The organism is Mesorhizobium sp. M0910 (genome assembly GCF_040319465.1).
Lineage (GTDB): Bacteria > Pseudomonadota > Alphaproteobacteria > Rhizobiales > Rhizobiaceae > Mesorhizobium.
In genome coordinates this window covers 115,344-171,582 of the sequence record NZ_JAMYNZ010000004.1, presented here as the reverse complement: position 1 = coordinate 171,582, position 56,239 = coordinate 115,344, and the positions used below count along the sequence as shown (strand labels likewise).

The 56,239-nt window shown below is 62.9% G+C and carries 52 protein-coding genes, 1 other RNA gene and 1 pseudogene (2 of these 54 only partly in view); 22 read left to right on the top strand and 32 right to left on the bottom strand.

Translation table 11 applies throughout. The features are described 5' to 3' along the window. Both NKH78_RS11780 and NKH78_RS11775 read right to left on the bottom strand, forming a co-directional pair. Positions 1-122, bottom strand: the beginning of a protein-coding gene (locus NKH78_RS11780; RefSeq protein WP_352739949.1) for a thymidylate synthase. Its footprint begins 673 nt before the window's first position; the window shows 122 of its 795 coding nt (coding positions 1-122); its start codon is at positions 120-122; the stop codon falls past the left edge of the window. Between the two features lie 113 nt (positions 123-235). After that, on the bottom strand, positions 236-547 hold the full coding sequence (locus NKH78_RS11775) for a DUF2853 family protein (RefSeq protein WP_254818940.1): 312 nt from the start codon (positions 545-547) through the stop codon (positions 236-238). Positions 548-708: 161 nt separating this feature from the next. Here NKH78_RS11775 and ssrA point away from each other — a divergent pair. Together ssrA and NKH78_RS11765 are read left to right on the top strand one after the other, a co-directional pair. Beyond that, positions 709-1,064: a transfer-messenger RNA gene (gene ssrA / locus NKH78_RS11770) on the top strand. A gap of 310 nt (positions 1,065-1,374) precedes the next feature. Further along, positions 1,375-2,115 (top strand): SDR family oxidoreductase, encoded by a 741-nt coding sequence (locus tag NKH78_RS11765; protein ID WP_352703547.1) that lies wholly within the window; start codon positions 1,375-1,377, stop codon positions 2,113-2,115. Positions 2,116-2,187: 72 nt separating this feature from the next. Here NKH78_RS11765 and NKH78_RS11760 read toward each other — a convergent pair. Beyond that, positions 2,188-3,003, bottom strand: a pseudogene (locus NKH78_RS11760) (LysR family transcriptional regulator); the annotation flags it as partial. A 101-nt stretch (positions 3,004-3,104) separates the two neighbouring features. Further along, positions 3,105-4,310, bottom strand: coding sequence for a multidrug effflux MFS transporter (locus NKH78_RS11755; RefSeq protein ID WP_023676705.1), 1,206 nt, complete (start codon positions 4,308-4,310; stop codon positions 3,105-3,107). Between the two features lie 167 nt (positions 4,311-4,477). Here NKH78_RS11755 and NKH78_RS11750 point away from each other — a divergent pair, with 167 nt between their 5' ends. The 4 genes from NKH78_RS11750 (at position 4,478) to NKH78_RS11735 (ending at position 6,295) form a co-directional block, all read left to right on the top strand. Continuing rightward, positions 4,478-5,161, top strand: coding sequence for a TetR/AcrR family transcriptional regulator (locus NKH78_RS11750; protein WP_352739951.1), 684 nt, complete (start codon positions 4,478-4,480; stop codon positions 5,159-5,161). A gap of 134 nt (positions 5,162-5,295) precedes the next feature. Then, complete coding sequence (locus NKH78_RS11745) at positions 5,296-5,832, top strand: SspB family protein (RefSeq protein ID WP_254818944.1); 537 nt, start codon at positions 5,296-5,298, stop codon at positions 5,830-5,832. Between the two features lie 18 nt (positions 5,833-5,850). After that, positions 5,851-6,054, top strand: coding sequence for a DUF4169 family protein (locus tag NKH78_RS11740; protein WP_352739953.1), 204 nt, complete (start codon positions 5,851-5,853; stop codon positions 6,052-6,054). Between the two features lie 19 nt (positions 6,055-6,073). After that, positions 6,074-6,295, top strand: coding sequence for a ribbon-helix-helix domain-containing protein (locus tag NKH78_RS11735; protein WP_254818946.1), 222 nt, complete (start codon positions 6,074-6,076; stop codon positions 6,293-6,295). Positions 6,296-6,298: 3 nt separating this feature from the next. Here the strand turns inward: NKH78_RS11735 and NKH78_RS11730 are convergent, their stop codons facing one another. After that, positions 6,299-8,092: a chloride channel protein gene (locus tag NKH78_RS11730; protein ID WP_352739955.1), complete on the bottom strand. Its 1,794-nt coding sequence runs from the start codon at positions 8,090-8,092 to the stop codon at positions 6,299-6,301. A gap of 154 nt (positions 8,093-8,246) precedes the next feature. Here NKH78_RS11730 and NKH78_RS11725 point away from each other — a divergent pair, with 154 nt between their 5' ends. Further along, positions 8,247-8,684: a MarR family winged helix-turn-helix transcriptional regulator gene (locus NKH78_RS11725; protein ID WP_352687624.1), complete on the top strand. Its 438-nt coding sequence runs from the start codon at positions 8,247-8,249 to the stop codon at positions 8,682-8,684. 11 nt (positions 8,685-8,695) lie between these two features. Here the strand turns inward: NKH78_RS11725 and NKH78_RS11720 are convergent, their stop codons facing one another. Both NKH78_RS11720 and NKH78_RS11715 read right to left on the bottom strand, forming a co-directional pair. Beyond that, positions 8,696-12,754, bottom strand: a complete 4,059-nt coding sequence (locus NKH78_RS11720) for an AsmA family protein (RefSeq protein WP_352739957.1) — start codon at positions 12,752-12,754, stop codon at positions 8,696-8,698. A gap of 96 nt (positions 12,755-12,850) precedes the next feature. Next, positions 12,851-14,266 (bottom strand): FAD-binding oxidoreductase, encoded by a 1,416-nt coding sequence (locus tag NKH78_RS11715; RefSeq protein ID WP_352882938.1) that lies wholly within the window; start codon positions 14,264-14,266, stop codon positions 12,851-12,853. Between the two features lie 119 nt (positions 14,267-14,385). On the opposite strand from NKH78_RS11715, the gene NKH78_RS11710 reads away from it, so the two are divergent. Both NKH78_RS11710 and NKH78_RS11705 read left to right on the top strand, forming a co-directional pair. Beyond that, positions 14,386-14,871, top strand: coding sequence for a thioesterase family protein (locus tag NKH78_RS11710; protein ID WP_352505630.1), 486 nt, complete (start codon positions 14,386-14,388; stop codon positions 14,869-14,871). A 164-nt stretch (positions 14,872-15,035) separates the two neighbouring features. Then, complete coding sequence (locus NKH78_RS11705; RefSeq protein ID WP_023676715.1) at positions 15,036-15,233, top strand: hypothetical protein; 198 nt, start codon at positions 15,036-15,038, stop codon at positions 15,231-15,233. A gap of 86 nt (positions 15,234-15,319) precedes the next feature. Here the strand turns inward: NKH78_RS11705 and NKH78_RS11700 are convergent, their stop codons facing one another. After that, positions 15,320-15,784 carry an Lrp/AsnC family transcriptional regulator gene (locus tag NKH78_RS11700; RefSeq protein WP_352505671.1) on the bottom strand — a complete coding sequence of 155 codons (465 nt, stop codon included), beginning with the start codon at positions 15,782-15,784 and terminating at the stop codon, positions 15,320-15,322. A gap of 90 nt (positions 15,785-15,874) precedes the next feature. On the opposite strand from NKH78_RS11700, the gene NKH78_RS11695 reads away from it, so the two are divergent. Next, positions 15,875-16,783, top strand: coding sequence for an EamA family transporter (locus NKH78_RS11695; RefSeq protein WP_352739959.1), 909 nt, complete (start codon positions 15,875-15,877; stop codon positions 16,781-16,783). Here the strand turns inward: NKH78_RS11695 and NKH78_RS11690 are convergent, their stop codons facing one another. Then, on the bottom strand, positions 16,784-17,683 hold the full coding sequence (locus NKH78_RS11690) for a dienelactone hydrolase family protein (protein WP_352739960.1): 900 nt from the start codon (positions 17,681-17,683) through the stop codon (positions 16,784-16,786). A 272-nt stretch (positions 17,684-17,955) separates the two neighbouring features. On the opposite strand from NKH78_RS11690, the gene NKH78_RS11685 reads away from it, so the two are divergent. Both NKH78_RS11685 and NKH78_RS11680 read left to right on the top strand, forming a co-directional pair. Continuing rightward, positions 17,956-18,105, top strand: coding sequence for a hypothetical protein (locus tag NKH78_RS11685; RefSeq protein ID WP_352687615.1), 150 nt, complete (start codon positions 17,956-17,958; stop codon positions 18,103-18,105). A 9-nt stretch (positions 18,106-18,114) separates the two neighbouring features. Continuing rightward, positions 18,115-18,546, top strand: a complete 432-nt coding sequence (locus tag NKH78_RS11680) for a hypothetical protein (RefSeq protein ID WP_352687613.1) — start codon at positions 18,115-18,117, stop codon at positions 18,544-18,546. A gap of 10 nt (positions 18,547-18,556) precedes the next feature. On the opposite strand, the gene NKH78_RS11675 is transcribed toward NKH78_RS11680, so the two are convergent. Then, positions 18,557-20,869: a glucose/quinate/shikimate family membrane-bound PQQ-dependent dehydrogenase gene (locus tag NKH78_RS11675; protein WP_352687611.1), complete on the bottom strand. Its 2,313-nt coding sequence runs from the start codon at positions 20,867-20,869 to the stop codon at positions 18,557-18,559. A 254-nt stretch (positions 20,870-21,123) separates the two neighbouring features. On the opposite strand from NKH78_RS11675, the gene NKH78_RS11670 reads away from it, so the two are divergent. Further along, a complete protein-coding gene (locus tag NKH78_RS11670; protein WP_352777656.1) occupies positions 21,124-23,847 on the top strand; it encodes an ATP-dependent helicase in 2,724 nt (907 codons plus the stop codon). Positions 23,848-23,850: 3 nt separating this feature from the next. Here NKH78_RS11670 and NKH78_RS11665 read toward each other — a convergent pair whose 3' ends face one another. The 6 genes from NKH78_RS11665 to NKH78_RS11640 form a co-directional block, all read right to left on the bottom strand. Continuing rightward, positions 23,851-25,182 (bottom strand): KAP family P-loop NTPase fold protein, encoded by a 1,332-nt coding sequence (locus NKH78_RS11665; protein WP_352741134.1) that lies wholly within the window; start codon positions 25,180-25,182, stop codon positions 23,851-23,853. 123 nt (positions 25,183-25,305) lie between these two features. Continuing rightward, positions 25,306-26,355, bottom strand: coding sequence for an ABC transporter permease (locus tag NKH78_RS11660; RefSeq protein WP_352741135.1), 1,050 nt, complete (start codon positions 26,353-26,355; stop codon positions 25,306-25,308). Further along, on the bottom strand, positions 26,352-27,149 hold the full coding sequence (locus NKH78_RS11655; protein ID WP_352450092.1) for an ATP-binding cassette domain-containing protein: 798 nt from the start codon (positions 27,147-27,149) through the stop codon (positions 26,352-26,354). Before NKH78_RS11655 ends, NKH78_RS11660 begins: the two co-directional genes overlap by 4 nt. Before the next feature lie 86 nt (positions 27,150-27,235). Then, the gene (locus tag NKH78_RS11650) at positions 27,236-28,249 is read right to left on the bottom strand and encodes a substrate-binding domain-containing protein (RefSeq protein WP_023676725.1); all 1,014 of its coding nucleotides are present in this window, start codon (positions 28,247-28,249) and stop codon (positions 27,236-27,238) included. Between the two features lie 165 nt (positions 28,250-28,414). Continuing rightward, on the bottom strand, positions 28,415-29,323 hold the full coding sequence (locus tag NKH78_RS11645; RefSeq protein WP_352741137.1) for a sugar phosphate isomerase/epimerase family protein: 909 nt from the start codon (positions 29,321-29,323) through the stop codon (positions 28,415-28,417). After that, positions 29,320-30,354, bottom strand: coding sequence for a Gfo/Idh/MocA family protein (locus NKH78_RS11640; RefSeq protein WP_352475349.1), 1,035 nt, complete (start codon positions 30,352-30,354; stop codon positions 29,320-29,322). Before NKH78_RS11640 ends, NKH78_RS11645 begins: the two co-directional genes overlap by 4 nt. Before the next feature lie 194 nt (positions 30,355-30,548). On the opposite strand from NKH78_RS11640, the gene NKH78_RS11635 reads away from it, so the two are divergent. Together NKH78_RS11635 and NKH78_RS11630 are read left to right on the top strand one after the other, a co-directional pair. Then, entirely contained in the window at positions 30,549-31,574 is a 1,026-nt protein-coding gene (locus NKH78_RS11635; RefSeq protein ID WP_352475350.1) for a LacI family DNA-binding transcriptional regulator, read from the top strand. A 308-nt stretch (positions 31,575-31,882) separates the two neighbouring features. Continuing rightward, positions 31,883-33,361, top strand: coding sequence for an esterase-like activity of phytase family protein (locus tag NKH78_RS11630; RefSeq protein WP_352777658.1), 1,479 nt, complete (start codon positions 31,883-31,885; stop codon positions 33,359-33,361). 147 nt (positions 33,362-33,508) lie between these two features. On the opposite strand, the gene NKH78_RS11625 is transcribed toward NKH78_RS11630, so the two are convergent. Beyond that, positions 33,509-34,297, bottom strand: a complete 789-nt coding sequence (locus tag NKH78_RS11625; protein ID WP_352740974.1) for a L,D-transpeptidase — start codon at positions 34,295-34,297, stop codon at positions 33,509-33,511. Positions 34,298-34,496: 199 nt separating this feature from the next. Between NKH78_RS11625 and NKH78_RS11620 the strand changes: the two genes are divergently transcribed. After that, on the top strand, positions 34,497-35,969 hold the full coding sequence (locus NKH78_RS11620; protein ID WP_352740973.1) for an MATE family efflux transporter: 1,473 nt from the start codon (positions 34,497-34,499) through the stop codon (positions 35,967-35,969). Between the two features lie 9 nt (positions 35,970-35,978). Here the strand turns inward: NKH78_RS11620 and NKH78_RS11615 are convergent, their stop codons facing one another. Further along, complete coding sequence (locus NKH78_RS11615) at positions 35,979-37,187, bottom strand: MFS transporter (RefSeq protein ID WP_352777660.1); 1,209 nt, start codon at positions 37,185-37,187, stop codon at positions 35,979-35,981. Positions 37,188-37,344: 157 nt separating this feature from the next. Here NKH78_RS11615 and NKH78_RS11610 point away from each other — a divergent pair, with 157 nt between their 5' ends. Further along, positions 37,345-37,920 (top strand): TMEM175 family protein, encoded by a 576-nt coding sequence (locus NKH78_RS11610; RefSeq protein WP_352475354.1) that lies wholly within the window; start codon positions 37,345-37,347, stop codon positions 37,918-37,920. A gap of 113 nt (positions 37,921-38,033) precedes the next feature. Here NKH78_RS11610 and NKH78_RS11605 read toward each other — a convergent pair whose 3' ends face one another. Next, positions 38,034-38,315: a hypothetical protein gene (locus NKH78_RS11605; protein WP_023721174.1), complete on the bottom strand. Its 282-nt coding sequence runs from the start codon at positions 38,313-38,315 to the stop codon at positions 38,034-38,036. A gap of 127 nt (positions 38,316-38,442) precedes the next feature. Here NKH78_RS11605 and NKH78_RS11600 point away from each other — a divergent pair, with 127 nt between their 5' ends. Further along, on the top strand, positions 38,443-39,306 hold the full coding sequence (locus NKH78_RS11600) for an SDR family NAD(P)-dependent oxidoreductase (RefSeq protein ID WP_352703516.1): 864 nt from the start codon (positions 38,443-38,445) through the stop codon (positions 39,304-39,306). A gap of 41 nt (positions 39,307-39,347) precedes the next feature. Here NKH78_RS11600 and NKH78_RS11595 read toward each other — a convergent pair whose 3' ends face one another. The 3 genes from NKH78_RS11595 to NKH78_RS11585 form a co-directional block, all read right to left on the bottom strand. After that, complete coding sequence (locus NKH78_RS11595) at positions 39,348-39,779, bottom strand: low affinity iron permease family protein (protein WP_352703676.1); 432 nt, start codon at positions 39,777-39,779, stop codon at positions 39,348-39,350. 87 nt (positions 39,780-39,866) lie between these two features. Continuing rightward, a complete protein-coding gene (locus tag NKH78_RS11590) occupies positions 39,867-40,508 on the bottom strand; it encodes a DapH/DapD/GlmU-related protein (RefSeq protein ID WP_352703514.1) in 642 nt (213 codons plus the stop codon). Positions 40,509-40,604: 96 nt separating this feature from the next. Next, entirely contained in the window at positions 40,605-41,093 is a 489-nt protein-coding gene (locus NKH78_RS11585; protein ID WP_254818969.1) for a CreA family protein, read from the bottom strand. 204 nt (positions 41,094-41,297) lie between these two features. Between NKH78_RS11585 and NKH78_RS11580 the strand changes: the two genes are divergently transcribed. Together NKH78_RS11580 and NKH78_RS11575 are read left to right on the top strand one after the other, a co-directional pair. Continuing rightward, on the top strand, positions 41,298-41,876 hold the full coding sequence (locus NKH78_RS11580) for an SCO family protein (RefSeq protein WP_352703512.1): 579 nt from the start codon (positions 41,298-41,300) through the stop codon (positions 41,874-41,876). 11 nt (positions 41,877-41,887) lie between these two features. Continuing rightward, positions 41,888-42,760 carry a 50S ribosomal protein L11 methyltransferase gene (locus NKH78_RS11575; protein ID WP_352882932.1) on the top strand — a complete coding sequence of 291 codons (873 nt, stop codon included), beginning with the start codon at positions 41,888-41,890 and terminating at the stop codon, positions 42,758-42,760. Between the two features lie 39 nt (positions 42,761-42,799). Here the strand turns inward: NKH78_RS11575 and NKH78_RS11570 are convergent, their stop codons facing one another. After that, the gene (locus NKH78_RS11570) at positions 42,800-43,144 is read right to left on the bottom strand and encodes a hypothetical protein (RefSeq protein ID WP_352777661.1); all 345 of its coding nucleotides are present in this window, start codon (positions 43,142-43,144) and stop codon (positions 42,800-42,802) included. A 36-nt stretch (positions 43,145-43,180) separates the two neighbouring features. Between NKH78_RS11570 and NKH78_RS11565 the strand changes: the two genes are divergently transcribed. Beyond that, entirely contained in the window at positions 43,181-45,025 is a 1,845-nt protein-coding gene (locus NKH78_RS11565) for an aminopeptidase P family protein (protein WP_352703506.1), read from the top strand. Here NKH78_RS11565 and NKH78_RS11560 read toward each other — a convergent pair. The 3 genes from NKH78_RS11560 to NKH78_RS11550 all read right to left on the bottom strand — a co-directional run bounded on the left by NKH78_RS11560 (position 45,015) and on the right by NKH78_RS11550 (position 47,243). Then, positions 45,015-45,899, bottom strand: coding sequence for a LysR family transcriptional regulator (locus NKH78_RS11560; protein ID WP_352703504.1), 885 nt, complete (start codon positions 45,897-45,899; stop codon positions 45,015-45,017). The genes NKH78_RS11565 and NKH78_RS11560 overlap by 11 nt on opposite strands. Before the next feature lie 322 nt (positions 45,900-46,221). After that, complete coding sequence (locus NKH78_RS11555) at positions 46,222-46,518, bottom strand: AzlD family protein (RefSeq protein WP_352703501.1); 297 nt, start codon at positions 46,516-46,518, stop codon at positions 46,222-46,224. Next, complete coding sequence (locus NKH78_RS11550) at positions 46,515-47,243, bottom strand: AzlC family ABC transporter permease (RefSeq protein WP_352703499.1); 729 nt, start codon at positions 47,241-47,243, stop codon at positions 46,515-46,517. Before NKH78_RS11550 ends, NKH78_RS11555 begins: the two co-directional genes overlap by 4 nt. Before the next feature lie 233 nt (positions 47,244-47,476). Here NKH78_RS11550 and NKH78_RS11545 point away from each other — a divergent pair, with 233 nt between their 5' ends. Further along, positions 47,477-48,274, top strand: coding sequence for a class I SAM-dependent methyltransferase (locus tag NKH78_RS11545; protein WP_352703497.1), 798 nt, complete (start codon positions 47,477-47,479; stop codon positions 48,272-48,274). A 16-nt stretch (positions 48,275-48,290) separates the two neighbouring features. On the opposite strand, the gene NKH78_RS11540 is transcribed toward NKH78_RS11545, so the two are convergent. From NKH78_RS11540 to ftsZ, 6 genes are all read right to left on the bottom strand, one after another. Continuing rightward, positions 48,291-48,983 (bottom strand): DUF2461 domain-containing protein, encoded by a 693-nt coding sequence (locus NKH78_RS11540; RefSeq protein ID WP_352703495.1) that lies wholly within the window; start codon positions 48,981-48,983, stop codon positions 48,291-48,293. Next, positions 48,983-51,190, bottom strand: a complete 2,208-nt coding sequence (gene ligA, locus NKH78_RS11535; protein ID WP_352740966.1) for an NAD-dependent DNA ligase LigA — start codon at positions 51,188-51,190, stop codon at positions 48,983-48,985. Before ligA ends, NKH78_RS11540 begins: the two co-directional genes overlap by 1 nt. A gap of 239 nt (positions 51,191-51,429) precedes the next feature. Further along, a complete protein-coding gene (gene recN, locus NKH78_RS11530) occupies positions 51,430-53,103 on the bottom strand; it encodes a DNA repair protein RecN (protein ID WP_352505604.1) in 1,674 nt (557 codons plus the stop codon). Positions 53,104-53,116: 13 nt separating this feature from the next. After that, on the bottom strand, positions 53,117-53,986 hold the full coding sequence (locus NKH78_RS11525; RefSeq protein WP_254818981.1) for an outer membrane protein assembly factor BamD: 870 nt from the start codon (positions 53,984-53,986) through the stop codon (positions 53,117-53,119). A 204-nt stretch (positions 53,987-54,190) separates the two neighbouring features. Then, complete coding sequence (gene lpxC, locus NKH78_RS11520; RefSeq protein ID WP_352505603.1) at positions 54,191-55,138, bottom strand: UDP-3-O-acyl-N-acetylglucosamine deacetylase; 948 nt, start codon at positions 55,136-55,138, stop codon at positions 54,191-54,193. A 279-nt stretch (positions 55,139-55,417) separates the two neighbouring features. Further along, positions 55,418-56,239, bottom strand: partial view of a cell division protein FtsZ gene (ftsZ, locus tag NKH78_RS11515; RefSeq protein WP_254818983.1) — the final stretch only. 849 nt of this gene lie beyond the right edge of the window; only the last 822 of its 1,671 coding nucleotides appear in the window; its start codon lies beyond the right edge, outside the window; the stop codon is at positions 55,418-55,420.

Sequence of the window (56,239 nt, the reverse complement as noted above, 5' to 3'; positions counted from 1 at the left end):
CCGCGGGCCAGGTCGAAGCGCATCTGGTAGCCGAATACCGAGCGCGTTCCGGTGCCGGTACGGTCGCCGCGATCAGCGCCGTTTTCCAGCACATGCTTCAGAAGATCGAGATACTGGCGCATCGGCTCCGGTCCGATTCGGGTTGTCAGCCACCATAGCCGAATGACCGTCGGCCGAACACAGCAAAGCGAGACGATTCCAGCAGAAGCCTCACCAGCATCAGCGGCGAGGTTGCTCAGAGCGAGCCGAGCATGCCCAGATCCCTGGCGACAAGGTAATAGAACGTCACCCGGCTCTTGCTGTTGTCGGCCGCCATCGCCTTGCAGGCCTTTTCGATAGCCGCATCTGCCTTGGCGCCGTCGGTGACGCCGAGCTTGCCGGCGACCCAGCTGTTCCTGACGCGCTTCAGTTCCTCCGGGTCGGTGCAGGACACCAGCGAGGAATCGCGGTTCCTGAGCGCGATGCCCAGATGTTTGACGATCTTGGCGACCGCGTCGGCATCCGCCGCCGCATCATATTTCTTTACGTCTGCAAGATAATCGGCCATCGAATTTCCCCTCGTCGGCGCCACGGGATCCGGTTGATGAGGATTGTGGCGCGCTGCCGCAAGTATGCGCTAGGTCTCCTCACCGCCACAAAGCTTCGGTTGAGACCGGCTGCAAGTCAACCCTTCATGATCCACTTTGGCACCGACGAAAGTGGCATTCCGGCCTTTCATTTTCCACCGCCAGTCCCTATATTCGCTTCGTCGGCTCGACCGACTATGGCGATAAACAGGCGATGAAATAAGCCGTTCGGACCCGGGGGCGGTACCCGGCGCCTCCACCAAAAACCGCTGCTCAGGAGCGGCTTTTGCTGGGGGCGAAATAGGATCGACGAAGGTGTAAAGATCGTACTTTTGCCCGGCATTGTACCACCGTTATCGGGCTAAACTTATAGTTGCCAACGACAACTATGCGGAAGCACGTCTCGCCGCGTAAGCGGTGCGATAGCTTCAATTCAAGCCCTAGTGGTTCGCACTTCTAGGCGGGGTTCGGAGGTACCTGGCAACAGAAACCTCCATTTCTCCCTTTTTTGATATGCGCAGCTGCAGGTTGGCCGGCGGCTTTTTTATGCGCCCTGACAGACCCAAGGCGCCGCGGCGTTTATACCAATCCCTGGCTGACCGCATCGATCGCACCGGCGAATGTTTCATCAACGTCTCAGGCTGAGGCGTCTCAGGCTGAGGCGAAAGCCCAAGGGCTTGCCATTATCGGAATCTCCGATGGCAGCATTCGTATCTTCCCGTTTCCCTTCTCTCATGCCTTTGCGGGACAAGGCCTCAGGTTCTCGCCGCGTGTGGTCATGCCCGGCGAGCTACCTGATGGAGACAAGATGAACCAGGAAACCACACCAAAACACGAACGCATCCTGATCGTTGGCGGCAGTTCCGGCATGGGGCTTTCGCTGGCCGAACAGCGGCTTGCCGCCGGCGCTGAGGTTACGATCGTCGGCCGCTCCCAGGACCGGTTGTCGGCCGCACGGCAGCGCTTGCCTCACCCGGAAAGGCTGAGGACGATCGCAGCCGACGTCACAAGCGAGGACGAGGTCCGACGCCTGTTCCAGGATGTCGGTACGCTCGACCACATCGTCTCGACCGCCGCCGACGTCACCGGCGTCTATGTATTGCTTCCCGAGATGGACATCTCGTTGGCGCGGAAAGTGATGGATTCCAAGGTCGTCGGACCGCTTCTTCTTGCCAAACATGGCGCGCCTCGTCTGACGCCCAGGGGATCGATCACGCTGACCTCGGGCATCGCAGCCTATCGTCCGGCGGCGAAAGGTTCGGTGGTGGCAGCCGTTAATGGGGCCCTTGGCTCACTCGCCTACGCGCTTGCCGTCGAACTGGCGCCGATCCGCGTCAACGTCGTCTCGCCGGGCTGGGTCGACACGCCGATTTGGGATGCCGTCGCCGGCAGCGGAAAGACGGCTGCGCTGGACGGCATGGCAAAGCGCCTGCTCGTCGGCCGGATCGGGCAGGCAGCCGACATTGCCCACGCCATCACGTCCCTGATGCATAACGGCTTCATCACCGCAACGGTGCTTCATGTCGATGGTGGCCAGCGGCTGGTCTAGCAATGGCCAAATTTCGCGAACCATTGCGAGGAACAGCCGCAACACCGGCGCTTGAATGCGCCGGTGGCGCCATACCATGGTGACCGGCGTCACCGGGCTGCTTCCGACCCAAGGCAACACGACGATATTGGCATCGGCCGCGGAAGCCACGAGACGAGGAACCAGCGCGCATCCAAGGCCGGCTGCAACAAGGCCCCGTATCGCACCCATGCTGGCGAACTCGCCGACGAGTTTTGGACGGTCAGGCAATGTTGCCGCAAACGTTTCGTCGAACACCCGCCTATAGACGCAACCGGGCTGGGTGACGAGGAAGGCTTCGTCAGCCAGGTCGTCGGACCTTATGGCAGTATATCCGGCCAACCGGTGATTTGCCGGCATTATGACGACGAGCTCTTCCTCGGCTATCTGCTCGCTTCGCAGCTCCGGCGCCGCCGCCGGGACGGCTCCGAAATGGAACGATACGTTCAGCGCCCCGCTTGTCACGCCGGCACGCAACCCACTGCTATCGTTCGCCCTGAGGTCCAGTTCCACATCGGGATGGCGCCGATGGAATTCCCCCAGCAAAGCCGGCAAGCGTGTCGAGCAAAGCGTCTCCAGGCCGCCGACCGTCAGGCGACCGGCAACCGTACCGCTCGCGTCGGCGACAGCGGAACGGGCTTCGTCCGCAAGGTCGAGGAGATCGTTTGCGTAGTCCAGCAGGCGCTGTCCTGCCGTCGTCAGCTTCAAGCCACGCCGTGACCTGTCGAACAGCGACGTGCCCAGATCGGCTTCCAGCGCCTGGATCTGTTCGGTCACGCTCGATTGGGCAAGATGAACCCGCTCGGAGGCGCGCGTGATGTTCAAGGTGGTGGCGACCGCCACGAAGGTCTTGAGATGTCTAAGCTGCATGTCTTGAACCCGTCGTATAGGCATAGGCTGCTTTGAACCGGGACCGCAAACGTGAAAAGGCCGGGAACATCGCCCGGCCTTTTTGTCTCGATAGGTGAAGCTTACTCCGCCGGCGCTTCCGCAACGTCCCGGCTGCGGCCGAGTGTTATCTTGGCCAGTGTGAAGGAGATCGCCGCGCACAGCGTGATGCCCGCCACCATCGGCAGCGGCGTGCCGTCGAAAAACACGCCGGCGACGCCCATTGCGACCGCGCCGATGGCGAAGTGCAGCGTGCCCATCAGCGCCGAAGCGGTGCCGGCGATCTCGCCATGCTCTTCCATGGCCAGCACCGACGTTGTCGGGATGACCAGGCCGAGAAAGCCGTAGCCGATGAACAGCAGCGCCGCCATTACGTCGAGCCGGTCGACACCCGATGCCATCACCGCGAACAGCACCACCATCGTTGTCGCATAGCCGGTCACCGCGACGCGCACCACGCGCTGCAGCCCGAACCGCTCCGATAGCAACCCGGTCAGCTGCGACATGCCGATGAAGGCAACCGCATTGATCGAGAAGAACACGCTGTAAACCGAAGGCGACAGGCCATAATGGTCGATCAGGATGAAGGACGAGCTCGACAGATAGACGAAGAAGCTCGCAATGCCGAAGCCGGCGATGGCCGTCAGGCCAAGGAAGTTGCGGTCGCCCATCAGGAAGCGGTAGCCGGAAAGTGCCGTCCCGAAGGACGAACCGGCGCGCTCTTCGACCGGCCGCGTCTCCTTGAGAGAGGTCGCCAGCAGGATGGTGGCGAGCACGGCCGCGCCCGTCACCGTCCAGAACACGGCGCGCCAGCCGAAGTTCTCGATGATCTGGCTACCGGTCAGCGGCGCCAGGATCGGCGACACCGAAAACACCAGCATCAGCAGCGACATCAACTTGGCGGCCTCGGTGCCGGTATGCAGGTCGCGCACGATCGCGCGCGGCACGGCCATGCCGGCGCTGGCCCCGAGCCCTTGCAGGAAGCGGAAGGCGATCAGCCATTCGATCGAGGGAGCCAGCGCCGAGCCGACGCCGCCGACCATGAACAGCGCCAGGCCGCCGTAGAGCGGCAGCTTGCGGCCGACCATGTCGGAGATCGGTCCGACGACGATCTGGCCGAAGCCCATGGAAAGAAAGAAGATCAGCAGGCTCATCTGCACCGCGGCAGTGCCGGCATGCAGATCCTCGCCTATTGACGGCAGGGCCGGAAGATACATGTCGATGGCAAACGGACCGATCGCGGACAATAGGCCGAGCACGACCGCAATGCGGAGGAATTTGGCGTTCATGATAGCAGGCTCTTTCGAATTCTGGTTGCCGCCGAGGACCGGCGCGTAACCCTAGGACGTTCCATCCCGTGGAGTTCCGACTCTTCTGCGGAACGAAACTCCCTTCGTGCAGTCCACAAATTTAGACAGGCTTGTCTAATTCGTCAACCACCTCTATATAGTTTTGCATGAAGGCCAACGTTTCTCCTGACATTTTCCCGCCGCGGGGCCATGAGGCCAAGCGGATGTCGATTGTCGATGCCGCCACCTCGGTCTTCTGCCGCGAAAGCTTCGCCGGTGCCAATATCGACATGATTGCCGCCGAGGCCGGCGTCTCCCGCCAGACCATCTACAATCATCACGGCGACAAGGAAAAACTCTTCGTTGCCATCGTCCGCGACCTCACCGAACGTTGCAACGCCGGCATCTTTGCCACGGTTTCCACTTTTCCCGATCAGCCGAAGGATCTCGAGGCCGACCTCATCGCCTTTGCTGTGCGCATGAATCACAACTGCATCTGCAATCGCGACGGCAAATTCCTGCGCAAGCTGATCCAGACCGAGGGCGGGCGCTATCCCGAGTTGTTCGCCGAATGGCGCGAAGAAGGACCGGGCAGGACATGGCCGGCGATCGCCGCCCGCTTCGCCCGCCTCGCTCATGCCGGCTTCCTTGATATCGACGATCCCGACGTCGCAGCGCGCCAGTTCATGGCGCTTGCCAATGCCGAGTTGCAGACGACGTTCATGCTCGGCGGCACACCGACCGAGGACGAGGTGGTGCAGTCGGCGACAAATGGCGTGCGCACCTTCCTGCGCGCCTTCCGCAAGCGGCAGCCTGTGGCTCGTAAACAGGGCGCGCTCGCCAGCGCTTGACGATCAAAGCCGTTTGACGATCAAATCGTCGCCGATGGGCTTCGCTTCCGCACGCAGGCGATCTATATCCGGTTTACGCCGCGCTCAAGCTTGATTACAGCTATCAGGACGATTCAACGGAACCCGACAGCCACATGGCCGACGACCACATCCGCTACGACATTCTGGCCCAGGAGGCGTTGCGCGGCGTCATGCGCAAAGTCCTGGCCGAGGTCGCGCGCACCGGTCTCCCGGGCAACCATCACTTCTTCATCACCTTTCTCACCGGCGCGCCGGGCGTGCGCGTGTCGTCGCGGCTGCGCGAGCGCTATCCCGAACAGATGACCATCGTCATCCAGTTCCAGTATTGGGACCTGAAGGTGAGCGACACGGGCTTCGAAGTCGGGTTGTCGTTTTCCGACGTGCCGGAGAAACTGGAAATCCCGTTCTCGGCAGTGCGCGGCTTTTACGATCCATCCGTCAACTTCGAGCTCGAATTCGACGTCAAGACCGATACCCCGGCGGAACAGGAGACAAAGGCCAAGCCTGCTCCCGAGCCGCTGGCCATCGTCGCCGAGAAAAAGCCTGAGACGAAGAAGAAAAACGCTGAGGTGGAAAAGAAGCCTGCCGCGGCCGACGCCGGTGCCAAGGGCGCCGACGTGGTGTCGCTCGACGCCTTCCGCAAGAAATGACCCGACGGGCGGCGTGACATGGCCGAGATCGTCAATCTCCGTCAGGCACGCAAGCAGAAGGCGCGAACCGAGAAGGAGCGCCTGGCCGAGCAGAACCGGGCGCTGCATGGCCGTTCCAAAACCAGCCGGGATCGCGACCGCCTGATCGCCGACAAGGCCGATAAGTTCGTCGCCGGCCATCGCCGCGAAAAATCGGGCGATTCGGACAAATCCGATGCTTGAATGTGAATAGGATCGTCGCGTGAGCCCGGTCGAAAAGCGCTCGGTCACGATTCGCGGCCACCGCACCAGCTATTCGCTCGAAAAGCCTTTTTACGACGACCTGATCGCTATTGCGGCCGTGCGAAAACTGACGCTCGCCGCGCTTGTCGCCGAAATCGACGAGAGCCGCCCGCGCGATGCGAACCTCTCCTCGGCGCTCAGGCTCTATGTGCTGGATTGGGCCAAGCGCGGCAAGTTTTAGCCTTCAGGCAACGCTATCCTGTTTCCTGCGCCGGATACGGAAGCCCAGCAAAGCCGAGCGGTCGCGTTCTTCGGCCTGTTTCTTCGATCTGACGCGCATCAGGTCCTTCCAGCCGACATAGCCCACCAGCCGGGCATTTTCTCGTGTGACGACCGGCAAATGGGACACGTTCGCCATCAGCAGCTTGTCGGAGAGACCCTCGAGATACTCATCCGGATAGGCCAGCGTGACCTTGCTGCCGGCCAGCAGTTCGCCAAGCGTCGTCGTGCGGTGCTTGCCGGTGCGTCTCCAGCGCAGGATCGCCGGCGGGTCGATGACGCCAAGCACGTGGCGCTCTTCATCGACGACCGGAAAGCTCGGATGTCGTGTCTCCGGCGCCGTCAGGAACGCTGCCGCGCCGTGCAGCGTCATTGTCGCCGGCACACTCTCGACGTCGCTGGTCATCACCTCGCGCACCCTGGTCAGGGCGAACGGATCGACACGGTATTCGCGAACCATGTGATGCCCTCGCCGTGCGATTTTTTCGGTGAGGATCGAACGCTTCATCAACAGCACGGTCACCGCGTGCGCAGTGGCAGTTGCCGCGATCAGCGGCACCAGGACATGGGTGTTGCCGGTCAGTTCGACCGCAAAGAAGGTGGCGGTCAGCGGCGCACGCATGGTGCCGCCCATCGTCGCCGCCATCGCCAGCAGCGCCCAGAAGCCCGGATCGGCGGCCGGTAGGAAGCCGGCGAGGACCGCGCCCATCGCCCCGCCCATGATCAGCAGCGGCGCCAGCACACCTCCCGACGTTCCCGAGCCGAGTGCGACCGACCAGATGATCGCCTTCACCACCAACAGGGTGAGCGCAGCGGTCGCTATGGTGCGGCCATCCAGCATGTCGGCGATATTGTCATAGCCGACGCCGAGCGCCTGCGGCTCGATCAGCCCGCCAATGCCGACCACCAGGCCGCCGAGCATCGGCCACCACATCCAGTGGATGGGCAGCTTCTGGAAACCGTCCTCGCAGGCATAGACCATCTGGGTCAGCAACCCCGATAGCAGCCCGGCTGCCATGCCGACCAGCACCCAGCCGGCAAGGGCTGGAAATGAAACCTCCATGCCGCCCTGAAACGGGAAGATCGGCCCCGGCAGGTGCAGCATGGTGCGCTCGACCTCGGCAATAACCGCGGCGACCGCTACGGGAATGAAGCTGCGCGGCGTCCATTCGAAGAGCAGCAATTCCACCGCAAGCATGATGGCAGCGATCGGTGTTCCGAACACGGTGGTCATGCCGGCCGCCGCACCCGCCACCAGCAGCGTCTTGCGTTCATTGTCGCCGACCGGCAGCATCTGCGCGATTAGCGAGCCGATGGCGCCGCCGGTCATGATGATAGGCCCTTCCGCGCCGAATGGCCCACCGGTGCCGATCGAGACTGCCGACGACAACGGCTTCAGGATTGCCACCTTGGCGTCGAGCCGCGAGCGTCCGAGCAGGATCGCCTCGATGGCTTCGGGAATGCCATGGCCGCGAATCTTGTCGCTTCCGAAGCGAGCCATCACACCGATGATCAATGCCCCGATGACCGGAACAAATACCGAGGCATAGCCAAACGGCGTATCCTGCAGTTTCAGGTCGGCGAGCGTGAACTGGCCAAAATAGGCGATGTTCGTGGCAAGCCGGATCAGCTTCAAAAGGGCAATGCCGGCAAACAGCCCCACCGTCGCCACCACCACCGCTATGCCGGCAATGAGCAGCACCCGGGCATCGGTGGTAAAATCCCGCAGATGGCCCGGGTTGGCGTGATCGGACTTCATTTGCAAACCTTGCTTTCTGACGGCGTGCCGACTTGCGGATGGGTCGCCGGCCGTGCCACCGATGATGGCGGGCACGAGCCATGTTGGTGCGTTCTGTATCGTAACACGATATAAATGTTCAAGGCCCGTTTGCGGCTTTGTCGGAAAGGATTCGATGGCAGACACTTCGAAGCCACAAAAGCGCGGCGCAACGATCGGGCCGGCCGATTACCAGAGGCTGTCCGAATTTCGTTACCTGATCCGCCGCTTTCTCGAATTCAGCCAAATCCAGGCGCAGGAAGCCGGCCTGACACCACGCCAGCATCAGGCCCTGCTTGCGATCAAAGGGTTTCCCGGCGGAGGGCCGGTGACCATTGGCGACCTCGCGGAGCGCCTGCGCATCCGCCATCACAGCGCAGTGGAATTGGTCAACCGTCTTTGCGAAGCCGGGCTCGTCGCGAGGGAGCACGACGAGGAGGACCACCGCCGCGTGCTGCTGCGGCTGACCGAGCGCGCCGACGACAGTCTCGCCGATCTGTCAGCCGCTCATCTCGACGAACTCGGGCGGATCGAGCCGATGCTGAAGCGCTTGCTTGCTGGACCCGATATATAAAGGATACGCCGTCACCCGCCATTCAGCGATTTTAGCAGATCGTCGATCGACGAGGGATCGAACTTGAGCTTTGGCGGGGGCTGCACTGGCGGTGGCACGTTATTTGCGGCCGGTGGCGCCCGTTCCGCTCGCTCCGCCGCGGCCTTGCGTTCGGCGTCGAGCCTTGCCTTCTCTTCCGAGGCGATCCGCAACGCCTCTTCCGCCCTTTGGCGTTGCTGTTCTTCGGCCTGCGCGGCTTCCTCGGCAGCCTGTTGCGCCGCCTTGGCTTTGGCTTCAGCATCCGCTTTGGCCTTTGCAGCCGCCTCGGCTTTCGCCCTCGCCTCGGCTTCGGCCTTCGCTGCTGCATCCGCCTTCGCCTTGGCTTCGGCCTGCGCCCTGGCCTCCGCTTCGGCTTGGGCCTGCGCCTCGGCTTCGGCCTTTGCCCTGGCGTCCGCTTCAGCCTTCGCCTTGGCTTCAGCCTGCGCCCTCGCCTCCGCTTCGGCTTGGGCCTGAGCCTCGGCTTCGGCCTTTGCCCTGGCGTCGGCCTCAGCCTTCAGCCGCGCCGCTTCCTCCTCCTGCTTGCGCCGTTCCGCCGCCGCTCTTTCACGCTCGGTTTGCAAGGCAGCGTAGTAGCGCACCTCACGCCGCAGCCTTTGTTTCTCGAGCAGTGCGGCTTGCATGGCTTCGACTCGCTGCTGCTCCTTTTCCAGCGCACGCTGGGTCAGGAACTGGGCCAGCGGCTCGCTGTCGAACTGCCGTTTGGTGGCGCCGAACGGACCGTCGACGCTGAAATTCAAAATCGGTTCGGAGCCGACCAGCGCCTCATCGCCGGGTCGATAGGCGATCTCGCCCTTGGCATCGACGGTGCTGGTGTTCAGATCGGCGGTGATGTCGGCGGACAGCGTCGCGCCCGGGCTTTCCAATTTGACCGGCGGTGCTCTCAGCGTGCCGCCGGCGATGGTGAAGGCAATATCGGTGTCCTGCGCCGGAAAACTGCCCGCCGCGGCGATCTGCGGCACAAAACCGGCAGTCTTCGATGCGTCGATATCGCGCCCGATCGGGTCGGCCTTGGCAATAAGTGCGCCAAAGGCATCGGGATTAAAGCCGGCAATAGTCATACCCTTCAGCGTCGCCGTGCCGGAACCGGACAGCGCCGCGACCATCGCGTCGACCGATTTGCCGCTGGTCGAAAGCGCCGTCGAGAAATCGCCGCTTCCGCTGATGCCGGCCTCCGGCAGCACAGCTGTCAAATCGGAGCCGGCGAGTTTCATCTGACCGGAGAAAAGCCCGGTGCCGTCATTGTTCTTGAGCTCGAACAGGCCACTCAACTCGCCCCCGAGGAATTTTGCCTTGAGGTCGGAAACACGGATGCCCTCCTGGTCGAGCTGCAGCGAAAGCGCAGCGTCATAGGCGGTGGCAAGCGGGCCGGCGGCAAGCGACGCCGCCGTCAGATCGAGATCGGCGGTAAATGGCAGACTGGATTTCTGGCTGAACGGTGCCGTCGGCCAGGTCCTGTCATTGACAAGGAAAGCCTGGTCGCCGAACAGCATCACCGCCATCGGATCGAGGTCCAGTTCGTCCAGCGACAGCGCGCCGGCAAGATGCGGCAGCCCCTCTTTGATGTCGATATTTACGTCACCGGAAACCGCCGCTTCGTTGACGGCGCCGCTGAGTCCGCTCAGCACCAGGAGACCATTGCCGTAGTCGGCATCGGCAGCAAGCGACGTCGACATGCCGGTCTCCATGCCGGGCAGGCCGACGCCGGTCGTCATCAGCCATGGCGAGATGTCGGCCGTTTCAAGGCTGACCTTGCCCTTGGCGGCCGCGCCCTGAGGCGTGTCGGCAATTGTCCCGTCGAAACCAGCTTTGAAGTCATTGCCGGCCAGGCTGAATCGTGTCGCCAGGCCGCCGCCAAGCGTGCCTTTGGCCGAGACGTCGGTGGTCGCCTCGCCGAGCATGCCGAGCGGCAGTGCCGGCAGACCGTAAAGCGCCAGAAGCGCGGTGGCGTCGGCGTTCCTTGCGTTGAAGGTCAGCGTCACCGGCGCTTCGAGAGGCCGGTCGAGCGCCCCTTTGCCGGACAACGACGCCGAAAAGGCCGAGCCACCGGCCTTGCCCTGTGCGCTCATGGCCAGTCCGGTCGTACCATCGCCATTGTCTGCGGCACTCGTGACCGCGTCGATACGCGCATCCTGGAACAGCTCGGGATAGGCAGCAGCGCGCTCCGCCAGCCACTTCAGCACCGCATTGTCTGGATAATGCTGGACGGCGACGTCGATCAGCGGCTTGAGGTCGACGGCGACCACCGAGGCGTCGAGCTTGCCGGTCGGGCTCGCCGGGAAATCCTTGATCCGGCCGGTGGCGCTGATCGAGGCGCCGGCAAGTCCGCCGACCGACAGGCGGTCGATCTCAAGCAGCCCCTCACGCAATCTAAGTGAAGTATCGACGCTATCGGCGGTCAAGCCGCCGGCGCTGACCGGCCCGGCCTTGATTTGGAAATCGAGGTCGCGATCGGAAAAGCGGTTGGCGCCCTTGTCGCTGACGAAGATCGAGGCGAAGGCAGCGAGCCCATCGACGTCGAGTTCGCCACCTTCGAGTTGCATCAGCACCGATGGACGGGTTTCGTCGGGCTGGTTGGAATCGATGCGGCCGGAGAACTTCGCCTTGCCGAGGATGAGTTCGAGATCGCTGAAGGCCTGGTGTTTTTCGCTCAAATCCACCTTGGCCTTGAAGCCGGCGGCCGGCAAACGGCGGATCGCCTCGTCGACGTCCTTCGACAGCCAGGCGGCAAAGCCGGAGGGCTGCGCCACCGCCAGAAGCAGCGATCCGGTGAAACCGAAATGGTCCTCGACGCTGACCATGCCATTGGCTTCCAGCTTGGCGCGACCGGGCAGCGTGGCGGCCAGCGATTTTACCGCCCAGCCGCCTTCGGCCGGCTCGGCGGACAGATGCACGTCGCGAACCGTGGTGTCGCCTGCGACCACCGCCGGCAGTTTCACCTCGACCGTGCCCGGTATGGTCGGCTTCGGCAGATCGAGCAGCGCCTCCTCGAGCGCCGCCACCCGTTCGGACAGCGTCAATCCGGCCCCGGCCGCCGCCCCGACGGCCTCGTCGAACTGCACCTGCGCGCCATTGGCCTCGATAGAGAAATGCGGCTTCAGCCCAAGGTCGACCGCAGCCTTGCCGTCGGCGGTGTAGGGATTGTCGAGCGGCCCGGTCTCGAAGCGGAATTCGTCGACGCCGAGCTTCTGGTGGTCGAGCGAAAACTTGCCGTTCAGCCTGAAGCCCGGGTCCGGTTTGCCGGCGCTGACCTTCAGCGCCTCGCCGCCGGTGCCGCGCGGCCGCGCCGCGGTTCGGTCTGCGCCCGATATCTTGAACTGGCCCGAATAGACGGCGGCGCCCTCAACGAGGCCCACATTGCCGTCGGTCTCGATGACCAGCGGATAGGCATCCGGATCGGCCTTGAGCCTGAGCCGCATTTGCCCGTCCGGTTCGGCCTTGCCGGTGGAAGCGGCGATCGTGGTCCGCAACCCGTCCAGCAACAGTGAGCCGTCCAGCCTCCAGGGGCCGGCCAGCGACTTGGCCGAGATCGTTGAGTTGATCTCGGAAATAAGATGGCTGCGCCCGCCGGCGGCGTGGCTGAGCGCGATCTGTCCTTCCGTCACCGTCAGCTTCTCGATGGAAATCTGACCGGGATCGAAGGGCGAGGATGGCCGTATAGTCCAGTCGACCGTGCCGTCGGCGGCGATGTCGATCGTCGCCTTCGGCCGCACCAGCCGCATGTCGAAGATTAGCACTTCACCGCGCAGGAATGGCGCGAGTTCTGCATCCATCGAAAAGGTTTCGACGGTCATCGCCGGCTGGCCGTTGGGGCCACCGGCAACGGCGACATTCGAGAACGTCACCGAGGGGAACGGCAGCAGCCTCGCCGTCGCATCGCCTTGCACGGTCACCTTGCGACCGAGGACGGCACTGGCCTCGCGCTCGAAATCGGCACGGTAACCCGTCCAGTCGACAAAGTACGGCACCACCAGCGCCGCACACAGCACCAGCACAAGAAGCCCACCGAAGATCACGAACAGGCGTGCGAGCATCAGCTCCTGGATAGTTTTGGTTGAAAGTCAGTGGCACTCTACCCGCATCAGCGTGTCGATAAAGAGGCAAATGGGGGCACGGCAGCGGCCTGAAGGTCAGTCCTTTCCAGGCAATATCTTGCCGGGGTTCATTATATTCAGCGGGTCGAGCGCCTTCTTGATCGTGCGCATGATGTCGACGCCATGGCCAAGCTCGTGCCGCAGGAAGCCGATCTTGCCTTGCCCTATGCCATGCTCGCCGGTGCAGGTGCCGTCCATGGCGATGGCGCGCATGTTGAGCCGCGCCACGAATTTTTCCGCCAGCGCGATCTCCTTCGGATCGTTCACGTCCATCAGCACCAGCACATGGAAATTGCCGTCGCCGGCATGGCCGACGATCGGCGCGATCAGGCCCATCTCGGCGATATCCACCTCGGTCTCGGTGACACATTCGGCAAAGCGCGAGATCGGCACGCAGACATCGGTCGACAGGCCCCTGGCACCCGGCCGCAGCGTCAGCGACGACCAGTAGGCATCGTGCCTGGCCTTCCACAATTTCGTCCGCTCTTCGGCGACGCTGGTCCACAGGAACGGACCGCCGCCATTTTCCTCGGCGATCACGCCGAAGGTTTCGGCCTGCTCGGCGACGCCGGCATCGCTGCCGTGGAACTCGACGAACAGGCACGGGCTCTCCGGATAATCAAGCTTCGAATAGGTCTTCATCGCCCGCATCTGCAGCGCGTTGACCAATTCGATGCGCGCCACCGGAATGCCCATCTGGATGGTCGCGATCACCGCATTGCACGCCGCCTCGACACTGGCGAACGGGCAGACGCCGCCCGAAATCGCCTGCGGAATGCCCTGCAGCTTCAACGTCAGCTGGGTGATGATGCCGAGCGTGCCTTCCGAGCCGATCAGCAGCCGTGTCAGATCGTAGCCGGCCGAGCTTTTCTTGGCGCGCTTGCCGGTCGTCACTGCTTCACCGTCGGCCATCACCGCGGTCAGCGACAGGACGTTTTCGCGCATCGTGCCGTAGCGCACGGCGTTGGTGCCCGAGGCCCGCGTCGCCGCCATGCCGCCGAGCGAGGCGTTGGCGCCCGGATCGATCGGAAAGAACAGGCCGGTGTCGCGCAGGTGCCGGTTGAGGTCCTCGCGCGTCACGCCGGGCTCGACGGTGCAATCGAGGTCCTGGGGATTGACTGCAATGATGCGGCTCATGCGTGACGTATCGAGCGAGATGCCGCCGCCCGGCGCGTTGGTGTGACCTTCCAGCGAAGAGCCGACGCCGAAGGCGATCACCGGCACGCGATGCGCCGCGCATGCGCGCACGATCTCCTGCACCTCCTGCGTGGTCTCGGCAAAGGCGACGCCGTCCGGCGCCTGCGTCGGAATATAGGTCGTGGTGTGCGCGTGCTGGGCGCGGATCGCCTGGCCGGTCTGGAATCGCTCGCCGAGCCGCTGCTTGAGGATGCCGAGCACGGCGGCAATGCCTTCTTCGTTGCGCTCGACCGGATTGAGGTCGCTTAGAGCCATCGATTCCTCCGCGAATGGACCAGCGTCCACCCTTGTTCTGCTTCTACGGATGCGTAGTCTCACCAAGCACGCTCTGTCCAGTCCACGCTCACCCCGGCATGACGAGAAGGAAGTTTCCGATGCCCATCCCCGCCCCTTTCGTCTCTCGCGCCATGGACATCGAGGAGGCCTGGATCGACTACAACGGCCATCTCAACATGGCCTATTACAACGTGCTGTTCGATCGTTGCTCCGACGAAGCATTCGAGATGATGGGGATGGGGCCGGATTATGTGAAAGAACGACGGCTGACCATCTACACCGCGGAAGTGCATGTCTGCTACGTCCAGGAGTTGCATCTCGACCACAAGGTCACGGTCTCGTTCCAACTCCTCGACCATGACGAGAAGCGGCTGAGGGCCTATCAGGAAATCCGGCATCGCGACGGCTGGCTTGCCGCCACATCCGAAACGCTGTCGCTGCATGTCGACATGGCTGGCCCGAAGGTAGCGCCCTTCCCCGCCGACGTCCTGGCCAGGGTGGAAGCGATGCGCGCCGCCCATGCCGCCCTGCCGATGCCGGAGCGCGCCGGCCGCTCGATCGGTATTCGTCGTAAGCCGGCTTGAACCAAGAGAGCGCTTGAACCACTGGCCAACCGCCGTTAACCTTACCGAGGTTTTAACGTGAACAAGCCGAATTGAGACGTTGAACGACTCAGCGCGGCGTTGGAAAACCATCCGCATCGAATTGCGATACGGGCGGCGGAGCAGCAGCGGTTCGGGGAACGTGCATGAAAACCGATATCAAGGTCGAAGCGGACAGGCTGGCGGCTGACCCACGCATCACCGACTATGATTTCTGGCGCTCGCTGAAGAACCTCAACAACGAGATCTTCCACATCGCCAACAACAACGAGCCGATCCCCTTCGCCATGATCCGCTGGCGCGCCATCCTGAAGCAGGCGCGGATGAAACGCGGCCACGCCTGAACGGTGCGGGAAGAAACAGACCGGTCGTCCGGTTTGCATTTCTGATGATGTGCTGACGAACGATCCCAAGCGTCAAGGCTGGCGCTTCACGCCCCCAGCGGCGATCGCGGCACCACCGGCGACGACTGGATGATCGCCGTGTTGGTCATCGCAAATGGGATGATGCGGTCGATCACCCGTTCGAGCTCGGCCACCGAGCCGACATGCGCCAAAGCGATGAAACAGTCCTCGCCGGTCACCCTGTCGCATTGGGCGATTTCCGGCAGCTCGCGGATGATCTCGGCCACGACGGCCAATTGGCCCGGCACCGGCCTGATGCGCAGCCATGCCGACAGCTTCATGCCGAGCGCGGCCGGATTGATACGCACCGTATAGGCCTCGATCACACCGCTTTCCTGCAGCCGCTTGATGCGCTCGGCAACGCTCGGCGCCGACAGGCCGACCGACCGCGCCAGTTCGGCGGTGCTGGTGCGCGCGTCCTTTTCCAGCAGGCGCAGGATTTTCAGGTCCGCCGGATCCAGATCGCTATTTTCATTTCGAAGGCGTTTCAGCGGAATACTCCTTGATTTCGGAAAGCAAATAGCCGCAATGACCGGCCATCATCCATATCAATGGCAAAAATCGCCTGCGATACTGATCCCATGCAAGATCGGACGCAAGCCCCAGCAGCAAGTCCGGCACTCGCCGGCCCCGCCTTTACCTTGGCAAACGCGGTCCCGCCGCATCTCTGGTTCGGCGTCAGCGCCGTGTTCCACTATCTCGGACCGGCCTTCGCGGTGCTGCTGTTCCCGCATGTCGGCGTGCTCGGCATGGCTTGGCTGCGCATCGCCACCGCGGCACTCGTCTTTGCCCCGTTGACCCGGCCATGGGCGGTCTTCGCCCGCGCCGATCGCTCGACGCGGTTGTTGCTTCTGGCCTTCGGCGTCTGCCTTGGGGTGATGAATTGCTCGTTTTACCTGGCGCTCGACCGGCTGCCGATCTCGCTGGTGGCGGCGATCGAATTCGTCGGCACCATCGCCGTTGCGCTTGTTGGCCTCAGAAGCCCGCGCAATCTCGCCGCCCTCGCGATCGCTGTCGCCGGCACCCTGTTGCTGATAGACGTCAAATGGTCGAGCGATCCCGTCGGCCTGTTCTGGGCCTTCCTCAACGGCATGCTGTTCGTTGGCTACATCGTGCTCGGCCACCGCGTCGCGCGCGGCGGCGCCGGCGATGGCATCGTCGGGCTGGGTGCCGCCATGGCGGTCGCCCTTCTCGTCGTTCTGCCGATCGGTTTCGCCGATGCTCTGCCGGCTTTCTCGGCGCCGCCGCTGCTGCTTGCGGCGGTCGGCGTCGGCATCTGCTCGTCGGTCATTCCCTATATATGCGACCAGCTTGCCATGTCGCGGCTGCCGCGCTCCAGCTTCGCGCTGATGCTGTCTTTGCTGCCGGTCACCGCGACGTTGATCGGCGTCATCGTGCTGCGGCAGGTGCCGAGCCTCACCGACTGCGTTGGCATCGCGCTGGTGGTGGCCGGCGTCGCCCTTCACAAACCGGCGCCGGCGCCCACCTGATCAGTTCAGCTTCTCCTTGAGGAAAGCGATCGTCCGGCCCCAGGCGAGGTCAGCCGCCTTCTTGTCGTAGCGGGCCGCCGACGTATCGTTGTTGAAGGCATGGTTGGCGCCTTCATAGACATAGACCGAGTATTCGACATGAGCCGCGTCGAGTGCCTTCTTGAAGGCATCGATGCCGGCATTGGTGCGGGTGTCGAGGCCGGCATAATGCAGCATGAGCGCGGCCTTGATCTTCGGCACGTCCTCGGCCTTTGGCTGCATGCCGTAATAGGCGACGGCGGCGGCGAGGTCCGGCGCGTTGACGGCCAGCATGTTCACCGTGCCGCCGCCCCAGCAGAAGCCGACGGCGCCGACCTTGCCGTTGCCGTCCTTGTAGCCTTTGAGGTAGGCGACCGTTGCCACGGCATTGGCGGCGACCTGTGCTGGATCGAGCTGGGAAAACAGGTCACGTGCCCTGTTTTCATCGTCCGGCGTGCCGCCGAGCGGTGTCATGAAGTCCGGCGCGAGCGCCACGAACCCTTCCAGCGCAACGCGCCGCGCCACGTCGCGAATATGCGGGTTGAGACCCCTGTTCTCATGCACGACGATGACGGTACCAAGCTTGCCGGTCTGGTCTCCCGGCCTGACCAGATAGCCCTTCATCTCGCCGCCGCTGCCGGGATAGCTGATGTCCTCGCCTTTCACACGCGGATCGTCTTCCGCCACGATTGCCGCCTGGGCCGAGTTCGCCGCCAGCAGCGGCGCGATCGCGGCAGCTGCCGCACCCGATCCGGCAAGCCTGGTCAATTGCTCCATGAAGCGCCGCCGGTCGAGCGTCAGATGCGTGTATTCGTCATAGGCATCGATCATCGCCTGGGTAATGACAGGCTTGGCGGCAGTGGGTCCGGCAGGTGTTGTCATGGCGCGCTCCTCGTGGGCCCCCGCGGCAACATAGAGCCGAAGCTTGCCTGGTCCAGTCACGGCTGAGTGAGGCTGCCAAAAGTCCCTGCACGACGACCGTGATGCTCGGCGCCGCACTGTCGTTAAATTTTGGTCCTTTGTGGCAATGCTAAATGCACGCACCACGATGTAAAAAGAAGTTACCGGGCTATGCCTCATTCGGGCCATCTGGCGAACGAGAATGGCCATTTGGCGGGAAAAGAATGCGTGATTGACGACGAAGGAATACGCCCATGACCTTTCTCTCCCCGCTTCTGGCAAGTGGGTTCGCCCTCGCCGCCATGGCTTTGCTGGCGCTGCGGTTCACTGCCTTCCCCGCCTTCAAACGATCGTTGATCAAGATCCGCGTCAACCGGCACCCGCCCGCAAACACCAAGGCCTGAGGAAAGATCATGGACGTTCAGGACATCATCAACACCGTCTCCCAGAAATCCGGTCTCAACCAGGCTTTGACGGAAAAGATCGCCGGCACGATTTTCTCGGTGCTTGAACACGAGGCGGAAGGCACGACCCTGTCCAGCTTCTTTGCCAGAATCCCGGGAGCCGACGCCCTGGCCAAGCAATATGATGTCATGGCTCCCGGCGCGGCTTCCGGTGGTGGCCTCCTGTCCTCGCTGGAGGGCGCGCTCGGCGGCGCTCTCGGCGAAAAGACCGGCGCGCTGATCAACGGCGTCGCCATACTCAAGGCATCAGGCCTTACGCTGACACAAATCAGCCAGGCCGGCACGATGCTGGTCCAGCAGGCCGAGGCAGCAGCCGGCCCGCAGCTGACCAATGAGGTCCTTGCATCGGTACCCGACCTGAAAGGGCATCTCGGGCTCTGAAGGAACTTCTCTATTTCGGCAGCGTATAGGCCATCACATAATCGCCCGGCTTGGTGCCGACCGAGCCGTGGCCGCCGGCAACGATGACGACGAACTGGCGTCCGTCGGCTACCGTGTAGGTCATGGGTGTCGACTGCCCGCCGGCAGGCAGCCGCGCCTGCCAGAGCTGTTTGCCGGTCGTCAGGTCATAGGCGCGCACATAGTCGTCGACCGCCGCACTAAGGAAGGCGACGCCGCCGGCAGTGATCATCGGCCCGCCAATGCCGGGCACGCCGACCTTGAACGGCAGCGGCAGCGGCGTCATGTCGTAGACGGTGCCATTGCGATGCTTGTAGACGATCTTGCCGGTCCGAAGGTCGGCACCCGCCACATAGCCCCAGGGCGGCGCCTGGCAGGGAATGCCGAGCGGCGACAGGAACGGCTTCAATATCACTGCGTAAGGCGCACCCTCATTGCGGTTCAGGCCTTGTTCGCTGCCCTTGGTGTCACCGGGCGGCGGCACGTCGGCGCGCGGCACCAGTTTGGAGATGAACGCCAGGTATGTCGGCATGCCGAACATCACCTGCCGGACCGGATCGACTGCCACACCGCCCCAGTTGAAGGTGCCGAAATTTCCGGGGTAGATCAGCGAGCCCTGCAGCGATGGCGGGGTATAGCGGCCCTCATAACGCAGCTTCCGGAGCTCGATCCGGCAGGCCAGCTGGTCGAACATGGTGATGCCCCACATGTCGGCGCCGGTCAGCGGTTTCGGACTGAAGCTCAGGTCCGAGATCGGCTGTGTCGGCGAGGTATGATCGCCCTCGATCGCGCCGCCCGGCGCCGGCACTTCCTTGACCGGAACGATCGGCTCGCCACTGCGCCGGTCGAGAACATAGAGGTCGCCCTGCTTGGTCGGCCCGACCAGCGCCGGCACCACGCCACTTTCCGTGGTGATGTCGACCAGCGTCGGCTGCGCCGGCACGTCCATGTCCCAGAGATCGTGATGCACGGTCTGCCGCACCCAGCGCAATTGTCCGCTGTTGAGATCGAGCGCGGTGATCGACGAGGAGAATTTCTCGTCATTGGCGCTGCGCCCGGCGCCGAGCTGGTCCGGCGTCTTGTTGCCGAGCGGCACATAAAGCAGGCCGAGCTTTTCGTCGGCGCTTGCCGTCGACCACATGTTGGGCGAGTTGTTGGTGTAGGTCTGGCCCGGCGGCAGCGGCGTCGTCTGGTCTGGATTGCCGGAATCCCAGTTCCACAACAGCGCGCCTGTGTCGGCATCGTAGGCACGGATGACCCCGGACGGCTCCTGCGTCGAATAATTGTCGTTGACCGCGCCGCCGACGATGATCTTGTTGGCGACGATCAGCGGCGCCGACGTCGAATAATAATAGCCCGGCTTCGGATATGGCATGTTGGCGAGCAGGTTCAGCGTGCCGCCTTCGGCAAATGTAGGACAGACCTGGCCATTCGCCGCGTCGAGCGCGATCAGCCGGGCGTCGGATGTAGGCAGGTAGATGCGCGTGGCGCAGGGCTGGCCGGCAGCGATCTTGGCGTCGGCATAATAGGACACGCCGCGGCAGGTCTGGTGCTGGCGGTCCTTGTTGAGCTTGACCTGCGGATCGAAGCGCCACTTCTCCTTACCGCTCGCGGCGTCGATGGCGATGGCGAAATTATGCGGCGTGCAGATGTAGAGCGTGTCGGCGATTTTCAGCGGCGTCACCTGATAGGTCGTCTCGCCGATGTCGTCGGGCCCTTTCACGTCGCCGGTGCGATAGGTCCAGGCCGGCTGCAGATTGGCGACGTTTTCGGGGGTGATCTGGTCGAGCGGCGAATAGCGCTGGCCATAGGGCGTACGGCCGTAATAGTGCCATTCGCCGGGCGGCACGTTGCCGCCGAGATCGGCCGTCGGCGTCACCTTGTCGGTGTTGAGTTCACCCGTAATATCCTTTGGATCGACCGTCATCGAATAACCGGCGACGGCAAGCGATGCCAGCACGGCGAGGATAAGTGGTGCGCGTCCGTCGGGACCGGTAAGCCCGCGCCGCGCCCATGGCGTCAACAGCCATAGCGCGACAAGCACGATGATGCCGCCGCGCGGACCGAGTTCCCACCAGTCGAAGCCGATCTCCCAGACCGCCCAGGCGAGCGTGCCGAGCACGATCGCCGCGTAGAGCCACAGCGCCGTGGTTCTGCGCCTGTAGAGCAGCCAGGCCGCGACAAGGAAAGCTAGACCGGCGATGACGTAATACCAGCTGCCGCCCAGCGTCACGAGCCAGATGCCGCCGCCGCCAAGCGCCAGGCCGATGAGGAAAAGGATCAGGGAGGTGATGACCACAGCCAAGACGGTGCTCCTTCGACTGGTGCGCTCCGCGACGCGTCCATGGGCAACCCGGCATTGCGCTCCTGCCCCGAGCACAACTTTCTCCGGCCCGCCTCCCCTGTCAAGCAAGCTCGGCGTTTTGCGGCGCCGGCCCATCGCAAGCCCGGCGTTTTGGTTAGCAGACCCATTCAGATTGTGAGTTCTACCGACTGGACAGAGAACAAAACGGAGACGCTTCTGGCCTTTCGCTGCCGAATCACTACATTCGGGGAGAGATGTCCGGCTTTTCGGAAGACATGCCCTTTTTTGACGAACCGAACGCGCGGCCCGTGGCCCCGTCGGGCATTGCCGCGCGCGCCATGGCTGCCCGCAGCAACCAGAACAACGCGCCCGATTATCTCAACGGCCTCAACCCCGAGCAGCGGCTGGCGGTGGAAACCACCGAAGGCCCGGTGCTGGTGCTGGCCGGCGCCGGCACCGGCAAGACGCGGGTGCTCACCACCCGCATCGCCCACATCCTTGCCACCGGCAAAGCCTTCCCTTCGCAGATCCTCGCCGTCACCTTCACCAACAAGGCGGCGCGCGAGATGAAGCAGCGCATCGGCCTGTTGATCGGCGAAGGCAATGTCGAGGGCATGCCGTGGCTCGGCACCTTCCATTCGATCGGCGTCAAACTGCTGCGCCGGCACGCCGAGCTGGCCGGGCTCAAATCCGACTTCACCATTCTCGACACCGACGACGTGGTGCGCCTGATCAAGCAGCTGATCCAGGCCGAAGGGCTGGACGACAAGCGCTGGCCGGCCAAGCAGTTCGCTCAGATGATCGACGGCTGGAAGAACAAGGGCCTCGGTCCCGCCGACATCCCCGAGGGCGATGCCCGTGCCTTCGCCAACGGCAAGGGCCGCGAGCTCTACAAAGCCTATCAGGAGCGGCTGCAAACGCTGAACGCTTGCGACTTCGGCGATCTATTGTGCCACCCGATCCGCATCTTCCGCGCCAATCCGGACGTGCTGAAGGAATACCACAAGCGCTTCCGCTACATCCTCGTTGACGAGTATCAGGACACCAACACCGCGCAATACATGTGGCTGCGGCTGCTGGCGCAGCGGCCGCAATCCTCCCCCCTTGAGGGGGAGGTGCCCGCGAAGCGGGCGGAGGGGGTTGCCGCAGAAGGCACCGCTAGAGCGTCGAGCACTGCCGCCGGTAGGTCGAGCACTGCCGCACGGACCCCACCCGACCGGGCTTCGCCCGGCCACCCTCCCCTCGAGGGGGAGGGAAGCCCGCGCCTGTCCACCGTAAATATCTGCTGCGTCGGCGACGACGACCAGTCGATCTATGGCTGGCGCGGCGCCGAGGTCGACAATATCCTGCGCTTCGACAAGGATTTTCCTGGCGCCACCATCATCAGGCTGGAGCGCAACTACCGCTCGACCGCGCACATCCTCGGCACCGCCTCCCACCTCATCGCCCACAATGAGGGCCGTTTCGGCAAGACGCTGTTCACCGAAAAGATCGCCGAGGACGACGAGAAGGTGCATGTCCACGCCGCCTGGGATTCCGAGGAGGAGGCCCGCGCCGTCGGCGAGACGATCGAGGCCTACCAGCGCCAGAAGCACAATTTGAACGATATGGCGATTCTCGTCCGCGCCTCCTTCCAGATGCGCGAATTCGAGGACCGCTTCGTCACGCTCGGCCTCAACTACCGCGTCATCGGCGGCCCGCGCTTTTATGAGCGGCTCGAGATACGCGATGCGCTGGCCTTCTTCCGCGTCGTCGCGCAAGGCGCCGACGACCTCGCTTTCGAGCGCATCGTCAACGTGCCGAAACGCGGCTTGGGCGAGGCCACCATCCGCCAGATCCACGACACCGCACGTGCGCTGCGCATCCCGATGCTGGAGGCGGCGGCAAAACTTGCCGAGAGCGACGAGCTGAAGCCGAAGCCGCGCGCGGCACTGCGCGAGGTGTCGGCCAATTTCGAGCGCTGGCAGAAGGCGCTGGAAACCACGCCGCACACCGAGCTCGCCGAGACCATACTGGAGGAGAGCGGCTACACCGACATGTGGAAGAACGACCGCTCGGTTGAAGCGCCCGGTCGGCTCGAGAACTTAAAAGAACTGATCCGCTCCATGGAGGAGTATGAATCGCTGCGCTCCTTCCTCGAACATGTCGCCTTGGTGATGGACGCCGAGCAGAACGCCGAGCTCGATGCCGTCAACATCATGACGCTGCATTCGGCCAAGGGCCTCGAATTCGAAACCGTGTTCCTGCCCGGCTGGGAGGAAGGCCTGTTCCCGCATCAGCGTTCCCTCGACGAGGGTGGCCGCTCCGGCCTGGAGGAGGAACGCCGCCTCGCCTATGTCGGCCTGACCCGCGCCAAGAAGAACCTGCACATCTGGTTCGTCTCCAACCGCCGCATCCACGGCCTCTGGCAGTCGACCATCCCGTCGCGCTTCCTGGAAGAACTGCCGGAAGCCCATGTCGAAGTTTCCGAGAGCGGCAACTCCTATGGCGGCTACGGCAATGCCTATGGTGGCGGCTCGTTCGCCTCCGGTCGTGGCGGCCAAGGGGCGGGCAGGCAGAACCCCTATGGAGCATCGCGCTTCGACAACATCGGCGGCAATAACGGCGCCGAGAAATCCGGCGCTTTCTCCAGCACCTATGCGACGCCGGGCTGGCAGCGCGCTCAAGCCAACCGCACCGAAGCCACCGACCGCAATTGGGGCACGCGCTCCGGCCATCAAGTCGAGCGCATCGGCTATGGCGAAACCGACTCCGGCTACGGCGCCGGCCGCACCTCGGTCAAGGGCCGCACCATCGACGGCGAGCTGGTCGCCAAATCCGTCGCCGACACGCCGTCCCCCTTCAGCGTCGGCGACCGCGTCTTCCACCAGAAATTCGGCAACGGCAACATCTCGGCCATCGAAGGCAACAAGCTGACCATCGACTTCGACAAGGCCGGCCAGAAACGCGTGCTGGACGGGTTTGTCGCTGCGGTGTGAAGTTCAAGTTGGGAAAGCAAATCGTTCCACAATTTTATTTGCCAGGAAACGAACAACATCCTCTCGTTCGATATTATACTCAAATGAACTGTTTCCAAACCCGCTGACATCAATCGCTTGCAATTCCTCGTTGGATGACAAGAAATATCTCCAGTTGAGCGCATACCAATCTATTTTATTCTTCCTTTTATCTGGTTCATCTGAGAACCGATAGAGATTCTTGACATCTCGATACGTCAGGGTTCCATTTTTGGCCTTCGAAAACAACACCGGCGACGAAAGCTTCAAATCACAAAGTATATGTATCAATGCTGGATGGCGGATGGTTCTTTTGTTTGTAAAAGCCAGACACAACCCAAACAGTGTGCAAAGGCGCTCAAGTCGACGGAGAGAATACTCTCCTCTTTCCCAGACAAGTGAAATAAATTCCGCGAATCCGTCCTTCAAACGGCCAGATTCGTCGTCGTCTGGCATCTCTTTAAGGACATTCAAGACAAACTTCTTTAGAAGCCGATCATTCTCTCTTTTTTCGAATTGCGGAAATGTAACTCTAAAATGAATGAATTTCTCGAGATACAAACTCGAATCTATCTCGGATCCGTACATTTTTCTGGTCGCTGCCGAGAGCTGATCAAGCTGGCAAACAAGGAGAAAGTGAACGTTCTTGACAGAAAATAGATGTTTTATCGTCTCCAAAACCGACAAAGCATATGTTGGTCTACGTCTATCAAGCTCGTCTACGATAAATATAAGAGGCTTTTGACTGTCGTCTGCCGACATAAGGTCCGAAAGGGTTTGGCGAAAAGTCTCGAATGCTTTCTTCTCCGCTTTCGCGCTTTCCAATCGGTTGTCAATAATTTTGTCGAGTTCGGCTTCGATCTCTTTGCCCACCTCATTGGCTATATCTTCATTTGCATCTTCGAAATCAGAAGCCCGAACCACACCGGCTGTTAGCCCGCGAATTGCACCTTTTATAGCAACCCGCCCGACAATCTTCGCTACGTCTTTTGCTTTTGCCTTAAGTGCCTTTTTTTCTTTCGGTTTTATTCCCGTCTCTTCAATAATCTCTGCAGCAAGCGAAACAAAAACGTCGGAATCATAGTCGCGTTTAAATGCATCGAAATAGACAACTTTGAATTTCTGATCCCTTGCCCTACGAGCCAAACGTCTTGCAAAGACCGTTTTTCCTGATCCCCATGGCTCGTCAAGCGCGACAACCAATGCATCATCGCTGAGATCAAAAACCTTTAAAAGCCCATCGCCAAACAAGTCGCGGCCGAAAATATCTTCACTGGCTCCAACTGCTTGCTCAATATCCGGCGCAAGTATCTTCATCTAACGCTCCCTCAAAGCAGGAGCCGTTTCTAGCACATCAAATCGCTTATTTAAGCTTGACCCAACGCCTATTCACTAGTTCTTTTTGCCAGCCCTGCGGCGAGGCAGACCGATGAGGCGCCCTCACCGATACCTTGCCTGGTTCCATTTGTGGCCGAGCAGCGACAGGATGATGATCAGCCCGTTGAAGAACTGCACGTAAAAGCCGCTCAACCCCGCCGCCACCACGCCGGTCTGAATGAACGACACTGTGACCGCACCGATCGCGCCGCCGACAACAGTGCCGATGCCGCCCCAGGTCGGGGTGCCGCCGACGAACACCGATGCCAGCACCGGCAGCAGGTATCCGTCGCCCGCCGTCGGCCACCAGGTGAAGTTGATCATCACCGAGAACGTGCCGGCGATCGCCGCGCCGATGCCGACGAAGACGAACACTTTTACGCGCACGCGCTTGACGTCGATACCCATCTGCTGGGCGCTGTCTGGATTGTCGCCGACCACCTTGACCTGGGCACCGAAGCGATGGCGGTTGTAAAGCAGCGCCGACAGCACGACGAAGCCGATGGCCCAGAAGATCTGCACCGGAATGCCGTAAAGCTGGCTGGAGAAGATCTTGTGGGCCCAGCTGTCGGCAAGGCCGGTCAGCGCCGTCGACCTGCCCTCGTTGATGATCTGGATCAGGCCGCGCAGCAGGAAATTCATGCCGAGCGTGGCGATCAGCGACGACAGCCCGCCATAGACGACCAGCGAGCCGACCAGGAAGCCGAGCAGCATGCCGGTGACCATTGCGGCGGCGATGCCGAGGAACGGGTCGTAGCCGGCCTGCACGACCAGCGCGAAGACCCATGAGGCAAAGCCCATCGTCGCCGGAAACGACAGGTCGATCTCGCCGCAGGTGACGACGAAGACCAGCGGCACCACCACGAACAGCGCCACCGGCAGCGTGGTCAGCACGGAGCTGTAAAGATACCAGGTGGTGAACACGATCGGATTGGCGATCATGAACACCGCCATCATGACGATGAACACGGCAAGCGTGCCGAGCGCGGCGCGGTTGTCGAGGATGAACCCGCGCAGCCAATTGTCGGACGGGTGTCTCCACTCTTTCCCGGCGGTTTCGCCATGCGTGCCGCCGAGGGGGCTCTGCAGATCGGGTTCCATGGTCTTGCTCATCGTGCCGCCCTCCCCGCATCGCCCGCGTCGTGCAACCCCGGCAATCCGCTGGGGTGGGCGACGTCCTCCATGAAATTGATCAGGTCTTCGGCCGATTTGACCTCGCTGCGGTCGGCGGTGAGCGCGACCTTGCCGCGGTCCAACACCACGAAGCGATCGGCGATATCGAAGACGTGGTGGATGTTGTGGCCGATGAACAGGATCGAGCGCCCGCTCGCCCGCACCTGGCGCACGAAGTGGAAGACCTTGGCGGTCTCGGTCAGCGATAGCGCGGTCGTCGGTTCGTCGAGGACTATCAGCTCCGCCTTCTTATAGATGGCCCGCGCGATCGCCACGCCCTGGCGTTCGCCGCCCGAGAGCTGACCGACGATCGACTGTGGCGTGAATACTTTCGAGGTGAAGCCGATCTCGCGCATCAGCCGGCTCGCCTCCGCGATCTCCTTGTTGACCTTCAGCCAGCCAAGCCAGCCGGTGAGCTCGCGGCCCATGAAGATGTTGCGCACGATCGTCTGCTGCACGGCGAGCGCCCGGTCCTGGAACACCGTCTCGATGCCGGCGTCGCGCGAGCGCGCAGGGCTCCATCCGGTCACCGGCTTGCCGCGGACGAGAATCTCGCCGCTGGTCGGTTTGACCACGCCGGACAGGATCTTGATCAGCGTCGACTTGCCGGCGCCATTATCGCCGATCAGGCCGACCACCTCGCCTCGATCGACGCTGAGATTGACCCCGCCAAGCGCATAGACCTGGCCATAGGACTTGCTGATGTCGCGCAGTTCGATGATGCGTTCGGCCATGGCGATCCTCGCTTGATTGTCGCGTGCCGGCCTTTTCGCCGGCGGTCCCGCCGGCCGGGCTCAATCCCGGCCGGCGGCTTGGGAGGTCAGCGCAGCGCCTGCTTGGCGAGCTCGGCGACAATCTCGTAATTCTGCGGCGTGACGAAGCCGGCGCCGGTATCGACATTCATCGGTGCGAGACCCAGCACAACCTGCTGGCAGAGGCTGAGGATCGGCAGATAGCCCTGCAGGAACGGCTGCTGGTCGGCCGTCAGCTGCACCCAGCCGCCCTTGAAGCCCTCGACGATCTGCGGGCTGGTGTCGAAGCCGAAGTTGAAGATATCGCCCGGCTTCCTGCCCGCCGCCTGCATGTAAGTCGGGACGTTGCCCAGCATCTGTCCGCCGGGATAGCCAACCGCCTTGACGTCGGGATTGTTGAGCAGTGCCGCGGTGATCACCGGAAGGGCCAGATTGGGGTCGGAAGCCCATTCGCCGCTCGGTGGCGAGGAGAGCTGTATGACCTCGACGCCCGCTTCCTTGAGGGCAGCGACAGTGCCGCGTTCTCGCGCGCCGCGGCTCTCGTTCTCGAACGGGCCGATCATGATTGCCTTGTCGCCGGCCTTGAGCCCGGCCAGCTTGACCGCCTCGGCGCCAAGCGCGCGGCCCTGCTGCTCCTGCTGGGCACCGACATAGCCGCCGCCGAACGCCGCCGTGACCGTCGGCACCGGCACGTTCTGGTACATCATCTTGATGCCGTCCTTGTGCGCCTGTTCGGCCAGCGGCATGATCGCGGCGTCGCCGGGGTGGCCCATCATGGCGATGCCTTGGGGCTTGACCGCGACAGCCTCGCGCAATTGCTGCACCATCTTCTCGACATCCCACTGGGAAAAGATGTAGTCGACCTTCGGCCCGAGATCGGCCGCCGCCTGCTTTGCGCCATTATAGACGATCGTGCCGAAGGCATCGCCCTCGGCGCCGCCGACGAAGAAGCGGATATGGACGTCCTTGCACCACTGGGCATCGAGCGCCTGCGCCGGCAAGGTCGAGAGTGCGGCGGCGAGCGCCATCGCGGCCGCCGCGACGGTCGAGCGCAGAACTGTCCTTCTCATCGTAATGCTCATGCACTTATCCTCCCTTTGTTCCCTCGCTAGCCGAGGGGTTTTGACGATCGCTTCGGCAAGGCGCCGCAATCTTTCCCTGGCCGGCACCTCCCGCCGGCTTGTCCTGTTTTTATGCATGTCGTTATCGCAAAACCGCTGGGCACTTTTGCGCGACATGCATTAGCCTCACACCGGGTTCGGCAGGTAGCTCGCGCCTCCCCGGCATTGTTGGAGATAGTCCAGCGCACGCGCCTGGCCGGTGATCTCGAGATCGCCGCGATAGACCGGGTCGTGCCAGCCCTCAATGTCGATGGCGCCCTTGTAGCCGGCCAGCCGCAGCTCACTGATCACCCGCGTCCAGTCGCTATCGCCGAAGCCAGGGGTGCGCATCTGCACGAACGGCAGGCGGCCGAACACGCCATGTTCGCGGATCACGTCCCAGCGCACCGTCGCGTCCTTGCCGTGGACGTGGAAGATACGCGGCGCCCATTTGCGGATCTGCGGGATCGGATCGATCAGATAGACCAGTTGATGGCAGGGCTCCCACTCCAGGCCGAGATTGCCGTCCGGCAACTCGTTGAACATCAACTCCCAGGCGTCCGGATTGTGGGCGATGTTCCAGTCACCGCTGGCCCAGTTGCCGTCCATGGCGCAGTTCTCGAACGCGATGCGCACGCCCTTGTCGGCGGCACGCCTGGCCAACGGTCCCCAGACCTCGCGGAAACGCGGCAGGCTGTCGGGCAGCGGCTTGCCGCGAATGCGGCCGGTAAAGCCGCTGACCATATTGGTGCCGAACAGATGCGCGTTGTCGATGATCGTTTCCCACGCCTGGAGCACGCCGCGATCGATCTCGCCGCTCTCCAGCGGATTGCCGAAAACGCCGATCGATGAGACGATGACATCGGCATCGCCGATCGCCTCGCGGATCTCGCCCGCTAGCCGCGGAATGTCCTTGCCGCCCAGCGTCTGCCAGAAGAACGGCTGGATGCTCTCGAAGCCGAGCGGCAGGATCTGCCTGACATAGGCGGCCGGGTCGTCGAGATTGGCCCGCACCATTGTGCCGATCCTGATGTCGAGCAGCGGGTTTGGCATCATGATCCTTCCTGTGCAGCGATGGCGACCCGGCGCCCGGTCTCGGCGCTCTCGATCGCAGCGAAAACCATGGCCAGGCTCTTGATGTTGTCGGCGCCGCGCGTCTCCGGCTCGGTGCCGGTTTCGACGGCGCGGACGAAATCCTGGATGATGCCGAGATGGCCGCCGACGCGATCGGCCGGGTCGAGCGGCGGCACGGCTATCGGTTCGGTGCGGTCGAACAGGCCTTCACGGACCGGCTGCACGATTTCCGCCTTCAGCCCGTCCTCGCCGTCCCACACAATGCTGCCGCGCTCTGCGACGATCCGCCATGTACTGTCCCAGCTGGTGCGGAAGCCGGCCGCGCACCAGCTGCCGGCATAGGTGAACAGCTTGCCGCCGCCGAGGTCGAAGCTTGCGGTCGCCGACGACCCTTGCCGATACCAGGAATTGGCCGGCTCCCACTCCTGGCAATAGACACCGGTCGGCTCGCCGGCCGCCATGTAGCGGGCGGCATCGAATGTGTGGATCGCCATGTCGAGCAGCAGCACATGACGCATCTCCTCGCGAAAGCCGCCGAAATGCGGCGCGACGAAGAACTCGGCATGGATGCTGGTTGGCGCACCAATGGCGCCGGAATCGAGAAAGCGCCGGATGCGCCTGACATTGGCGACATAGCGGCGGTTCTGGACGACGGCATGGATACGCCCGGCGCTGCGGGCGGCCTCGACGATGGCACGCGCATTGTCCGGGCTGTCGGCGAGTGGCTTTTCGGTCAGCAGGTGGCAATTATGGGCAAAGGCGGAAAGCGCGACCTCGCGGCGGGCGGCGGGAACCACCACGTCGAATACCGCGTCGGGCCTGGTCTGGTCGAGCACGGCGTCGAGGTCGGTTCCAATGATGGCGCTCGAAAGCTCGTATTCGCGCGCCCTCGCCCGCGCCCGTTCGACATCGATATCGACCAGGCCGACAATGGCGAGCCCGTCGATCTGCCTGGCTGCATCGAGCCATGCCTTGCTCATGGCGCCGCAGCCGACCAGGACGACATTGATCATCCAGTGCTCCTCCCTCTCGGCCCCTCCAGACCGATCGTCACGGCGTTCACGGCAGGGCCGTGAATGTTTTCCGTAAACGTTTACGAGAACACACCCGATGGCGTAGAATGTCAATCGGCCGATAGCGAAAAACGTGATGCCGGCTTGGCCTGAACAGCAGCCGGTGCTAGCCAAGCAAGGGGGAGAACTGTCCTTTGGCGTCCAGCATTCACGACCTTGCGCGTCACCTGAACATTTCGATCGGCACGGTGTCGCGCGCGCTCAACGGCCGCGCCGACGTCAACGCCGACACACGCCAGCGCGTGCTCGATGCGGCCAAGAAGCTGAATTATTCGCCGAACCAGTCCGGCCGCAGTTTGCGGCGCGGCGCCACCCATTCGATCGCCTTCATGCTGCAGCCGCATCCGGGCGATCAGGAATATGGCGAGCCGTTCTTCATTCCGTTCCTGACCGGGTTGCAGGCCAAGCTCGCCGAAAGCGGACTCGACCTGATCGTGGTGATGGGCGCGCCGGGCGACTATCAGCAGGAGCGCCTGCGCCGTGTCGTCGAGACCCGGCGGGCCGATGCGGTGGTGCTGGCCTGGACGCGGCGCGAGGACGAGCGCATCGACTATCTGACCCAGGCCGGTTTCCCGTTCGCGACGCTCGGCCGCAGCCGCTCCGGCGGCGATGCCTACCCCTCGCTCGACCTCGACTTCGAAAAAGCCGGTGCTGACGCGGTCGATCGTCTTGTCGCGCGCGGTCACCGCCGCATCGCGGCCATCCGCCCGTCGCTCGATCTCAATTTCGGCTATCTGTTCCTCGCCGGCTATCGCAAGGCGTTGCGGCGGCACGGCATCGAATTCGACCCCGAGTTGATCGCCGACGGCTTCATCAACGAGGCAGGCGGCTACGCGGTGACGCCGAAGGTCATGCGCTCCAAGGACCCGCCGACCGCCATCATCTTCAACAATGACGCGATGGCGCTTGGCGGCTGCAAGGCTTTGGCCGAGGCGGGCATCAAGCCCGGCCACGACATCGCGGTGATCGTCATCGTCGACACCCCGCTCTGCCGCTATTTTTCGCCGGCGCTGACCGGCTTCCGCCCGGCGCTTGAGCCGATGGGCGAGCGGCTGGCCGAAATGCTGCTGGCATCGATCCCGGCTTACGCCGGCGCCGAAGGCGCACGCATCATCCGTGAAGTCTGGCCGCTGCAGCTGATCGCGCGCGACAGCGATTGAGCGCGGCACTTCCCTTCTCCCCTTGGGGAGAAGGTGGCCGAGCCCACGGGTCTTGCCTTCGGCAAGCCAGAGGACAGGCTCAGCTCGGTCGGATGAGGGTGCTCCAGCTCGGCACCGAGGCACTCCGTCCAGCACCCCTCTTCCGTCTCGGCGCTGCGCGCCGATCCACCTGCTCCCACAAGGGACGAAGGAACAAGCGCCCTCTGTCACGCAAGTATCATGTTCGCGTCCTAGACCTTTTTCGGAAAGCGCTGGCGGCATGTCGATGCGACGCCCGCTTCGGCTGTTTTGTCACAAAGAGGATTTCCATGAAAAACCTGCACCGAAACGCGTCCCTCGCGGTCGCGCTGGCGATGTTCACCGCCTTGACTCCGGCCTTGGCTGAAAACGCAGCGACCGTCGGCGGCGTCAGCTTCGTCAACAAGGGCCTGGTCGGTGTCGGTCGCATCCCGGCCAGCCAAAGGGACAAGTTCGGCGAGACGTTTGGCTCCGGCTCGGGCATGGCGATCGACGCTGCCGGCTGGACGCATGGCGCCGATGGCTATAAGGGCTCGCTGTGGCTGCTGCCGGATCGTGGCTACAATGTCGTCGGCACCACCGATTACCGTCCGCGCATCAACACGATTGCCATCGAATTCGCCCCGATCGCACCGGGTGCGGCACCAGCCGCCGGCCAGGAACAGTCGGGCCTCAAGGCAACCCTTGCCGACACCATGCTTTTGACCGACGACAAGGGCGCCGACGCAACCGGCCTCGATCCGCTCAACGGCGTGCGCGCCGCGACCGACGACATGCCGATCCTGCCCGAAGCCAACGGCAAGCTCGCGCTCGATAACGAGGCGATCGTGCGGCTGCCCGACGGCACCATGTTCATCTCGGACGAATATGGTCCGAACATCTACCACTTCTCCGCCGATGGGCGTCTGATGTCGGCAACGCAGTCGCCGGCGGCGCTTGTCCCGATGCGTCATGGAACGCCGAACTTCGCGTCCAACAATCCGGGACCGGGCGCGGCAGACCCAGATCCGACGGATCCCGAAACCGGCCGTCAGAACAACCAGGGCCTCGAAGGCATGGCACTGACGCCGGACGGGAAGTTCCTGATCGCTGTGCTGCAATCGGCCCCCAGACAGGATGGCGGCGATTCCGCTTCGACGCGCCAGAACACGCGCGCGCTGGTCTACGATGCCTCGGATCCGGCCCAACTCAAGCTTGCGCATGAATATGTTGTGGCGCTGCCGGTGTTCACCGATGCCAAGGGCAAGACCAAGATTGCCGCGCAGAGCGAAATCGTGGCTCTGTCGGACAAGACCTTCCTGATGCTGGCGCGCGACAGCGGCAACGGCCAAGGGGTGAAGGGCGACACCTCGCTCTATCGCGAGATCAGCGTCGTCGATGTGTCGGCGGCAACCGACATCGCCGGCACCGAGTTCGACAAGGACAAGCCGGTTGCGCCCAAAGGTGAGCTCGATCCCTCGGTGACGCCGGCCAAGCTGACGCCGTTCATCGACATCAACGACAAGACCGAGCTCGGCCGCTTCGGGCTGCACAATGGCGCGCCCAATGACCGCAACAACCTTTCGGAGAAGTGGGAGGCGATGTCGGTGGTGAGCGTCCTCGATCCAACACGGCCCGACGACTATTTCCTGTTCGTCGCCAACGACAATGACTTTCTCACCCAGGACGGCTTCCAGGTCGGCGCGGCCTACAAGGCCGACGATGGCGCCGATGTCGACACGATGTTCCTGGTCTATCAGGTCACGCTTCCAGGCCTCGCCGGGAAGTAGCGACACCCCCAGGCAGGCGGACGCGCCGAACGCGTCCGCCTGCCTGGCACGATCGAAAGGTCGGGCCCTTCAGTTGCGGCTCGCCGGCACAAGGATTGTGTTCTAGTGGGTTTGCAAAACCTAAGACTGATGATCCGTCGAAGGCACTTACCTCAACATCTCCGCGTCCTTTGGCACGCCCGCATCGATCGGCTCGGCCGTCCTGTCCGACACGGCGGCGATCTTCCCGGCGGCCGACAGGTTCGGGCGCACGAAGACCGGCGCGACGCCGTCGACGCGGCTGTAGAGGTCGATAATGTCCTGATTCATGAAGCGCACACAGCCGGAGGAAGCGTTCTTCCCGATGGAATCCCACTCCGGCGTGCCGTGCAGCCGGTACATCGTGTCCTTGCCGTCGCGGAAGAGATATAGCGCGCGTGCGCCCAGCGGGCTGTGCGGGCCGGGCGGCATGCCGTCCTTGTATTTCGCCAGTTCCGGCCGGCGCTGGATCATCTCCGGCGGCGGCGTCCAGACCGGCCACTTCTTCCTCGCCTGAACCACGGCGCTGCCGGTCCATCCGAAACCGGCCTTGCCGAGGCTGACGCCATAGCGAATTGCCTTGCCGCCGTCGTGCACCAGATAGAGGAAGTGCTCGGAGGTATCGACGACGATCGTGCCGGGTTTTTCTCCGGTCGGATCGGACACGATTTGGCGCACGAATTTCGGATCGACCTTGGCTACCGGGATTGCCGGCAGTTGATAGCCCTCGTCGACGCGCGCCGCATACATACTTGCGGCATCGCCGAAAGCCGGATCGCTTGGCGCCGCGGTCACTGGCGGCGCCGCTACGTCCGTCGTGGTGCACGCCGAAAGAGCCACGGAGGCCGCGCCCAAAGCGGATGCACCAAGAAACGCACGCCGGTTCAGGCGCTCAAAAAACAGCGGAATATCGGACATGAACCCCCGGCTTGCCCATGAGATCTAGGAAAGATGCGGCCCCACGCGTGCAGGATCAATATACGATTCCGGAAGCTTTGAGAACATGATTGGATCAAGGCACGCCAGGCGGAATTCGCAACGCTGCGTCGACCTGTCTCGTTAAATCGGCAATCATTGCGGACCGGACTCAAGATAAGCCTTCGCCGAGTTGCCTGCCATGGACGACAAGATGCCCGCACGCCGGCGGACCAGCGACCTCACCAGTGGACCTATCCCGCGTACATTGCTGCTGTTCGCCCTGCCGGTGCTCGGCTCCAATGTTCTGCAGTCGCTCAACGGCTCAATCAATGCCGTCTGGGTCGGTCGTTTCCTCGGCGAAGCGGCGCTGACCGCCACGTCCAATGCCAACCTCGTGCTGTTTCTCATCCTCGGCACCGTCTTCGGCATCGGCATGGCGGCGACCATCCTGGTCGCGCAATCGGTCGGCGCCCGCGATCTGCCCGAAGCCCGCCGCATCGTCGGCACCAGTGCCACCTTCTTCTTCCTTGTCTCGGTGGTGTTCGCGGTCTGCGGCTGGATCTGGGTCGATACAATCCTCAATGCGCTCGGCACGCCGGCCGATGCGTTGCCGCTGGCGCGTTCCTATCTGCGTATCATTTTTCTCGCCGTACCGATGATGAACCTGCTGTCCTTCGTCATGACGGTGCTGCGCGGCGCCGGCGATTCGCGCACGCCTTTCCTATTCATGGCGCTGGCCGTCGTGCTCGACGTCATTTTGAACCCGTTGCTTATTCTCGGCATCGGCCCGTTCCCCGAACTCGGCATCGCCGGCTCGGCCACCTCGACGCTGATCGGCCAGACGGTAAGCGTGCTTGCCATCCTGATCGTGCTTTATGCGCGCAAGCACCCGCTGCGGCTGGCCGGCGCCAATCTTGCTCTGCTGCGGCCGGACCCGGCGCTGCTGCGCATTGTCGTCTTCAAGGGCGTGCCGATGGGCCTGCAGATGATCGTCGTCTCGTCCGCGGCGCTGACTGTGATGGGCATGGTCAATGCCTACGGCTCGCAGGTCGCGGCTGCCTACGGCATAGCCGCCCAGCTCTGGACCTATATCCAGATGCCGGCGCTCGCCATCGGCGCCGCGGTCTCGTCCATGGCGGCGCAAAATGTCGGCGCCGGGCGCTGGGACCGGATCGGCCGCATCGCCGCGTCCGGCGTCGGCTTCAACCTTGTGCTTACCGGCGTGCTTGTCGCGCTGCTGTTCGTATTCGATCGCGCGGTGCTCAGCCTCTTCCTCAGCAGCGACAGTGCAGCGATCGACATCGCCACTCACATCAACAAGGTCGCATCCTGGTCCTTCATCCTGTTCGGCATCACCATCGTGCTCTTCGCCACTGTGCGTGCCACGGGCGCGGTGATGCCGCCGCTGATCATCCTGGTGATCTCGGTACTTCTGGTGCGCACCAGCTTCGCCTATTTCTTTCGAAGTGCGATCGGTGAGGAAGCGTTGTGGTGGAGCTTTCCGGCCGGCTCGATAACCTCGCTCGTGCTGGCCACGGCCTATTATCGCTTCGGCCGTTGGCGCAGCGTGCACATGATCGAAAGCCGGCCGGCTGCCGGCGAACCGCCGGATACCGGCCTCGGCGTACCACGCCAGCGCGCGCACCTTTCGCCCGAGACACCGACCGGCTGAAAGATCGGTTCAGTGCCCGTATTTCGCGCCGAACCCGAGCGCCACCAGGGAAAAGATAACGATCATGCCGGCAAAGGCCCCGCTTGCCACGGTCGCGCTTGTCATGGTCGACAGGACGCCGATGCCGATCACCGGCAGCGCGTTGCCGCAAAAACAGCAGATGAAGAAGGCCGAGACGACTTCGGCGCGCCGGTCCGCCGGCGCGATCTCGTTCACCACTTGCAAGCCGCCGCGATAACCGAGCGCTGCCGCCACGCCGCACAAGGCGGTCCCGGCAATCATTATGGCCATCGATGCGAAGACCTGCGCCGCAACAATCAGCGCGACGGTTGGAATCATCAGCGCAAGCGCCGCGAACATCGCGGCTCGGCTCGAAAGACGTGCCGTCACTACAATGGTGGCGGCCGTCACGATCGCCAATTCAAAGAACAGAGCGCCCGCTTCGGCATGGTTGGTTACCTGCAGCTGCTGCGCCAAAATGCTCGGTGCGAGTGCTGCATAAAAGCCGACCAGTGCCATTGCGCCAAAGCCGGTCACCGCCGGCGCAACGAAATTTGGGCGGATGGCATCGGGCACGGAAAGGCGCGGCCGCGTCGAAACGTCAGCCAGTTTCCCCGGCCGCGAAACGGTTTCCGGCGTGCGCCAGACCAGCAGGGTTACAGTCGCGAGCATCGCCAGGTAGACGACGAATGTCAGCCTGAGCGGCCAAGGCGCGTATTCGGCGAGCAACCCGGCCCCCAGCGCACCAAGGCCGAGACCGAGGAAATTGGTGCTGGTGGCAATCGTCGCCGCCTGTGACTTGTCGTCGGTCGGGAGCAATTCGGCAAGCCAGGCGGTGCCGGTACCCGCGCCGACGCCGATTCCCAATCCGCTCAGAATTCGGGCGACGTCGAGCCAGGCGACATTTTCGGCGAACAGGAAAACCACCGCGCTGACGACGGCCACCGCCATTCCGGCCAACGCCATCGGACGGCGCCCGATGACATCTGACACACGCCCCAACATCAGCAGCGCCGCCAGATTGCCGATGACATAGACGGCGTAGACCAGCGTCAAAGTGATCTGCGAGAAGCCGAAGACCTGCTTGTAGATGATGTAAAGCGGCGTCAGCGCGGTGCTGCCGGCGAAAAGAGCCGCGATCATGGCGGCCACGGCGGCCGCTGCAGCGCGCCCGCCGAGTTCGTAATCGCGCGTCATGACTTGAGCGTGAGCAGTCATTTTTCGGACCTTCTTGCTGTTCGGGATCTGACACCCTAACGCCTTTTTTTCGTCAGCCGTTCCCCCCTCCCCGACTTGCTCCTGACAATTTTGGCAGCTTTGCGATGGCGCTGAGCGAGATCCTCTTTTAACTTCAGCGGATTGTCAGGGGAGATTGATGGGCAAGGGACGAGTCGAGGCATTCACCGATGGCGTGGTCGCCATCATCATCACCATCATGGTGCTGGAATTGAAGGTGCCGCATGGCGAGGATTTTTCCGCGCTGGCGCCACTCTGGCCGGTATTCCTCAGCTATGTGCTGTCCTTCATCAATGTCGGCATCTACTGGAACAATTTGCACAACATGTTCCATACCGTGCAGCGGGTCGACGGCCGCGTGCTGTGGGCGAATCTCAACCTGCTGTTCTGGCTATCGCTGATGCCGGCGACGACAGCCTTCATGGGTGAGAACCATTTCGCGCCGGTGCCGGTCGCCGTTTATGGCGTCGACCTGGCGCTCTGCGCCATCGGCTTCAACATCCTCACCATAGCCCTGCATCGGCTGCACGGCAGCGAAACCCTCTTCGCCAGGGCTTTGGGCAATGACCTCAAGGGAAAAATCTCGCTGGCCCTCTATATCGCCGCCGTCGCGCTGACCTTCGTCAATCACTGGATCGGTGTCTCGATCTATGTCCTGGTGGCGATGGTCTGGCTAGTGCCGGACAGGCGCTTCGAGCGGCTAATCGAGAAATAGGCAGACCAAGATCCCGAACCGAAGGACCGCGTCAACGAAAAGTGGATGCCGGTTTTCGGAAAAGATCATGAGAAGATAGAGCCCATACCGAATCTTATCGAATGGAACAGGCTCTAGCCTCGCATTTCTTTGAGCTTTTCCGCTACCGAAGCGGCAAGGTCGGCGTAGCGCTCCTCCAGCCGCTCGGCCGCTTTGATCACTGAAAAATCATGGCCGAATTTTTCCAGCGCCATGCGCAGCTTTTCGACGAATTCGGCCTGTTTTTCGAGCGCCGAAAACAGCGTTTTCACTTGCGCTTCGCTGATGTCGGGGTTGGCAAGCATTTGCGGCACTTCGCGGCTCATCTGGTCGCCGGTTGCGGTCTGTTCTTTCAGGATCTCGATCCAGTCGGTCAATCGTCAGTCTCCTTTTCGATATCAGCATGCGCAGCGCCCGCCGACGCGGTCAACCCGAAGATGTCGCACCGGCTTGCGCGAGCCTCTTTCCGCGCTAAGTTCGCCGCGGCCAGAACAGGAGAAAATCATGACCACCGACGCCGAGATCCAGACCGCCCTGCCCGCACTTGCCTCCGGTAATGTCGCCGTCATCACCGGCGCGGCCAGCGGCATCGGCCTCGCCGCGGCCAAACGGCTGGCGGCGATGGGCATGAAGATCGTGCTGGCCGATATCGGCGGCGCACGCCTCGATGAGGCCCGACATGCCGTCGCTACCTTCGCCGGCGAGAGCGCCGTGCTTGCTGTCGCCACTGACGTCTCGAAAGCCGACGACCTCGAACGGCTGGCCGAAAGGACATTCGGCACCTTCGGCGACGTCTCGCTTCTGATGAACAATGCCGGCGTCGGCAACAACCCCGGCAAGCCGTGGGAGAACCGTGACGCCTGGAAGCGACTGCTGGACATCAATTTCTGGGGTGTCGTGCATGGCGTCGAGGCCTTCGCGCCGCGCATGCTGGCGGCTGGAAAGCCCGGCCTGATCGTCAATACCGGCTCCAAGCAAGGCATTACCACGCCGCCCGGAAACCTCGCCTACAACGTCTCCAAGGCCGGCGTGAAGACCTATACCGAGGGCCTTGCACACGCGCTGCGCAATGAGCCCGGCGCAAACGTCGCGGCGCATCTGCTCATTCCGGGGTTCACTTTTACCGGCCTGACCGAAGGCGCCACCGAAAAGCCGGCCGGCGCCTGGACCGGCGAGCAGGTCATCGACTTCATGCTGGCCTCGCTGCTGCGTGGCGACTTCTACATCCTGTGTCCCGATAACGAGGCGACCCGGTCGATGGACGAAAAACGCATGGCGTGGGCGATTGGCGACATCATCGAGAATCGTCCTGCTCTGTCGCGCTGGCACCCGGAATACAAGGAAGCCTTTGCAGCATTCATGGAATGATCCCGCGACCGTTCGGGCAGGAACCCGGACAACAAGCTCGCTCACGCCGCCGCGTGCTTCTTCGCGTTGCGCTTTTTAGCCACCGCCTTGGATGCGGCCATGTCGGCGATCTGTTCGTCGTGCCGCTTCGCCGCGCGTTCACATTTGGCGCGGATTTCCTCGAGCTCGGATTCGGTCAGGTGCTCGATGCCGATAAAGGTATTTTTGGCTTTGCTGACGCGGATCAGCTCGTCAAGCTTGGCCTGGATCGCCGCGCTGTCGCGGTTCTGGGTGTTCTGGATGAGAAACACCATCAGGAAGGTGACGATCGTGGTGCCGGTATTGATGACGAGTTGCCAGGTATCGGAAAAGCCGAAGACCGGACCGCTTACCGCCCAGACCACAATGATCAGGAAACAGACGGCAAACGTCGGCGGCAGACCGGCAAGATGGGCGATATAGTTGGCGATCCTGGTGAACAGCTTTTCGATCATGGCAGGGAGAAACAATCGGCAACTGCTTCGAGTTCCCTGCGAGGAGGAATTCACTGTCAAACCGTGCACGCGCCGCGCTCGCAACGATCAGGTAGCGTCGTTTTCCCAGCGGTCGAGGAAAGCCTCGATGGGCAAGGCCTGCATGTCGGGGACTGCCCTGGCCAGTTTCTCGACCGGCCAGTCCCACCAGCCAAGACGTTCGATCCGGGCCGCAGTTCCCGCGCTGAAGCGCTGCCGCAATGGCCTGGCCGGAACGCCGGCGACGATTGCATAGGCCGGCACGTCTCGCGTCACAACCGCATTGGCACCGACGATCGCGCCGTTGCCGATCACCATGCCAGGCATGATCACGGCGCCATGGCCAATCCAGACATCATGGCCGATGCTGACGGGTCTCGCCCGCCGCCGGTCGCGGAATGCCTGATCGACACCCAGCCAGCGGAAGTACTCGTTGGGCCGATAGCTGACTTTGTGCTGCGTCAGCCGCTCGACCGGATGCTCCAGCGCATTGATGCGGCTGTTGGCGGCAATCGAGCAGAATTTGCCGATCGTCGTATAGATCGCCTCGGCATGCCGCTCGAAGTAGGAAAAGTCGCCGACCATCACCTCGCGCAGGATGACCCGCTCGCCGATCGATGCGTAGCGTCCAAGCTTGCAGGCCTTCAGTTCCGCCGTCGGATGGATGCGCGGCTCGGGATCTTTCAGGACAAGGTGTTCGGGACGGTCCATGCGGGCGCTTTACGCCCGCGCGCATAGTCTCGCAAGCCGAGTGCAGCGCCGCGCATCCGTTTGGACGCGCCAAGGACCCCGGAGCACCTTCAGTCTCTATTTCGGCTTGCCGCTGGTCCACACCACATTCTGGCCGTAGAGCGGCACGGTGGTGACCGACATTTTTGCCGAGCCATCCTGCACCTGGCGCGAATGCGAGAGGTAGATCAGCGTCTCGTTGGCCTTGTCGTAGATGCGGTTCACCACCTGCTTTTTCCAGATCAGGCTGATGCCTTGCTTGAACACCTCCTCGCCGGCCTCGCTCATGTCGATGTCCCCAATGGTGATCGGCCCGGTCTGGCGGCAGGAGATCGAGGAATCGGACGGGTCCTCGAACCAGTTGCCTTTCTGCAGGCGGTCGATCATGCCACGGTCGAAATAGGAGACGTGGCAGGTTACCCCCTCGACCTTCGGATCCTTGATCGCCTCGACGATGATGTCGTTGCCGAGCCAATCGACGCCGACCTTGCCGACTTCCTCGGCGGCGGCGGCGCCAGCGCCAATGACAAGGCATGCGGCCAACGCGCCGCCAATCAGTTTTCGCAAAGAGGCCTCCTGCGGTTCGAATTTTGCCGACCTCAGGTGGGACGAACGGCCGCGCTTTGCAAGCAGATCTCCTCCCACAGCATTGCCGGTTGCGGCAACGCGACATCTTTGCGTCGGCGCGACCGAACCGCTAAGAGTGTTCGCCAAGCCAGGGCTTCATGGCGCCAATCCGGCGCCCGATGGAAATGACGACGGACTTCACTGATGATGCGTTCAATTCTGGTCGGTATTCTCGTCCTGATGGCCGCTGGCATCGGCTGGCTAACGTTCGACTGGTACCGCGGACATTATGGCGGCGAGCCGTTCGGCGCGCCGTTCACGCTGGTCGACCAGAAGGGCGCACCGGTCACCGAAGCCGCCTTTCGTGGCCACCCCAGTGTCGTCTTTTTTGGCTTCACGCATTGCCCGGAAGTCTGCCCGACCACGCTTTTCGAGTTGGCCGGCTGGCTGAAGACGATGGGCGACGACGGCAAGAACCTGCATGCATATTTCGTTTCGGTCGACCCGGAGCGCGATACGCCCGAAATCATGAACACGTATGTCAGCAATTTCTCCGATCGCATCCTCGGCATCACCGGCGATCCCGATAAGGTCCACGCCATGGCCAAGTCCTTCGGCATCTACTGGAAGAAAGTCGACACGAACGACGGCGACTACACGATGGACCACACCGCTTCGGTGCTGCTGCTCAACGGCAAGGGCGATTTCGCCGGCACCATTGCCTATGGCGAAAGCCCGGACGCCGCCATCGCCAAGCTCAAGCGGCTGGCGGCGGAAGGTTGACGTATCCGGGAATGACGCAGACGCGTTTGTATTTCACCGCGGGCAAGATCGAGGCTGATCGCATCTTCGCGGCGCTCGGTGCGGCGTTCGACGAAGAGGGCCTGCCGGTTGCGGTGCTCGAGGTCGACGAGGACCGCGATATCCACGAAGTATCGCTCTATGCCGACGACGACGTCGATGCGGTCGAGGCGCGGCTTAGGGACATCCTGGCCGGACTGTCGCTGTCGAAACCGATAGAGCGAGAAGCGCTGCCCGACATCGACTGGGTGGCGCGCTCGCTGGAGGGATTGAAGCCGGTACGGGCCGGGCGCTTCTTCGTCCACGGCGCGCATGACCGCAGGAAGCGCCACAGCGGCGAACTCGCCATCGAGATCGAGGCCGGCCTTGCCTTCGGCACCGGCCATCACGGCACCACCGCCGGCTGCCTCGAAATGCTGGAGCAGGTCATACAGCGCGAGCATCCGCGCAACGCGCTCGACCTTGGCACTGGCAGCGCGGTGCTCGCCATCGCGGTGGCCAAGCTCGCGCATGTTCCGGTGCTGGCAACGGACATCGACCCGGTCGCCGTCAAGGTGGCCGCTGCCAATGCGCGGCTGAACCACGTCAAGGGGCTCATTGAAGCGGTAGCGGCGCCCGGTTTTCATCATCCGATCTTTGCCGCGCGTGCGCCCTTCGACCTGATTGTCGCCAACATATTGGCGCGGCCGCTGATGCGTCTGGCGCCGCAAATGGCTGGGCGTATCGCGCTCGGTCGCTCGATTGTTTTGTCGGGCATCCTCGAGCGCCAGCGCGATGCGGTAATCGCGGCCTATGTCGGCCAGAAATTCCGGCACGTCCGCACCTTGCACCGCGAGGGCTGGGTGACGATTCACCTCAAGCGCTGAGGCGCGACGCTTTCAACGCAAGCCGGAACCTGCTCGGACCTAGCGCGAGTTCGCCGCTTTCTTCAGCTGTTCGCGATCGTAGCCGTGAGCTTTCAGCGTTTCGTCATCAAAGCCAAGCAGAACGCCGCTCACATACCGGCTCGCTTCGCGCTGGCGAGCTTCGATCAGCGCTTTCACAGCGTTTCTGAAAAATCCACGTCTGGCTGAAATCGAGGACATGACGGTCTCCTTTGCAGGGCAACAGGACTTTTCCTCCACGTTAAGAAGGTAAGCTCTGCTGACGCTTTTTGAAATCGCCGATTCTGCATGGCCTCCATGCACAAAAAGACACTGCGGCGACCGCGGATGATCGTTCCGAAAATCGATTCCGATTTTCGAAGTCATGCGCTACGGTCGCGCCAGCATTCGAGGAGAGCCGACATGTTCCAGACCTTCGATTCCGCCGGCGATCCGGCCGTTGGCAAGCCGCGCGTGGCAATGCTGCGCCAATGGTTGGCGTCGAACGGGCTGGATGGCTTCATCGTGCCCCGTGCCGACGAGCACCAGGGCGAATATGTCGCCGACCGCTCGGCACGGCTGAAATGGCTGACCGGCTTCAGCGGCTCGGCCGGTGTCGCCATTGTACTTGGCGAGCGCGCCGTCATGTTTGTCGACGGGCGCTACACGCTGCAGGTGCGCCAGGAGGTCGATCTCGACATCTTTTCGATCGAGAGCCTTGTCGACAACCCGCCGGCCAACTGGATCAAGGACAATCTCGGCAAGGGCGTGCGATTGGGCTTCGATCCGTGGCTGCATACGATCAGCGACGTCAAGGCGCTGAAAGCCTCGGCCGAGAAATCCGGCGCGACACTGGTGCCGCTCGAAGAGAATCCGATCGACGCGATCTGGCAGGACCAGCCCGGGCCGCCACTGGCGCCGGTCGAGATCCACCCGATCGGCTTTGCCGGCGAACTGGCTAAGGACAAGCTGGTGCGGCTGGCAGCGGCCATCGAGAAGGACGGCGCCACCCATGCGGTGCTGACCGACCCCTCCTCCATTGCCTGGGCCTTCGACATCCGTGGCGGCGACGTACCGCACACACCGCTGGCGCTCGGCTTTGCCGTGCTGGCCGCCGACGGCTCGCATCTGCTTTTCATGGACCAGCGCAAGTTTTCGCGCACCGTTGCGGCCTGCCTGACGCAGCTCGCCGAATTGCACGAACCAGGTGAATTCGAATCGGCAATCGTCACCCGGGCCAAGGGCGGCGCAAAAATCGCGCTGGACCCGGTTCTCGCGGCGGACAAGCTCAGAATGCTGGTCGAGGATAATGGCGGCACCGTCATTGCCACGGCCGATCCGGCCCGCATTCCACGCGCAACAAAGAACAAAGCCGAGATCGCCGGCGCCCGCGCCGCACATCGCCGCGACGGCGCCGCGGTCGCCAAGCTGCTGTGCTGGCTCGACCGCCAGAAGCCCGGCACGCTCGACGAAATCGCCGTTGTCACCAGGCTTGAGGAGATGCGCCGTCAGACCGGCGAAGAAACGCAGATGCCGCTGCGCGACGTATCGTTCGACACCATCTCCGGCGCCGGCCCTAACGGCGCCATCATGCACTACCGCGTCTCCCGCGCCACCAATCGCAAGCTGGGGGATGGCGAGCTGTTCCTGCTCGATTCCGGCGGGCAGTACCAGGACGGCACCACCGACATCACCCGCACGGTGCCGATCGGCGCGCCGACCGAAGAGATGCGCGAACGCTTCACGCTGGTGCTGAAAGGCATGATCGGCATCTCCATGCTGCGCTTTCCCCAAGGCACGCGCGGTTCCGAAATCGATGCGGTGGCGCGCCTGGCGCTATGGAGACACGGCTGCGATTTCGCCCATGGCACCGGGCACGGTGTCGGGTCCTATCTTGCCGTGCATGAGGGCCCGCAGCGTATCGCCAAGACCGGCACCGAAAAGCTGCTAGCCGGCATGATCGTCTCCAACGAGCCCGGCTATTACAAGGAAGGTTCCTACGGCATCCGCATCGAGAACTTGATTCTGGTGACACCGGCCGAGGCAATCGAGGGCGGCGACATCGCCATGCACGGCTTCGAGACACTGACGCTGGCGCCGATCGACAAGCGGCTGGTCCGGTCGGACCTTTTAACCCGCGACGAGTTGCATTGGCTTGACGAATACCATGCGCGCGTACTGGCCGAGATTGGACCGATGCTCGACGGCGAAACGCTGGCCTGGCTGGAAAAAGCAACCGCCCCTCTGCCGCACGACTTCAAGCAATAGTCGCGGCAGCAACGCCGAGTGACAGACTTTGCTCCGCAAGCAGTCCCTGCAAAGCCGTGACGTTGGGAGAACCGGCTCCCTTGCGCCAAAACAACACCGTGACGGCGTTGTCTTCCTCAGCGGGCAGTTCGTGCAGCTTTAGCCAGCGGCTCTCTGGGAAACCCGAAAGCACACTTTTTGGCATCAGCGCTATGCCCATGCCAGCCACCACGCAACCGAGGATGGCATGGTATGAACCAAGCTCGATGGTCTTCTCGGCCATGAACCCTCTTCGCGCATACCATTGTTCCAGCCGCCGGCGGTGCGGGCAGCCGTGCTCGAAGGCTATCATTGTTTTGGGCATGTCCAGGCGGTCGTCGATCGAAACGCGCGATGCCGCCGAGACAATGACCAGCTGCTCGTTAAATGCGGGCAGCTTTTCGAACGGAGCGTCGGCGATCGGCTCGGCGGCGAACGCTGCATCGAGGTCGCCGGCAAGCATGGCGGTCGCGAGAACCTGCGGATTGCCGGTGCGCAACTGGATCTCCACGTCGGGATGACGTGCGTGATATTCGGCGAGCAGACTTGGAAGCCGTGCCGCGGCGGTGCTCTCCATGGCACCTAGGCGAAGCGTGCCGCGCGGGCGTGGATCAAGCATCGCCGTTCGCGCCTCCTCTGCAAGCGCCAGCAACCGATCCGCATACCCGACCAATTTGTGACCGGCGGGCGATACGTGCAGGCGCTTGCCCTCCCGGATAAACAGCTGCACGCCGAGATCCTCTTCGAGCTGCCGGATGCGTGTGGTCACGTTCGATTGCACGCGAAACAGTTTTTCCGCCGCCCTGGTGATTCCGCCCTCGCGCACCACCGTGCGGAAGATGCGCAGATCAGCCAAGTCCATACATCTCTCCTGGAGAACATAACGATCTTAATTATTCATTTTAACTGATTATGCCCTTCCCGTAAATCGCCGGTGTAGCTGCCGATCAACACGGCAAACCAGGGGAGATGGAAATGTCGCGTGAGCCCTTCCGCATCCAGCCGATCGATCTAAGCGCATTGACGCCGAAGCAGCGCGAAGCACTCTATAGCGACGCCGTGCGTTGCGCCCACCAGGAGAGAGCGGAGACCATCCGCCTGAGCCTGTCGCGGGTCGGCGCGGCAATAGTCGCTGCGGTAAAGCGCATGTGTGCTCTCGCCGCCAAGATAAAAATCGATCAGCCGACGACCTGCCGCGCGAGGATCAGCACAGCAGCACCCGCCAGGAACATCGCCATAAGGCCGCCGCGCAGCGAGACCAGGCCGGCGACGACCAAGGCCCCCCATTCCGCCGGTCCGGCGCCCAGCGCTGCCGGCGCCACCAGCGTGGTCAGCACCGCCGCCGGCACGGCGTTCAGCCCGGCCTCAACACGCGGATGGATATGGTCGAAGCGTGAGATCACCAGATGACCGCCAATGCGTGTCAAATAGGTCGCGATCGAAGCGGCGACGATGATCCACAAGGTCGTGCTCATGGCCGTGCCTCCACGCCGCTGTGGCGGGGCGGCAGGATGACGGCGAGCAGCACGCCGGCCAGCGCGCCGATGGAGACATGCCAGGGCGAGCCGACCGTCTTGTAGGCAATGATGGAGGCGGCAGCGCTGGCGACGACCACCGGCAGCCACAGCGGCCGCTTGCGGAAGCTCATGACCAGGCCGAGAAAATAGATCGGCAGCAGGAAGTCGATGCCCAGCGTGTGGGTGTCGGGAATAAGTTTGCCGAACACCGCCCCGAGCGCGCTTTCGATGACCCAGAACACGTAGACCGGCAGCCCGAGCCCCATATACCAGGCAAAGCCGACGGTCTCGCCGGCCTCCGCCTTGCGCTCGGCCACCGCGAACTGCGGATCGGTCAGCACGAAGTAGCCTATCGCCTGCTGCACCAGCGGCCAATGCGCGATTCGCCGGCCGATACCGGCCGAATAGAGCACATGGCGAAAATTCACGGCGAAGATCGACAGCACGATCAGCCACGGCGCGACATGCTGGCCGAACAGCTCGATGCCGACCATCTGGCTGGCGCCGCCGAACACCGTCGCGCTCATCAAGAACGCCTCGATCACGGAAAAGCCGTTGTCGACGGCGAGCGCCCCGAACAGCAACGCAAACGGCGCCGACGCCACCACGACGGGCATGCTCAGCCGCACGCCGTCCCAGAAATCGCTTCTCGCACCGTTTTCGGAGATTGCTTCCGCCGACATCGACCGCTCCTTGGGAAGGGCCGTATGTAGAGAGGGCGGTCCGGCTTGTCACACCAATTCGCTTGAGGCAAACGATCAGCGGAAATGATAGCTGAAGCGTCGCGGCAAGCTCGCTTCCAGACTGTGGGACAAAATCAGAGGCTTGGTACCTGAGCGCATATCCGTTGGCGACGATCGGTCCTTGCCGAAGCGACGGCCATAGACCAACCTGCTGGGCCGGACAGGTGGTTCCAATGAGCGAATTTTCCATCGATCCAAAATTCGGCCGCCTGGCCTTCGGCGCCGATCCCGGCAGCTATCACGCGACGCGACCTGGCTATCCTGATTGGGTATTCGAAATTCTATGTGAGCGGTGCCGTCTCGCGCATGGCACGGCGACGTTCGAGATTGGCGCAGGTACAGGAACTGCAACGCGCCGCTTACTCGAACTGGGCGCGAGCCCGTTGCTCGCCATTGAGCCGGATTCCCGCCTCGCGACTTTCCTTTGCGAGACTATTCAGGACAAGGCGCTCTCGGTGAGCGTCTCTGCGTTTGAAGATGCCGTCCTTGAGAAGGCCGGTTTTGATCTCGGTGTCAGCGCCACTGCCTTTCATTGGCTGGATGAGGACACGGCGCTGATCAAGGTCGCAGAGCTGCTTCGGCCGGGCGGCTGGTGGGCAATGGTCTGGAATGTATTCGGCGACGACAGTCGCCCCGATCCCTTTCATGATGCGACCAAGGCGCTGCTTGACGGGCCTTCGAGCCCGTCGGCGGGCTCAAATGGTATTCCGTTCGCCCTTGATGCCGAGGCCCGCGTGGCGGCACTGGAGCGAACCGGCGCGTTCGATGCCATCGAACATCGGACAAGTGTCTGGTCGCTCGTCCTCGATCCTGACCAGACGGTCGCCCTCTATGCCACTTTTTCCAATATCAACATCCGCAGTGACCGCGAAGCAATCCTGGCGGAGCTGGGTCGCATCGTCCGCGACGAGTTCCAAGGCTCCATAACCCGCAACATGACCACCAGCCTCTACACTGCGCGGCGCAGCTGACCGTCTGACTTTTCCGCTAGCGCTGCGAAGCCTTGCCTTCGATCGCCCTGCCCCAGTCGAGCAGCGGTTTTGCCCGCATGACGAAGTCGACGAGTTCGTCGACCAATCCAGCTCCGTAGATATCCGCCGGCTCGATTGCGTGCCGGACGGCGAAATGCCGGTTGCGGATGGCGGCCACGAGATCGGGCTCGATAACGTGCTCAAAGCCGCGCGGCGTGCGCTTCATACAGCCGTCGGGGTCGAGCTCGAGACCATTCTTCTTCAGCGCCGCGACGAGCGTGCGGAACTCAGCGGGCCGCTTTGCGATGGCGTTGCGCAGCGCCAGCAATAGCTCCGGTCCGGGCTGCCACCAGGCAACAGCGGCAAAGCAGCGCTCGAGCCCGATGTGGATGTAAAACACGCCCTGTTCCATCTTGGTGCCGTCGGGCGAAAGGATCGCCGACAGATGCCGGTTGTAAGGCCGTTTGTCCTTGGCGAAACGCACATCGCGATTAATCCGGAACAGCGACTTCTTGCGGTCGCCGCGCAGGCCGAGCCCCAATGCCGTGAAGCGCTCGGAGAGCGCCTCGACCAGATCGCCGAAGGGATTGCGCAGGTCCCGCTCGAAAAGATCGCGGTTTTCCAAAAACCACTCCCGGCTCTGATGAAAATCCAGTGCCTTGAGGAAGGGAATGGCCTTGTCACCAAAACCATTGAATTCAGCCGGCATCACGCGCCCTTGCCGATCCGCTCGAGCCAGGCATCCTCATCGATGACTTCGATACCGTGTTCGGCAGCCAGCTTGAGCTTGGAGCCGGCACCGGGCCCGGCGACGACGAGGTCGGTCTTCGCGGAAACCGAGCCGGCGACCTTCGCGCCGAGACGTTCAGCCATCGCCTTCGCCTCGGGGCGCGTCATCTTTTCGAGCGTGCCTGTAAACACGATCGTCTTGCCGGCGACCGCACTATCGGCTGAGACGTTCACTATGTACGGCTTCGGGTGGACCTGTGTGAGCAGCGCTTCAAGCACGGCGTCGTTGCGTTCATTGCCGAAGAAATCGCGAAGAGCGCCTATCACGCTATCGCCGATGCCGTTGATCGAAGGAAAAACGCTGTGTGGATCGGCTGCCGCTGCTGTCTCCTTGCCAATGCGGATCAACTCCTCGACCGTCGAGAAGGTTCGGGCGAGCACAGCGGCCGTCGTTTCGCCGATATGGCGGATGCCCAGCGCAAAGATGAAGCGATCGAGTTCCGGTTCGCGGCGAGCGTCGATGGCAGCGAAGAGCTTGTCGAGACCTTCATAGTTGCGTTCTTCGACACCGCGTACATTCTTCCGCGTTTTGCCCGATGCGGCCTCACGCTGTCTGGCCTGCTCCTCCCGCCGCTCCGCCAATGCCTTGATGACGGCGGGACGGCGATCCCGGAGAGTGAAGATATCGGCTGCTGTCTTGACCAACCCGGCATTGAAGAACAGGTCAATGTTTTCAGCGCCCAGGCCTTCGATATCCATGGCGCCGCGTGACACGAAGTGACGCAATCCTTCCACGGCCTGGGCGGGGCAGATCAGCTCGCCGGTGCAACGTCGGCGGGAATCTTCCTTGCCGGTCTTCTCGTTGATCTCGCGCGTTGCCGGCGAGCCGCAGATCGGGCATTTGTGCGGGAATTCGTAGGGCACGGCGTCTGGCGGACGCTTGTCGACGACGACGCTGACGATCTGCGGAATGACGTCCCCCGCCCGCTGGATGACCACCGTGTCGCCGATACGTATGTCGTTGCCGTCGCGGATCGGCTGGCCGTTGCTGTCCAGACCCTTGATGTAGTCTTCGTTGTGAAGCGTGACATTTTCGACCACGACGCCGCCGACCGTGATGGGGGCAAGCCGGGCAACCGGCGCCAGCGTACCGGTACGGCCGACCTGAATGTCGATCCTGCGCACGGTCGTCATCGCCTGTTCGGCCGGAAATTTGTGAGCGATGGCCCAGCGTGGTTCGCCGGTGACGAAGCCCCATCTGCGCTGCAGCTCCAATTGATCGACCTTGTAGACCACGCCGTCGATGTCATAGCCAAGCGAGGAGCGCTGGGCCTCGATGAGGTGATAATGCGCGATCAGTTCGTCGACCGACTTTGCCCGGACCATCAGTGGACTGACCTTGAACCCCCATTCCGCGAATTTTTGCACGGAATCGTATTGGGTCGGAGCTGGATCCTTCGAAGTATAGCCCCAGGCGTAGGCAAAGAATTTGAGGTTGCGGCTGGCGGTAACGGACGGGTCCTTCTGACGGAGCGACCCGGCCGCCGTATTTCGCGGATTGACGTAATCCTGGCCGCCGATCGCCGCCGAGCGTTGCTTCAGCGCCTCGAATTCCGCGTAGGTCATATAGACCTCACCGCGTATTTCGATGACCTCGGGCCAGCCCGATCCCTTCAAGGTCTTGGGAATGTCGGCGATGGTCTTGAGATTGGCGGTGATGTCCTCGCCGACGACGCCGTCGCCGCGCGTTGCCCCCTGCACGAACACACCGCCTTCATACCGCAGGGAAGCCGATAGCCCGTCGATCTTCGGCTCTGCCGTGAAGGCGATGTTCAGATCCTTGTCGCGATCAAAGAATCGCCGGCCCCGTTCTATGAAGTCCGCGACGTCCTGGTCGGTATAGGCCTTGGCCAGGCTGAGCATCGGTACCGCGTGCCGCACCTTGGCAAAACCTTCCGCCGGCGGCGCGCCGACCCTGCGCGAGGGCGAATCCTCGCGCACAAGATGCGGGAACCGCTGTTCGATGGCGAGATTGCGCCGGGTCAGCGCGTCATATTCCGCATCCGTGATTATCGGCGCGTCCTCGCCATGGTAGCGCCGGTCGTGCTCGGCGATCTCCTGCGCCAACCGCATCAACTCGCTTGCCGCCTCGCTTTCGCTGAGCGAACCGACTGGTTTTTCGTCCATGCACTGCTCCCTCCACGGTGGCGCGACACAATAGAACAGGATTCTCTCGTCAGGGAGAGACCAGACGCCGAAAATCATTCCTGAACAGCAGGATGGCGCCATACCCTGACTCAGGTCGCGAGCGCCGGAAACGAACTCGTCTGGAGCAATTCCAGGAAAACTGTGAAACGGTTTTCCGTCCGGAATTGCGCAAAACAAAGAGGTAGAGCGGTTCGGCGTTTCCGGAAGGATGAACCGCTCTAGGCTGCCGCGGTGTTCTCCCGCAGCAGCCGCTCGGCCGCCGCGCGCGCCTCGTCTGTAATGGTGGCGCCGGCGAGCATGCGTGCGATCTCTTCCTGCCGTGCCGCCCGGTCCATCTCGGCGATGCCGGTCGAGACCCGGTCGGCACCGCCTGATTTGGAGATGAGGAAATGCGTCGCCGCGCGCGCGGCCACTTGCGGTGCATGCGTGACCGAAAGGACCTGCACGCGTTTTGCCAGCCGCGCCAGCCGCTGGCCGATGGCGTCGGCAACCGCGCCGCCGACGCCGGTGTCAATCTCATCAAAGACCAAAGTCGGCGCCGACCCGCGATCGGCCAGCGCGACTTTCAACGCCAGCAGGAAGCGCGAAAGCTCGCCGCCGGAAGCGACCTTCATCATTGGGCCGGGCCTGGTGCCGGGATTGGTGCGCACCCAGAACTCGACCTGGTCGATGCCTTCTTCCATGCGGCTCTCGGCATCGCTTGCGATCTCGACGATGAACTCGGCCCGTTCGAGCTTCAGCGCCGGCAGTTCGGCCATTACCGCCTTGGTCAGCCCGACGGCCGCCGCATGGCGAAACGACGACAGCTGGGCCGCCGTAATGTCGTAGGCCTGGCGCGCCGCTGCAGCCTGTTTCTCCAGCGCATGCAGGCGCTCCTCGCCGGCGTCGAGATCGGCAAGGTCGGCAGCCATGGTGTCACGCAATTGCGCCAGGTCATCCACGGCGACGCTGTGCTTGCGCGAGGCGGCACGCAGCGAAAACAGCCGCTCCTCAGCCTTCTCCAGCCGCTGCGGATCATATTCGGTCGCGCGAAGTGCTGCTTCGACGCCCGACTGCGCCGCGTCGAGCGACAGCATCGCTTCGTCGAGCGATTTGACGACGTCCTCGAGCAGCCCCGGCGCTTCGGTCGCCTTTCGCTGCAGCCGCCTGAGCAGGCTGGCCAGTTGCGGCAAGGGCGAGGACGGGCCCGAGAGCACATCCTGCGCATCGTGGATTTCCGAGGCGATCTTTTCGGCACGCATCATCGAGGCGCGCAGTTCGGCCAGTTCGGTCTCTTCGCCCGGTTGCGGATCGAGCCTGGTCAATTCGGCGACCGCAGCACGCAGATAATCGGCCTCACGGGCAGCTGCCTCGACTTTGGCCCGGTGCCGTGAAAATTCCTGCTCGCAGGTACGCCAATGCCGCCACGCCTCGCCGGTTGCCCGAGCAGCGCCGAGATGGCCGCCGAAACTGTCGAGCAACTCGCGATGGGCGCCGGGATCGACCAAAGCGCGCTCGTCATGCTGGCCGTGGATCTCGACCAGCGCACGGCCGATGTCGCGCATCAGCGTCACGCTGGACGGCTGGTCATTGACGAACACGCGCGTGCGGCCGTCAGCCGTCTGGACGCGGCGCAGGATGATGTCGCCGTCGTCCTCGATGGCATTCTCGGCAAGCAGCATGCGAGCCGCGTGGTTGCGCGGTACGTCGAACACGGCGATGATCTGGCCTTGTGCCGCGCCATGCCGCACCAGCGAAGCGTCGCCGCGGGCGCCAAGCGCCAGCGACAAAGCGTCGAGCAGGATAGATTTTCCGGCGCCGGTTTCGCCGGTAAGGACCGAAAGGCCGGACGAGAAGTCGATGTCCAGCTTTTCGATCAGAACGATATCGCGGATCGACAGTCTGGAGAGCATGGTGACGCGCCGCTCAGGCGCCGGTGATCAGCTTCCCGGCCTTGGAGATCCACGATCCGGCATTCTCGCGCGGCTCGAGCCCACCACTCTGCAGGAGCTTGTAGGAGTCCTTGTACCACTGGCTGTCGGGATAGTTGGTGCCGAGCACGGCCGCAGCGGTCTGTGCTTCCGACGTCAGCCCCATCGCATAGTAGCTCTCGGTAAGACGCGCCAGCGCTTCCTCGACATGGCGTGTGTTGGAATAGTTCTCCACGACGTTGCGGAACCGTTTGACGGCCGCGATGTATTCGCGGCGCTCGAGATAGTAGCGGCCGATCTGCATCTCCTTGCCTGCGAGCTGATCGTTGGCGAAGCGGATCTTCTCCTTGGCATCATCGACATATTCGGAAGTCGGCCAGCGCGTCACCAGGTCCTGCATCGTCTGCGCGGTAAGACGCGCTTCCTTCTGGTCCTGGGTGACGTCCTTGATCTGGCGGTAGTAGCTCAGCCCGATAATATATTGGGCATAGGCTGCATCGTCGGTCGACGGGTAGAGGGTCAGGTAGCGCTTGGCCGAACCGATCGCCTCATCGTAATTGCCCTGACGGTAGTCGGCAAAGGCACCCATCACCATCGATTTGCGGGCGAATTCGGAATATGGATGCTGGCGGTCGACGGCATCGAACTTGCGGCTTGCCTCCTGCAGTCGCCCGGCATTCAGATTGGCGAGACCCTGATTGTAGAGCACGTCGGCCGGCTCGGTCTGATCGACATAGGTCGACAGGTCGACGTCCTTCTCGGACGACATGCAGGCCGACAGAAACAGCGATGGAACGACCACCGAAAGCGCCAGGAAAACAGCCCGCCGCAGCGCCTTCGATTGACCAACTCGCTTGAAAAACATGTTTGGATTCCGCCCTTTCGGCGTCATTTCAGTCGACGGCAGCAGCCATAAACCATAATTGCCTTGCCCGGCAACGCTATCCCCGGCCAATCGCACATTTTTGTGGCGGTTTGGCGCCACCTGGAAAGCCGTGTAATTTGGCCGGCCAGTGATGCATCCATGCAACACAGCTTGACCGCAACGTGGGCCGTAAGACCTTAAGAATCAGATCATCCAGGGCGCATAGAGGGGTGCGTTGACGGCGCTCATCTCCGCGGTACGCCCGCGCTCGCGGCGCGTCGTCTCGACGATCTCGAAAGCCGAACGGTCCGACAATAGACGGCGCAGCGCAGCGGCGTTCAGCCTGTGGCCACCACGATAGGAGCGGAAGCAGCCGATGAACCGGGCGCCGGCGAGCGCCAGATCGCCCATCGCATCCATGGTCTTGTGGCGCGCGAACTCGTTCGGATAGCGCAGGCCTCCGATGTTGATCACGCGGTTGTCGTCGCCGATCACCAGGGAGTTTTCCAACGAGGAGCCGAGCGCATAGCCGGCCGCCCACAGCCGCTCGACGTCCTTCATGAAACCGAAAGTGCGGGCCCGCGCGACGTCACGCCGGAAAATGTCGGCGTTCATGTCGGATGCAAAAAGCTGGCGCCCGATCGCCGGGCTTTCGAAATCGATCTCGATCTCGAAGCGCGTGCCGTCATAGGGCCGGAACTCCGCCCAGCAGGCGCCGTTCTCGATACGAACCGGCTTGACCACCCTGATGTAGCGACGCTTGACCGGCAGCGTTTCGATGCCTGCCTGGTCAATGGCCTCGACGAACATCACTGCGCTGCCGTCGAGGATAGGCACCTCATGGCCATCGATTTCGATGACGAGATTGTCGATCCCAAGCCCGAAAAGCGTCGCCATCAGGTGCTCGACGGTGGCGATGTGCTCGCCTTGCGGATCGCCGAGCATGGTGCAGAGGTCGGTGGCACCGACCTCGGAAACGAGCGCGCGAAATTCGTGGCTTCCGTTTGCATTCGAAAGCTGGAAGACGACACCCGTATCGGCGTCTGCCGGCAGGAAATGGACAGTGACCGGATTGCCACTGTGAACGCCGATGCCGGTCAGCGTCGCACGCGATTTAAGTGTCGTCTGATAGTCGTGCAAAACAATCCCCATAGCCCGTACTGCCTAGGTCCGCTTCATCTGCCCTGAGGGCGCGGCTCTTAATTGATCGGCAGGCAGGGCCACTTCCCCGAGACTCCCAGCAAACCGACTTTGGTCGGTGGCGAAGATAATGGTCCCGCGGGGAGACTCCAAATCACGGTTTCTTACTCGTTGTAACCGCGGCCCAGCGCGGGATTGCCGCATAAGTCTTTGTTTTAAAAGTATTTTTAATATTAACAGGCGAACAGTTTCCTGCTCGCCTGTTAACAACTGTTACGAACCGTTAACAGATCAATTGGCCTGTCGGCGCAGGAAGGCGGGAATCTCCAACTGATCGTCTTCCTGGACAGCCCGGCTCTGCGGCGTCAGGCGGCCCTGCTCATCCAGCTGGCCGCGACGCGGTGCGTAAAGCTGCGGATCCTGGCTGGCTAGGCGGCGCACTTCCGCCGGCGCCTGGCGCAGTTTCGGTTCGCGAGGCTGCGCCGGCTGCAGTCTTGCAGGTTCCTCTTCGCGGCGGGTCAAGCCGTTGGTCAGGCGCTTGAGCAAGCCCATCGGGCCGCTGTTCTCGTGGTCGGCCGGGCGGGCCTTGGCTTCCACTTCGGCCTTCACCTGCGGCGGGAAATCCTCGACCCGCGGCATGCGCTGGGGTGCCGCGGCAACCGGCTGCGGCATTTCACGATGCGGAGCGGGCTGCATCGCTTGCTGAACCGCCGGCTGCATCATTGGCTGCGGCTGAGCGGGAGGCGCCTGGAAGATCTTGCTCTGCGGACGGAAGTCTTCCGCATGGGCGACCGGTGCCGGGCGGGCCTGCGCCATCGCTGCCGCATTCGCCTCGGCGAGCTGAATGGCCTCGGCGACCGGATCGGCAGCACGTGGTTCATAGATCGGTTGCTGGACAGGCGCCGGGCGCATTTCCGTGACCTGGGCCGCCGGGCGGCTGACCGGCTTCGGCGGAGCCGCGCGGATGGCGATCGGCGCGGCAGCGATTTCGGCCGCCGATTTGTCGATGCCGGTGGCGACCACCGACACGCGGATAACGCCTTCGAGTTCCTCGTCGAAGGTGGCGCCCAGAATGATGTTGGCGTCCTGATCGACCTCTTCGCGAATGCGGGT

Coding starts and splice junctions, on each gene's coding strand:
- NKH78_RS11775 (WP_254818940.1), bottom strand. CDS start 547: ATGGCCGATTATCTTGCAGACGTAAAGAAATATGATGCGGCGGCGGAT.
- NKH78_RS11765 (WP_352703547.1), top strand. CDS start 1,375: ATGAACCAGGAAACCACACCAAAACACGAACGCATCCTGATCGTTGGC.
- NKH78_RS11755 (WP_023676705.1), bottom strand. CDS start 4,310: ATGAACGCCAAATTCCTCCGCATTGCGGTCGTGCTCGGCCTATTGTCC.
- NKH78_RS11750 (WP_352739951.1), top strand. CDS start 4,478: ATGAAGGCCAACGTTTCTCCTGACATTTTCCCGCCGCGGGGCCATGAG.
- NKH78_RS11745 (WP_254818944.1), top strand. CDS start 5,296: ATGGCCGACGACCACATCCGCTACGACATTCTGGCCCAGGAGGCGTTG.
- NKH78_RS11740 (WP_352739953.1), top strand. CDS start 5,851: ATGGCCGAGATCGTCAATCTCCGTCAGGCACGCAAGCAGAAGGCGCGA.
- NKH78_RS11730 (WP_352739955.1), bottom strand. CDS start 8,092: ATGAAGTCCGATCACGCCAACCCGGGCCATCTGCGGGATTTTACCACC.
- NKH78_RS11725 (WP_352687624.1), top strand. CDS start 8,247: ATGGCAGACACTTCGAAGCCACAAAAGCGCGGCGCAACGATCGGGCCG.
- NKH78_RS11720 (WP_352739957.1), bottom strand. CDS start 12,754: ATGCTCGCACGCCTGTTCGTGATCTTCGGTGGGCTTCTTGTGCTGGTG.
- NKH78_RS11715 (WP_352882938.1), bottom strand. CDS start 14,266: ATGGCTCTAAGCGACCTCAATCCGGTCGAGCGCAACGAAGAAGGCATT.
- NKH78_RS11710 (WP_352505630.1), top strand. CDS start 14,386: ATGCCCATCCCCGCCCCTTTCGTCTCTCGCGCCATGGACATCGAGGAG.
- NKH78_RS11705 (WP_023676715.1), top strand. CDS start 15,036: ATGAAAACCGATATCAAGGTCGAAGCGGACAGGCTGGCGGCTGACCCA.
- NKH78_RS11695 (WP_352739959.1), top strand. CDS start 15,875: ATGCAAGATCGGACGCAAGCCCCAGCAGCAAGTCCGGCACTCGCCGGC.
- NKH78_RS11690 (WP_352739960.1), bottom strand. CDS start 17,683: ATGACAACACCTGCCGGACCCACTGCCGCCAAGCCTGTCATTACCCAG.
- NKH78_RS11685 (WP_352687615.1), top strand. CDS start 17,956: ATGACCTTTCTCTCCCCGCTTCTGGCAAGTGGGTTCGCCCTCGCCGCC.
- NKH78_RS11680 (WP_352687613.1), top strand. CDS start 18,115: ATGGACGTTCAGGACATCATCAACACCGTCTCCCAGAAATCCGGTCTC.
- NKH78_RS11670 (WP_352777656.1), top strand. CDS start 21,124: ATGTCCGGCTTTTCGGAAGACATGCCCTTTTTTGACGAACCGAACGCG.
- NKH78_RS11665 (WP_352741134.1), bottom strand. CDS start 25,182: ATGAAGATACTTGCGCCGGATATTGAGCAAGCAGTTGGAGCCAGTGAA.
- NKH78_RS11660 (WP_352741135.1), bottom strand. CDS start 26,355: ATGAGCAAGACCATGGAACCCGATCTGCAGAGCCCCCTCGGCGGCACG.
- NKH78_RS11655 (WP_352450092.1), bottom strand. CDS start 27,149: ATGGCCGAACGCATCATCGAACTGCGCGACATCAGCAAGTCCTATGGC.
- NKH78_RS11650 (WP_023676725.1), bottom strand. CDS start 28,249: ATGAGCATTACGATGAGAAGGACAGTTCTGCGCTCGACCGTCGCGGCG.
- NKH78_RS11645 (WP_352741137.1), bottom strand. CDS start 29,323: ATGATGCCAAACCCGCTGCTCGACATCAGGATCGGCACAATGGTGCGG.
- NKH78_RS11640 (WP_352475349.1), bottom strand. CDS start 30,354: ATGATCAATGTCGTCCTGGTCGGCTGCGGCGCCATGAGCAAGGCATGG.
- NKH78_RS11630 (WP_352777658.1), top strand. CDS start 31,883: ATGAAAAACCTGCACCGAAACGCGTCCCTCGCGGTCGCGCTGGCGATG.
- NKH78_RS11625 (WP_352740974.1), bottom strand. CDS start 34,297: ATGTCCGATATTCCGCTGTTTTTTGAGCGCCTGAACCGGCGTGCGTTT.
- NKH78_RS11620 (WP_352740973.1), top strand. CDS start 34,497: ATGGACGACAAGATGCCCGCACGCCGGCGGACCAGCGACCTCACCAGT.
- NKH78_RS11615 (WP_352777660.1), bottom strand. CDS start 37,187: ATGACTGCTCACGCTCAAGTCATGACGCGCGATTACGAACTCGGCGGG.
- NKH78_RS11610 (WP_352475354.1), top strand. CDS start 37,345: ATGGGCAAGGGACGAGTCGAGGCATTCACCGATGGCGTGGTCGCCATC.
- NKH78_RS11600 (WP_352703516.1), top strand. CDS start 38,443: ATGACCACCGACGCCGAGATCCAGACCGCCCTGCCCGCACTTGCCTCC.
- NKH78_RS11595 (WP_352703676.1), bottom strand. CDS start 39,779: ATGATCGAAAAGCTGTTCACCAGGATCGCCAACTATATCGCCCATCTT.
- NKH78_RS11590 (WP_352703514.1), bottom strand. CDS start 40,508: ATGGACCGTCCCGAACACCTTGTCCTGAAAGATCCCGAGCCGCGCATC.
- NKH78_RS11580 (WP_352703512.1), top strand. CDS start 41,298: ATGATGCGTTCAATTCTGGTCGGTATTCTCGTCCTGATGGCCGCTGGC.
- NKH78_RS11575 (WP_352882932.1), top strand. CDS start 41,888: ATGACGCAGACGCGTTTGTATTTCACCGCGGGCAAGATCGAGGCTGAT.
- NKH78_RS11570 (WP_352777661.1), bottom strand. CDS start 43,144: ATGACTTCGAAAATCGGAATCGATTTTCGGAACGATCATCCGCGGTCG.
- NKH78_RS11565 (WP_352703506.1), top strand. CDS start 43,181: ATGTTCCAGACCTTCGATTCCGCCGGCGATCCGGCCGTTGGCAAGCCG.
- NKH78_RS11555 (WP_352703501.1), bottom strand. CDS start 46,518: ATGAGCACGACCTTGTGGATCATCGTCGCCGCTTCGATCGCGACCTAT.
- NKH78_RS11550 (WP_352703499.1), bottom strand. CDS start 47,243: ATGTCGGCGGAAGCAATCTCCGAAAACGGTGCGAGAAGCGATTTCTGG.
- NKH78_RS11545 (WP_352703497.1), top strand. CDS start 47,477: ATGAGCGAATTTTCCATCGATCCAAAATTCGGCCGCCTGGCCTTCGGC.
- NKH78_RS11540 (WP_352703495.1), bottom strand. CDS start 48,983: ATGCCGGCTGAATTCAATGGTTTTGGTGACAAGGCCATTCCCTTCCTC.
- ligA (WP_352740966.1), bottom strand. CDS start 51,190: ATGGACGAAAAACCAGTCGGTTCGCTCAGCGAAAGCGAGGCGGCAAGC.
- recN (WP_352505604.1), bottom strand. CDS start 53,103: ATGCTCTCCAGACTGTCGATCCGCGATATCGTTCTGATCGAAAAGCTG.
- NKH78_RS11525 (WP_254818981.1), bottom strand. CDS start 53,986: ATGTTTTTCAAGCGAGTTGGTCAATCGAAGGCGCTGCGGCGGGCTGTT.
- lpxC (WP_352505603.1), bottom strand. CDS start 55,138: ATGGGGATTGTTTTGCACGACTATCAGACGACACTTAAATCGCGTGCG.